At 60.0% G+C, this 57671-nt stretch carries 50 protein-coding genes (1 of these 50 running past the window's edge); 34 read left to right on the forward strand and 16 right to left on the reverse strand.

All coding sequences use genetic code 11. From position 1 onward, the window contains the following. Positions 1-1425: hypothetical protein (locus ACKJSM_RS22870; protein ID WP_410238955.1), on the forward strand; the 1425-nt coding region annotated here is incomplete at its 5' end. A 60-nt stretch (positions 1426-1485) separates the two neighbouring features. On the opposite strand, the gene ACKJSM_RS22875 is transcribed toward ACKJSM_RS22870, so the two are convergent. The 4 genes from ACKJSM_RS22875 to ACKJSM_RS22890 all read right to left on the reverse strand — a co-directional run bounded on the left by ACKJSM_RS22875 (position 1486) and on the right by ACKJSM_RS22890 (position 6588). Then, positions 1486-1863 carry a hypothetical protein gene (locus ACKJSM_RS22875; RefSeq protein WP_236178319.1) on the reverse strand — a complete coding sequence of 126 codons (378 nt, stop codon included), beginning with the start codon at positions 1861-1863 and terminating at the stop codon, positions 1486-1488. A 75-nt stretch (positions 1864-1938) separates the two neighbouring features. Beyond that, on the reverse strand, positions 1939-2748 hold the full coding sequence (locus ACKJSM_RS22880) for a putative RNA methyltransferase (RefSeq protein ID WP_236178320.1): 810 nt from the start codon (positions 2746-2748) through the stop codon (positions 1939-1941). Further along, positions 2748-3899 (reverse strand): succinyl-diaminopimelate desuccinylase, encoded by a 1152-nt coding sequence (gene dapE, locus ACKJSM_RS22885; protein ID WP_236178321.1) that lies wholly within the window; start codon positions 3897-3899, stop codon positions 2748-2750. The genes ACKJSM_RS22880 and dapE overlap by 1 nt, the downstream gene beginning before the upstream one ends. Before the next feature lie 97 nt (positions 3900-3996). Beyond that, the gene (locus tag ACKJSM_RS22890) at positions 3997-6588 is read right to left on the reverse strand and encodes a glycosyltransferase (RefSeq protein ID WP_039769651.1); all 2592 of its coding nucleotides are present in this window, start codon (positions 6586-6588) and stop codon (positions 3997-3999) included. Between the two features lie 214 nt (positions 6589-6802). Here ACKJSM_RS22890 and tcdA point away from each other — a divergent pair, with 214 nt between their 5' ends. Beyond that, positions 6803-7621 (forward strand): tRNA cyclic N6-threonylcarbamoyladenosine(37) synthase TcdA, encoded by an 819-nt coding sequence (gene tcdA / locus ACKJSM_RS22895; protein WP_039762445.1) that lies wholly within the window; start codon positions 6803-6805, stop codon positions 7619-7621. Between the two features lie 48 nt (positions 7622-7669). Here tcdA and ACKJSM_RS22900 read toward each other — a convergent pair whose 3' ends face one another. The 4 genes from ACKJSM_RS22900 to ACKJSM_RS22915 all read right to left on the reverse strand — a co-directional run bounded on the left by ACKJSM_RS22900 (position 7670) and on the right by ACKJSM_RS22915 (position 10856). Beyond that, complete coding sequence (locus tag ACKJSM_RS22900; protein ID WP_236178323.1) at positions 7670-8077, reverse strand: SufE family protein; 408 nt, start codon at positions 8075-8077, stop codon at positions 7670-7672. Then, on the reverse strand, positions 8074-9279 hold the full coding sequence (locus ACKJSM_RS22905) for an aminotransferase class V-fold PLP-dependent enzyme (RefSeq protein WP_410238956.1): 1206 nt from the start codon (positions 9277-9279) through the stop codon (positions 8074-8076). Before ACKJSM_RS22905 ends, ACKJSM_RS22900 begins: the two co-directional genes overlap by 4 nt. 148 nt (positions 9280-9427) lie before the next feature. Next, positions 9428-10462, reverse strand: a complete 1035-nt coding sequence (dapD, locus tag ACKJSM_RS22910) for a 2,3,4,5-tetrahydropyridine-2,6-dicarboxylate N-succinyltransferase (protein WP_410238957.1) — start codon at positions 10460-10462, stop codon at positions 9428-9430. Between the two features lie 31 nt (positions 10463-10493). Next, positions 10494-10856, reverse strand: a complete 363-nt coding sequence (locus ACKJSM_RS22915; protein ID WP_003222107.1) for an ArsC family reductase — start codon at positions 10854-10856, stop codon at positions 10494-10496. Between the two features lie 182 nt (positions 10857-11038). Here ACKJSM_RS22915 and ACKJSM_RS22920 point away from each other — a divergent pair, with 182 nt between their 5' ends. Further along, the gene (locus ACKJSM_RS22920; RefSeq protein WP_236178325.1) at positions 11039-12670 is read left to right on the forward strand and encodes a Na+/H+ antiporter; all 1632 of its coding nucleotides are present in this window, start codon (positions 11039-11041) and stop codon (positions 12668-12670) included. Between the two features lie 52 nt (positions 12671-12722). Here the strand turns inward: ACKJSM_RS22920 and ACKJSM_RS22925 are convergent, their stop codons facing one another. From ACKJSM_RS22925 to map, 5 genes are all read right to left on the reverse strand, one after another. After that, positions 12723-13478 (reverse strand): M12 family metallopeptidase, encoded by a 756-nt coding sequence (locus ACKJSM_RS22925; protein ID WP_236178326.1) that lies wholly within the window; start codon positions 13476-13478, stop codon positions 12723-12725. A 360-nt stretch (positions 13479-13838) separates the two neighbouring features. Beyond that, positions 13839-14567, reverse strand: coding sequence for a M12 family metallopeptidase (locus ACKJSM_RS22930; protein ID WP_236178327.1), 729 nt, complete (start codon positions 14565-14567; stop codon positions 13839-13841). Between the two features lie 167 nt (positions 14568-14734). Then, positions 14735-15934 (reverse strand): succinyldiaminopimelate transaminase, encoded by a 1200-nt coding sequence (dapC, locus tag ACKJSM_RS22935; protein ID WP_236178328.1) that lies wholly within the window; start codon positions 15932-15934, stop codon positions 14735-14737. A 43-nt stretch (positions 15935-15977) separates the two neighbouring features. Beyond that, entirely contained in the window at positions 15978-18680 is a 2703-nt protein-coding gene (locus tag ACKJSM_RS22940; RefSeq protein WP_236178329.1) for a [protein-PII] uridylyltransferase, read from the reverse strand. A 40-nt stretch (positions 18681-18720) separates the two neighbouring features. Further along, on the reverse strand, positions 18721-19503 hold the full coding sequence (gene map / locus ACKJSM_RS22945) for a type I methionyl aminopeptidase (protein ID WP_236178330.1): 783 nt from the start codon (positions 19501-19503) through the stop codon (positions 18721-18723). Positions 19504-19877: 374 nt separating this feature from the next. Between map and rpsB the strand changes: the two genes are divergently transcribed. The 23 genes from rpsB to ispD all read left to right on the forward strand — a co-directional run bounded on the left by rpsB (position 19878) and on the right by ispD (position 46029). Then, positions 19878-20615 carry a 30S ribosomal protein S2 gene (rpsB, locus tag ACKJSM_RS22950; protein ID WP_008052780.1) on the forward strand — a complete coding sequence of 246 codons (738 nt, stop codon included), beginning with the start codon at positions 19878-19880 and terminating at the stop codon, positions 20613-20615. A 190-nt stretch (positions 20616-20805) separates the two neighbouring features. Continuing rightward, positions 20806-21669, forward strand: coding sequence for a translation elongation factor Ts (gene tsf / locus ACKJSM_RS22955; protein WP_236178331.1), 864 nt, complete (start codon positions 20806-20808; stop codon positions 21667-21669). Positions 21670-21880: 211 nt separating this feature from the next. Next, positions 21881-22624 (forward strand): UMP kinase, encoded by a 744-nt coding sequence (gene pyrH / locus ACKJSM_RS22960; protein ID WP_011332683.1) that lies wholly within the window; start codon positions 21881-21883, stop codon positions 22622-22624. Continuing rightward, entirely contained in the window at positions 22621-23178 is a 558-nt protein-coding gene (gene frr, locus ACKJSM_RS22965; protein ID WP_011332684.1) for a ribosome recycling factor, read from the forward strand. The genes pyrH and frr overlap by 4 nt, the downstream gene beginning before the upstream one ends. A 14-nt stretch (positions 23179-23192) precedes the next feature. Beyond that, on the forward strand, positions 23193-23948 hold the full coding sequence (gene uppS / locus ACKJSM_RS22970; protein ID WP_236178333.1) for a polyprenyl diphosphate synthase: 756 nt from the start codon (positions 23193-23195) through the stop codon (positions 23946-23948). Further along, entirely contained in the window at positions 23948-24754 is an 807-nt protein-coding gene (locus ACKJSM_RS22975) for a phosphatidate cytidylyltransferase (RefSeq protein WP_236178334.1), read from the forward strand. The genes uppS and ACKJSM_RS22975 overlap by 1 nt, the downstream gene beginning before the upstream one ends. Further along, on the forward strand, positions 24751-25941 hold the full coding sequence (gene ispC, locus ACKJSM_RS22980) for a 1-deoxy-D-xylulose-5-phosphate reductoisomerase (RefSeq protein WP_410238958.1): 1191 nt from the start codon (positions 24751-24753) through the stop codon (positions 25939-25941). The genes ACKJSM_RS22975 and ispC overlap by 4 nt, the downstream gene beginning before the upstream one ends. Positions 25942-25994: 53 nt before the next feature. After that, complete coding sequence (gene rseP / locus ACKJSM_RS22985; RefSeq protein WP_236178336.1) at positions 25995-27347, forward strand: sigma E protease regulator RseP; 1353 nt, start codon at positions 25995-25997, stop codon at positions 27345-27347. Between the two features lie 74 nt (positions 27348-27421). Next, positions 27422-29812 (forward strand): outer membrane protein assembly factor BamA, encoded by a 2391-nt coding sequence (gene bamA, locus ACKJSM_RS22990; protein ID WP_236178337.1) that lies wholly within the window; start codon positions 27422-27424, stop codon positions 29810-29812. A gap of 45 nt (positions 29813-29857) precedes the next feature. Continuing rightward, positions 29858-30361 (forward strand): OmpH family outer membrane protein, encoded by a 504-nt coding sequence (locus ACKJSM_RS22995; protein WP_003222140.1) that lies wholly within the window; start codon positions 29858-29860, stop codon positions 30359-30361. 3 nt (positions 30362-30364) lie between these two features. Beyond that, the gene (gene lpxD, locus ACKJSM_RS23000) at positions 30365-31420 is read left to right on the forward strand and encodes a UDP-3-O-(3-hydroxymyristoyl)glucosamine N-acyltransferase (RefSeq protein ID WP_236178338.1); all 1056 of its coding nucleotides are present in this window, start codon (positions 30365-30367) and stop codon (positions 31418-31420) included. Positions 31421-31526: 106 nt separating this feature from the next. After that, positions 31527-31967: a 3-hydroxyacyl-ACP dehydratase FabZ gene (fabZ, locus tag ACKJSM_RS23005; RefSeq protein WP_003222142.1), complete on the forward strand. Its 441-nt coding sequence runs from the start codon at positions 31527-31529 to the stop codon at positions 31965-31967. Continuing rightward, positions 31964-32740, forward strand: coding sequence for an acyl-ACP--UDP-N-acetylglucosamine O-acyltransferase (gene lpxA, locus ACKJSM_RS23010; RefSeq protein WP_221398809.1), 777 nt, complete (start codon positions 31964-31966; stop codon positions 32738-32740). Before fabZ ends, lpxA begins: the two co-directional genes overlap by 4 nt. A 2-nt stretch (positions 32741-32742) precedes the next feature. Continuing rightward, positions 32743-33873 (forward strand): lipid-A-disaccharide synthase, encoded by a 1131-nt coding sequence (gene lpxB / locus ACKJSM_RS23015; protein ID WP_410238959.1) that lies wholly within the window; start codon positions 32743-32745, stop codon positions 33871-33873. A gap of 11 nt (positions 33874-33884) precedes the next feature. Next, positions 33885-34511, forward strand: coding sequence for a ribonuclease HII (rnhB, locus tag ACKJSM_RS23020; RefSeq protein WP_236178421.1), 627 nt, complete (start codon positions 33885-33887; stop codon positions 34509-34511). Positions 34512-34587: 76 nt separating this feature from the next. Continuing rightward, positions 34588-38109, forward strand: a complete 3522-nt coding sequence (dnaE, locus tag ACKJSM_RS23025) for a DNA polymerase III subunit alpha (protein ID WP_236178340.1) — start codon at positions 34588-34590, stop codon at positions 38107-38109. Positions 38110-38248: 139 nt separating this feature from the next. Beyond that, positions 38249-39196, forward strand: a complete 948-nt coding sequence (locus tag ACKJSM_RS23030; RefSeq protein ID WP_064379018.1) for an acetyl-CoA carboxylase carboxyltransferase subunit alpha — start codon at positions 38249-38251, stop codon at positions 39194-39196. A 147-nt stretch (positions 39197-39343) separates the two neighbouring features. Next, positions 39344-40672 carry a tRNA lysidine(34) synthetase TilS gene (gene tilS, locus ACKJSM_RS23035; protein ID WP_410238960.1) on the forward strand — a complete coding sequence of 443 codons (1329 nt, stop codon included), beginning with the start codon at positions 39344-39346 and terminating at the stop codon, positions 40670-40672. 274 nt (positions 40673-40946) lie between these two features. Beyond that, positions 40947-42578, forward strand: coding sequence for a CTP synthase (locus ACKJSM_RS23040; protein ID WP_011332696.1), 1632 nt, complete (start codon positions 40947-40949; stop codon positions 42576-42578). 5 nt (positions 42579-42583) lie between these two features. Beyond that, complete coding sequence (gene kdsA / locus ACKJSM_RS23045) at positions 42584-43429, forward strand: 3-deoxy-8-phosphooctulonate synthase (protein WP_007954807.1); 846 nt, start codon at positions 42584-42586, stop codon at positions 43427-43429. 156 nt (positions 43430-43585) lie between these two features. Then, on the forward strand, positions 43586-44875 hold the full coding sequence (eno, locus tag ACKJSM_RS23050) for a phosphopyruvate hydratase (protein ID WP_007954808.1): 1290 nt from the start codon (positions 43586-43588) through the stop codon (positions 44873-44875). Positions 44876-45046: 171 nt separating this feature from the next. Then, the gene (gene ftsB, locus ACKJSM_RS23055; protein ID WP_236178342.1) at positions 45047-45325 is read left to right on the forward strand and encodes a cell division protein FtsB; all 279 of its coding nucleotides are present in this window, start codon (positions 45047-45049) and stop codon (positions 45323-45325) included. Further along, positions 45322-46029, forward strand: coding sequence for a 2-C-methyl-D-erythritol 4-phosphate cytidylyltransferase (ispD, locus tag ACKJSM_RS23060; RefSeq protein ID WP_410238961.1), 708 nt, complete (start codon positions 45322-45324; stop codon positions 46027-46029). The genes ftsB and ispD overlap by 4 nt, the downstream gene beginning before the upstream one ends. Here the strand turns inward: ispD and ACKJSM_RS23065 are convergent. Continuing rightward, positions 46026-46922: a LysR substrate-binding domain-containing protein gene (locus ACKJSM_RS23065; protein WP_236178344.1), complete on the reverse strand. Its 897-nt coding sequence runs from the start codon at positions 46920-46922 to the stop codon at positions 46026-46028. The two genes, ispD and ACKJSM_RS23065, sit on opposite strands and share 4 nt — an antisense overlap. 116 nt (positions 46923-47038) lie before the next feature. On the opposite strand from ACKJSM_RS23065, the gene ACKJSM_RS23070 reads away from it, so the two are divergent. The 8 genes from ACKJSM_RS23070 (at position 47039) to rpoS (ending at position 54244) form a co-directional block, all read left to right on the forward strand. Then, positions 47039-48151: an S-(hydroxymethyl)glutathione dehydrogenase/class III alcohol dehydrogenase gene (locus tag ACKJSM_RS23070; RefSeq protein ID WP_410238962.1), complete on the forward strand. Its 1113-nt coding sequence runs from the start codon at positions 47039-47041 to the stop codon at positions 48149-48151. A gap of 55 nt (positions 48152-48206) precedes the next feature. Further along, positions 48207-49052: an S-formylglutathione hydrolase gene (gene fghA / locus ACKJSM_RS23075; RefSeq protein WP_236178345.1), complete on the forward strand. Its 846-nt coding sequence runs from the start codon at positions 48207-48209 to the stop codon at positions 49050-49052. A gap of 43 nt (positions 49053-49095) precedes the next feature. Beyond that, positions 49096-49569: a 2-C-methyl-D-erythritol 2,4-cyclodiphosphate synthase gene (gene ispF, locus ACKJSM_RS23080; RefSeq protein ID WP_410238963.1), complete on the forward strand. Its 474-nt coding sequence runs from the start codon at positions 49096-49098 to the stop codon at positions 49567-49569. After that, on the forward strand, positions 49566-50624 hold the full coding sequence (gene truD, locus ACKJSM_RS23085; RefSeq protein ID WP_410238964.1) for a tRNA pseudouridine(13) synthase TruD: 1059 nt from the start codon (positions 49566-49568) through the stop codon (positions 50622-50624). The genes ispF and truD overlap by 4 nt, the downstream gene beginning before the upstream one ends. Continuing rightward, on the forward strand, positions 50612-51361 hold the full coding sequence (gene surE / locus ACKJSM_RS23090; RefSeq protein ID WP_410238965.1) for a 5'/3'-nucleotidase SurE: 750 nt from the start codon (positions 50612-50614) through the stop codon (positions 51359-51361). The genes truD and surE overlap by 13 nt, the downstream gene beginning before the upstream one ends. 41 nt (positions 51362-51402) lie before the next feature. Continuing rightward, positions 51403-52038: a protein-L-isoaspartate(D-aspartate) O-methyltransferase gene (locus ACKJSM_RS23095; RefSeq protein ID WP_170844894.1), complete on the forward strand. Its 636-nt coding sequence runs from the start codon at positions 51403-51405 to the stop codon at positions 52036-52038. Between the two features lie 210 nt (positions 52039-52248). After that, entirely contained in the window at positions 52249-53130 is an 882-nt protein-coding gene (locus ACKJSM_RS23100; protein ID WP_410238966.1) for a peptidoglycan DD-metalloendopeptidase family protein, read from the forward strand. A gap of 106 nt (positions 53131-53236) precedes the next feature. After that, complete coding sequence (gene rpoS / locus ACKJSM_RS23105) at positions 53237-54244, forward strand: RNA polymerase sigma factor RpoS (RefSeq protein WP_007954831.1); 1008 nt, start codon at positions 53237-53239, stop codon at positions 54242-54244. Positions 54245-54732: 488 nt separating this feature from the next. Here rpoS and fdxA read toward each other — a convergent pair whose 3' ends face one another. Both fdxA and mutS read right to left on the reverse strand, forming a co-directional pair. After that, positions 54733-55056: a ferredoxin FdxA gene (fdxA, locus tag ACKJSM_RS23110; RefSeq protein WP_007908827.1), complete on the reverse strand. Its 324-nt coding sequence runs from the start codon at positions 55054-55056 to the stop codon at positions 54733-54735. Between the two features lie 163 nt (positions 55057-55219). Beyond that, positions 55220-57671: the 3' portion of a DNA mismatch repair protein MutS gene (gene mutS, locus ACKJSM_RS23115; protein WP_339485567.1), read on the reverse strand. The gene runs 131 nt beyond the window's last position; 2452 of the gene's 2583 nt are visible here — the last part of the coding sequence; its start codon lies off the right edge, out of view — the gene reads right to left on this strand; its stop codon occupies positions 55220-55222.

The following is a 57671-nucleotide window of genomic DNA, read 5'->3' on the forward strand; positions in this document are numbered from 1 at the left end:
GGCGAACTGAACGCCGATACGCTCGGCGCTGAAGCCAATGTGCAAGTCAGCTATCCAAGCCTGGCAGTGAGAGACACCGTCGGTGTACGGCTGACGGGTGTGGCGCTGCGCGATGCACCCATTCAGACGGTCTCCACGGTGGGTGTTCTGACGTTCAAGTTACCCAAGGCATGGCTCGTAGAAAACAAGGGTCGAACGGTCAGCCTGACTTACACCTACAAGGTGGGCGGTGTCGGGGGCTTGATCACCTCCTCACCATTGAGCATCCGGGTGGTGGGCGCGCCGGGGCAGAGCGTGTTCAAGGTGGCCGAAGCACCGGCCGGCGAACTGAACGCCGATACGCTCGGCGCTGAAGCCAATGTGCAAGTCAGCTATCCAAGCCTGGCAGTGAGAGACACGGTCGGTGTACGGCTGACGGGTGTGGCGTTGCGTGACGCGCCGATTCAGACGGTTTCCACGGTGGGTGTTCACACCTTCAAACTGCCCAGGGCATGGCTCGCTGAAAACAAAGGGCGCACGGTCAGCCTGACGTACTCCTACAAGGTAGGCGGTGCGGGCAATCTGATTACATCTCCACCGTTATCTATCCGGGTTGTCGGGGAGGTGTCGGTAGGTGACGGGCAACGAACTGCCAATGAACTTAACGCGCAGTACGCCGATACCCGGCAAAACTGTGGCAGTGCTGCGTCGCCTGCTGTGGATTGTTCTGGTGTGATATTAAGGGCAACGATTAACGGGGCGGCGTATCGTGCCTGGAATCCCAGTCCGCTGTCGCAGCAGAACGGTGGCGTATCGTTTTTCTATCTGCGCCAGGACGCGTTGTTCAAGGCGTTTCCGTGGAATTATCCGAATACCAGCGGAATTGTCTTTTTCAATCGGCAGCTTCGCCCGGCGGGCATGGCTGACATTCCCGTACTGTGCTTTTTTCCGCTGGACGGCGGCTCTGATATTCGCGCCGATCAAGGCTGCGGAGTCTCTCGTAATTACCCCAGCGTCAGCCGTTCCTGCGAGCAGCAAGGGATTACTACGGCGGCGGGATGGCTTACCCATTACAACCAGGGGCCTGTCGGATGGAAATACCAACGGCAGTGTGGTTTCAATGTTCGATCTAACCAGGGCGCTTTGGCTGCAAATGCGTTTTATCAGGGGATTCTGGCCATGAAGTTACTGGGGGCCGAGTCGTTCAATGGATGGAATGAAATCCGTCTGGCCACTTGGCCACAGAACATCCACACGACTATTCCAATCAAAGCGTTTTTTTATACGAGCAACGGCTTGGCGGATGCCAAGTTCAACCAGCAGGATTTCTACAAGTATTCCAACAGGCTTGTCCCTGTCATCAAACTGACGCTGCCCAGAACAAATGCCGAGTCAGCGCGGTTCGAATACAACAAGGCTGATCAGGCAGTGGGAAACTGGAACTGACTGAGATCGGACTGCCCGCTCATTCTGCATTCATCAGGATCAACGGGCACTAAAGACGGCTCAGGCCGTTTTCCAGGTGATCTCCTCTTCACCATCAACGCTGATCCGAATCCAGCGATCCGCTGTTTCCTCACCTTCTTCCTCGACCCACGTCCCCGGTGCGCAGCGCACTTCGACGTTCAGCGCGGTAAACGCGGCGCGGGCGCAGGCGATGTCGTCGTCCCATGGGGTCGCATCGCTTTCCAGGTACAGGCTGTTCCACTTGCCTACGGCTTTCGGCAGCCAGGTCACCGGGATGTTGCCGGCCTTGCACTTCCAGGTCTGACCTTTCTGTACCCAGTCGCTGCACGGGCCGAGAGCGGCGCCCAGCCAGGCGGAAATGGCCTTGTGGTCGACGTCGGCGTCTTTCAGGTAAATCTCGATGTCCGGTTGGCGCATGGATATCCTCACTGCGGGTCTGAAAAATCCATTCGCGGATTTAGCCGGCCCCGGGCACTCGCCCGAGTCCAAAAGTTATTGAAGAACGAAATAATCGTAGCGCATCGAGACCGTGGTCACGAACGGCTCGGGCTGTTCGATCACCGCCGCGCGGCGCTCGGCACTGGCGCGCCAGCCGTGAGGTGTCATCGCCAGCAGGTTGGCGCGATCCTCGGGCTTGTCCAGCGTCAGCTTGAATTCCAGGGTTTCACTGTGCGCCAGTGCCATGCCTTCCGGCACCAGGGCCAGGTGTTTGTCGTCGGTGTACTCGCGCACTTCGTCGTACAGCCGTTCGCGCAGTTCCATCAGATGGCCGCTGGTCGGGCCGACTTTCATCAGGCCGCCGCCGACACTGAGCAGGCGCTTGGCTTCTTCCCAGTCCAAGGGACTGAAAACGCTGGCCAGAAACTGGCAGCTGCCGGAAGCCAGTGGCACGCGGGCCATGCTGGCGATCAACCAGGTCAGCGCCGGGTTGCGTTTGCAGGCGCGTTTGACCGCCTCCTTCGAGATGTCCAGTGCGTAGCCATCGGCATCGGGCAAGGCCTCGGCGATCTGCGCGGTGTAGTAACCCTCGCCACAACCGATATCGACCCAGCGCGCCGGCGCATAACCCGCCGCCAGTTCCGCCAGACGCTTGGCCACCGGCGCGTAATGCCCGGCGTTGAGGAAGTCGCGGCGGGCCTCGACCATCGCCTGGTTGTCGCCGGGGTCGCGGCTGTTCTTGTGCTGCACCGGCAGCAGGTTGAGGTAACCCTGGCGCGCACGGTCGAAGCGGTGGCCGGCAGGGCAGGCCACGCCGTTGTCCACCGCGTTCAACGGTTCACTGCAGATCGGACACGCGAGCATCAGGCGAGCAACTTGATCAGGGTCTGGTAGTAGATCTCGGTCAGCACGTCGAGATCGGCCGCCAGTACGCGCTCGTTGACCTGGTGGATGGTCGCGTTGACCGGGCCCAGTTCAACAACCTGGGTGCCCATGGTCGCGATGAAACGACCGTCGGAGGTGCCGCCGCTGGTGGACGCCTTGGTCTCGCGGCCGGTGATGTCCTTGATGCTCGACGACACCGCGTCGAGCAGCGCGCCCGGCTCGGTGAGGAACGGCAGACCGGACAGCGCCCAGTCGATGTGCCAGTCCAGGTCATGCTTGTCGAGGATGTCGGCGACACGTTTCTGCAGGCCTTCAACGGTCGACTCGGTGGAAAAACGGAAGTTGAACACCGCCACCAGATCGCCCGGAATCACGTTGGTCGCGCCGGTGCCGGAGTTGACGTTGGAAATCTGGAAACTGGTCGGCGGGAAGAAATCGTTGCCGTGATCCCAATGCTCGGCGGCCAGCTCGGCCAGGGCCGGGGCGGCGAGGTGGATCGGGTTCTTCGCCAGGTGCGGATAGGCCACGTGGCCCTGCACACCGCGCACGGTCAGTTTGGCGCCGAGCGAGCCGCGACGACCGTTCTTCACCACGTCGCCCACCAGCGCGGTGCTCGACGGTTCGCCGACGATGCACCAGTCCAGACGCTCGTTACGGGCGGCCAGACGCTCGACCACGGCCTTGGTGCCGTGATGCGCCGGGCCTTCTTCGTCGCTGGTGATCAGGAAGGCGACCTTGCCCTTGTGATCCGGGTAGTCGGTGACAAAACGCTCGGCCGCTACGGTCATCGAGGCCAGGCTGCCTTTCATGTCCGCCGCGCCACGGCCGCAGAGCATGCCGTGCTCGTCGATCACCGCATTGAACGGGTCGATCTGCCAGGCGGTCACCGGGCCGGTCGGCACCACGTCGGTATGACCGGCGAAGCACAGCACCGGGCCGTCGCCTTTACCGTGAGTCGCCCAGAAATTATCCACTTCTTCGATGCGCATCGGTTCCAGCTGGAAACCGGCATCGCCCAGGCGCTGCATCATCTGCTTCTGGCAATCGGCGTCGACCGGCGTCACGGACGGACGGCGGATCAGGTCGATGGCGAGTTGGAGGGTCGGCGAAAGGTCGGCGTGGGCCGTCATGGGAAACTCCGAAAGCTGGGGGCAAGGCGCGCAAAATGGCGGTTATCTTAAAGCAAAACGGCGACCATTGGCCGCCGTTTAGTGCTTCGTCGAGGAATTAGACGACGGGTGCCGGTTCAGGCGCCGCCGAAGGTTTTGGCAGCGACGACAGGAACGCCATGATCAGCGCCGCCACGTACGGCAGCGACTGCACCAGCAGCATGGCCACCCAGAAGCGCATGTCGTTGCTTGGAATGCCCTGCACCAGGAAGATCCCCAGCGCCGCGCCCCACAACAGCAGCATGATGAACAGCTCTTCCCGGGCCTCGGAAATCGCCACCCAGAAACCATGGTTGTCGGCGTTTTTCGGGGTGCGGAAGAACGGAATGCTGCTGGTGAAGAAGCCGTACAGCACCGCTTTGGCGATGGTATGCGACAACGCCAGACCGGCCAGTGCGGCGCAGAATGCATCTTTCAGGTTCACACCGACGGCGCGACGATAGAGGAAGATGATCTTGCCGACCTTGAACACGAACAGCGCCAGCGGCGGGATCGCGAAAATCAGCAGTGGTGGATCGACCCGTTGCGGCACGATGATCATCGCTGCCGACCACAGCAGCGCACCGACGGTGAAGAAGATGTTCATGCCGTCCGCCACCCACGGCAGCCAGCCCGCGAGGAAGTGGTAACGCTGGCCGCGCGTCAGCTCGGTGTCTTTGCCGCGCAGCAGGCTGCGGGTGTGACGCTTGATGATCTGGATCGCGCCGTAGGCCCAGCGGAAACGCTGCTTCTTGAAGTCGATGAAGGTGTCCGGCATCAGACCCTTGCCGTAACTGTCGTGGTAATACGCCGCCGACAGGCCTTTCTCGAATACCCGCAGACCCAGTTCGGCGTCTTCACAGATGCACCAGTCGGCCCAGCCCAGTTCTTCCAGAACCGAGCGACGGGTCATGGTCATGGTACCGTGCTGGATGATCGCGTCGCGGTCGTTGCGGGTGACCATGCCGATGTGGAAGAAGCCTTTGTATTCGGCGTAGCAGAGCTTCTTGAAGGTGCTTTCGTTCTGGTCGCGGTAATCCTGCGGCGACTGCACCACGGCGATTTTCGGGTCGGCGAAGTGCGGCACCATGTGCTTGAGCCAGTTCGGGTGCACGCAGTAGTCGGAGTCGATCACCGCGATCACTTCGGCGTCCTTGGCGGTGTGCGGGATCAGGTAGTTCAGCGCGCCACCCTTGAAACCGGCCAGGGGCGAGACGTGGAAGAACTTGAAGCGCGGGCCGAGGGTTTCGCAGTAGTCGCGCACCGGCTCCCAGACCGCCGGGTCCTTGGTGTTGTTGTCGATGATCAGGACTTCGAAATCCGGATAGTCGAGGTTGGCCAGGGCGTTGAGGGTCTGTTTGACCATTTCCGGCGGCTCGTTGTAGCAGGGTACGTGGATCGAGACTTTCGGGCGGTAGTCCGAATCGCCGACCACCGGCAGGAATTCACGGCGGCGTTTGTGGATCCACACCGCTTCGGCCAGTTCGTGGGCCTCGGTCAGCAATACGATGAACACCCCGAGCGCACCGAGCGCCAGCAGGAAACCCACCGTCAGGCTGAACCACGTGCTGTATTGCTGGCTGTAGTCGTAACCGATCCACACCAGCACCGAACCGCAGAGGAACGCGATAAAGGTCAGGAAGGTACGACCACGTTGACGCAGGGCCGAGCCGTCGATCATCAGCAGGGTCAGCGACAGCAGCGCCAACACCACCGAACCGATGGCCAGCACGCGCCACTGCGGGATCGCCACCACCGGGCCTTCGAAGTTGAATTTCTGTTGGCGCGCGGCGTTGAACACGCCCCAGTAGGCGCCGACCGAACCTTCGTCGCTGGCCTTCCACGGCTGGTCAAACGCTTCGATCACGAAGTAGTTGAAGCCCTGGCGGTTGAGTTTGTTGACCAGCGTGCGCAGGTAGATCGCCTGATCCGCCGGCGACGCATCGGCGCCACCGCGCATGCGGCCGTTGCTCGGCCAGCCCACTTCGGACAGCAGCAGCGGTTTTTTCGGGAACATCTTTTTCAGGTCGCGGGCGCGGTCGAAAACGAACTGCCCGGCCTTGTCCACCGGAATGAATTCCCAGTAAGGCAGCACGTGGGCGGCGATCAGGTCGACGTGCTTGGCCAGCTCCGGGTGCTCTTCCCAGACGTGCCACTGTTCGGAGGTGGTCACCGGCACTTTGACTGCCGCGCGCACGCGGTCGAGCAACACGCTGAGTTCCTGGGCAGTGATTTCCTTGCGGAAGATCGCTTCGTTACCGACCACCACGCGAACCACGCTGCGCGAGGTGTTGGCCAGTTCGATGGCGCGGGTGATTTCGCGCTCGTTGCGCTCCTGGTCTGGGCTGATCCAGATCCCGAGGGTAACGCGAAGGCCGAATTCTTCCGCCAGTTTCGGGATGTCCTGCAGAGAGCCGTCGACCGAGTAGATACGGATGTTGTCCGTCAGCTTGCTCATGATCTCCAGGTCGCGGCGCATTTCATCGTCGGACGGATACTGATCTTTCTGCGGGAACTGTCCCTGCTGGAACGGTGAATAGGAGAAACCGGAGATCTGCTCCGGCCAGTTCGGCGCGGAGACGGGGCGGTTGATCAGTGCCCAGAAACCGGTGAACAGGGCGGCGATTGCCAGAACCACCACCAGGTTGAGTCCAAATTTACGCGATGACATAGCTGTGTCGGGTTCCAAAGGCTGTGGAACGAAGGGTCGGCTGGTTGACGCCAAGAGGGCGCGCATCCTACACCGGCAGTTCGCCGAGTCCTACAAGAGACAGGGAAATGCCGGACGTTGGGCAATCCACTTTGACTTAAGTTCTTACACTTGTAGCGTGAAGCTTAAAACTTGTCGCTGCGTAGTCCTATAATGCGCGCCGGTTTTCAGGGTAATGGTCATGAGTACAGAAGATCCGCGGTTTGCAGGCATCGCCCGTTTATATGGCATCGAGGGCCTCGAGCGCCTGCGTGCAGCCCATGTGGCGATTGTCGGCGTTGGCGGCGTCGGTTCCTGGGCGGCGGAAGCCATGGCCCGTTGCGGGGTGGGCGAGATTTCGCTGTTCGACCTCGACGACGTCTGCGTCAGCAACGCCAACCGCCAGTTGCACGCGCTGGACAGCACCGTCGGCAAGCCCAAGGTCGAGGTGATGGCCGAGCGTCTGCGCGGGATCAACCCGGACTGCACGGTGCACGCCGTGGCGGATTTCGTCACCCGCGACACCATGGCCGAATACATCACGCCGAACATCGACTGCGTGATCGACTGCATCGACGCGGTCAACGCCAAGGCGGCGCTGATCGCCTGGTGCAAGCGCCGCAAAATCCAGATCATCACTACCGGCGGCGCCGGCGGGCAGATCGATCCGACGCTGATTCAGGTCTGCGACCTCAACCGCACCTTCAACGATCCACTGGCCTCGAAAGTGCGTTCGACCCTGCGCCGTGACTACGGTTTTTCGCGCACCGTGACCCGCCATTACAGCGTGCCATGCGTGTTCTCCACCGAACAGCTGCGCTATCCGAAACCGGACGGCAGCATTTGCCTGCAGAAGAGTTTTGTCGGCGACGGCGTGAAGCTGGACTGCGCTGGCGGGTTCGGTGCGGTGATGATGGTGACGGCGACGTTCGGTATGGTCGCGGCGACCAAGGCTGTGGACAAAATCGTGGCGGGCGTGCGGCGACCGGCGGATCGGGTCAAGCCTCAGGCCTGAAGCCCAGGGCTGCGTGACTGATCGTTCCCACGCTCCGCGTGGGAACGATCAGTCAGGGGCGAGTTCACGCATCCGCTGCAACACAGCATTCAAGCCATTGCTGCGCGAAGGCGACAACTGCCGCGACAGTCCCAACTGATTGAACCAGTCCGGCAGATCCACCAGCCGCAACTCGTCGGCGGTCAAGCCATTGACCCGCAACAGCAGCAACGCCACCAATCCGCGAATCATCCGCGCATCGCTGCTCGCCGCGAACTGCCAGTGACCGTCGCGCAATTCGCCAATCAGCCACACCTGACTTTCACAGCCATGCACCCGATTGGCCTCGCACTTGTCTGCATCGCTCAACGGCGGCAGACGGTCACCAAATTGCATCAACAGCCGCGCCCGCTGTTCCCAACCAGCTGCGTTCTGAAACGTTTGCAGCGCGTCGGCGGCCTCGACCGGCAGGCTCATCGCAACAGCTCCAGCGCCTGATCCAGCGCTTCAAAGAAGCGTTCCAGATCTTCGGAATCGTTGTACAACGCCAGCGACACGCGAATCGCCCCGGCCAATTCGAAACGCTTGAGCAGCGGCATCGCGCAGTGATGCCCGGCACGCACGGCAATGCCTTGTTCAGTCAGCAAATGCGCCAGATCGGCGTTGTGCACACCTTCGACGACAAAACTGGCCAGCGCCAGTTGCGGCTTGCCCAGCAGGCGAATGCCGTTGCGGGCGGCGAGGCCGCGTAACAGGTAATCGTGCAGCGCAGCTTCGTGGGCGGACACCGCGTCCTGATCCAGTCCGGCCAGATAGTCGAGGGTCGCACCGAGGCCGATCACACTGGCAATCGGTGGCGTTCCGGCTTCGAAACCCAGTGGCGCCGGACGGAAACGGGATTCGTGATAATTGGCTTCCAGCACCATTTCGCCACCGAACTGCCACGGCCGCAGTTGCTCGAGCGCTGCGTTGCGTCCGAACAGCACGCCAAGGCCATCGGGGCCGTACAGCTTGTGGCTGGAAAACACGTAAAAGTCGCAACCCAGCGCCTGCACATCGTGCCGGCCGTGGACCACGCCTTGGGCGCCGTCGACCACCGTCAGCGCGTTATGCGCCTTGGCCATCGCCAGCAGCGCCGGCAACGGTTGCCAGGCACCGAGCACGTTGGACAACTGGCTGACTGCCAGCAAGCGAGTGCGCGGGCCGATCAGGTGAACGGCAGCAGCGAGGTCGATCACGCCGTCATCGTCCAGCGGCAGGATTACCAGCTTCAGGTCGCGACGTTGCGCCAGCTGCTGCCACGGCAGCAGGTTGGCGTGATGCTCCAGGGCGCTGATGACAATTTCGTCGCCCGGATGGAAAAGGTGTTCCAGGCCATAAGCCAGGAGATTCAGCGCGCTGGTGGCGCCGTGGGTGAAGATGACCTGCCCGCTGTCACCGGCATTCAGCCACTGGGCAACCTTCAGGCGACTGTCCTCGAACGCCTGCGTCGCGTGGGCGCCAGGCAGGTGCTGGGCACGGTGCACGTTGGCCGCGCCATTGGCGTAGTAATGCGCCAGCGCGTCGAGCAGGGCCTGGGGTTTTTGCGTGGTGGCGGCGTTGTCCAGGTAAGTCTGGTCTTGCCGTTGCAGGGCGGCGATCGCCGGAAAGTCGGCGCGCCAGGGGGAGGGAATCATCATCTGTTCAGCCCTGTGAACTTGGGCGGGTGTACACCGAACCTTGTGGGAGCGGGCTAGCTCGCGAATGCGTCGTGTCAGTCGAAGTAACGGGTGACTGACACACCGTATTCGCGAGCAAGCCCGCTCCCACAGGAGGTCACAGCGGCGCTTAGTTGTGCGCGTGCAGCGCTTCGTTCAGTTCGATCGCCGATTTGTGGGTCTTGCATTCCACGGCACCGGTTTCCGAATTGCGACGGAACAGCAGGTCGGTCTGACCGGCCAGTTCACGGGCCTTGACCACTTTGACCAGGTTGTTGTGCTCGTCCAGCAGCGCGACTTTGGTGCCGGCGGTCACGTACAGGCCCGACTCCACGGTGTTGCGGTCGCCCAGCGGGATACCGATACCGGCATTGGCGCCGATCAGGCAGCCTTCGCCGACCTTGATCACGATGTTGCCGCCGCCCGACAGGGTGCCCATGGTCGAGCAGCCGCCGCCCAGATCCGAACCCTTGCCGACGAACACGCCAGCGGAGACGCGGCCTTCGATCATGCCCGGGCCTTCGGTGCCGGCGTTGAAGTTGATGAATCCTTCGTGCATCACGGTGGTGCCTTCGCCCACGTAGGCGCCCAGACGCAGACGCGCGGCGTCAGCGATACGCACGCCGGCCGGTACCACGTAGTCGGTCATTTTCGGGAACTTGTCCACCGAGAACACTTCCAGCAGCTCGCCGCGCAGACGGGCTTCGAGTTGCACCTCGGCCAGTTCGCTCAGGTCGATCGCGCCCTGGCTGGTCCAGGCCACGTTTGGCAGCAGCGGGAAGATCCCGGCCAGGCTCACGCCGTGCGGCTTGACCAGGCGATGGGACAGCAGGTGCAGCTTGAGGTAGGCCTCAGGGGTCGAAGTCAGTTGTGCGTCTTCGGCCAGCAGGGTGGCGACCAGCGGCTTGTGGCTTTCGGCCAGACGGGTCAGCAGCTTGCCTTGGACCGCGTCGATGCCTTTCACGGCTTCAGCCAGCTGCGCAGCCTGTGCGGTGGTGAAGGTGATGGCCTGGTTGCCTTCGGTGTAGCCGAGGATCGGTGCGACAGCGGCGACCAGTTCGGCCGAAGGGTTCAACAGCGGTTGGGCGTAGAACACTTCCAGCCACGCGCCTTGACGGTTCTGGGTGCCGACGCCGAAGGCAATACTGAACAGGGAGTTGGACATGTGAATACCTCTACAAAATGTGACGGGCTGCTTACTTGAGGGCGGCCGCGTAGATGTCTGGCTTGAAGCCAATCAGGGTTCGGTCACCGAGATCGAGCACCGGGCGCTTGATCATCGAGGGTTGAGCGAGCATCAGTTCGATGGCTTTCGACTGGTCGAGATCGGCTTTGCGTTCGTCGTCGAGTTTGCGAAAGGTCGTGCCTGCGCGGTTCAACACCGTTTGCCAGCCATGCTCGTCGCACCATTGGGTCAAGTGTTCACGGTCAATGCCGGCGGTCTTGTAATCGTGGAAGTCATAGCTGACAGCGTGTTCATCGAGCCAGGTGCGCGCCTTTTTCATGGTGTCGCAGGCTTTGATGCCGAAAAGGTGCAACGTTTTGCTTGAAACGGTCAAGGAATTGCCCCCTTTGCAGGTGCTGGAAAAAAATGGTGTCGGATTATGCCATGACCGGACGGTTTCGCGGCGCAGAGGTTGCTTTTGCTGTAGACGCCTGCGACATAGGTGCAACGGTCACGCACAGCCTAAGCGGCTAATATGGCAGTTCAATGCTGTCGATTGTCCGGGATTTCCGCTTTATGCAAACCGCTTATACCGTCCTGATCCTGCTGATGCTGGTCAGTGTTTCGCGCCTCGTGGGACGGGTGATTCCACTTCCACTGCCCCTGGTACAGATTGCTGCCGGTGCCTTGCTGGCCTGGCCGACCCTTGGCCTGCACGTGGCTCTTGATCCCGAACTGTTCCTGTTTCTGTTCCTGCCACCGCTGCTGTTTTCCGATGGCTGGCGCATGCCCAAGCGTGAGTTATGGCGTCTGCGCGGGCCGGTGTTGACGCTGGCGGTCGGCTTGGTGCTGTTTACCGTGGTCGGTGCCGGCTACTTCATTCATTGGCTGCTGCCGACGATTCCCTTGCCGGTGGCCTTTGCGCTGGCGGCGGTGCTGTCGCCGACCGATGCCGTGGCGGTCTCGGCCATTTCGCAGAACCGCTTGCCCACGCCGCTGATGCACATGTTGCAGGGCGAGGCGCTGATGAACGATGCCTCGGGTCTGGTGACATTCAAGTTCGCGCTGGTCGCGGCGGTCACCGGTGCGTTTTCCCTGGCCAATGCCAGCCTGACCTTCGTGCTGGTCGCGGTCGGCGGTCTGGCGGTCGGGGTGGCACTGAGCTGGTTGGTCGGCCGGTTGCGCGCCTGGATGATCGCCCGGGGCTGGGACGATCCGGCGACCCACGTGGTGTTCATGTTGCTGCTGCCGTTTGCCGCTTACGTGCTGGCCGAACGACTCGGCGCGTCGGGCATTCTTTCGGCGGTGGCGGCGGGGATGATGCAGAGCTGGCTCGATCTGCTGCCGCGCCAGACCAGCACCCGGTTGCTCAATCGCAGTGTCTGGTCGTTGCTGGAGTTCGCTTTCAACGGCCTGATTTTCCTGCTGCTGGGGCTGCAATTGCCGGACATCATCAAGGCGGTAGTCAGCCACGAGACGTCACTGTGGCCGACCCTGTTCTATCGCTGTCTTGATGTGGTCGCGATTTTCCTGGCGCTGGTGTTGTTGCGCTTCATCTGGGTGCAAAGCATCTGGCGTCTGTCGGTGCTGTTGCGTCGCTTGCGGGGCAAGGGGGATCTGACGCAGGTGCCGACCGCCCGGTCCTGCTGGCTGCTGACCGTGGGCGGGGTACGCGGGGCGGTCACATTGGCCGGTGTGATGTCGGTTCCGATGTTGATGGGCTCTGAGGCATTTCCCGAGCGCGATCTGCTGATCTTCATTGCTGCCGGGGTGATCCTGTTGTCGCTGGTGGCGGCGTGTATTGCACTGCCGTTGTTGTTGCGCGGCATCGAAAAAAGTCCGGACGACAAACGCCGTCAGGAAGTGCGCGACGCCTGGCGCAAGACGGCGGAAGCTGCGATCCATGCGCTGGAGATCGAAGAAGTCAGCCCGCAGGACGCCGCGCAAGCCGCGCTGGCGGCGGAGCTCAAGGCGCGGATCATGTCCGAGTATCGCCATCAGCTGGAGGTGTTCAACGACTCTGCCGAAGCCCAGGCGCTGGCGTTCCAGATGGATCTGCTGGAACGCCGACTTCGCCTCAAGGCGCTGCGCGCGCAACGCCTTGAGTTGTACAGCCTCAGTCGTCAGCACCAGATTGGTGATGACGTGCTGCGTGAAGTATTGGGCGAATTGGATCTGAGTGAGGCCAATCTCGGTCAGGTCAAGTAGTTGAGAAACGTGAGGCTTGTGTTCTATTTAGTCAAAGGCTGATTGTTGAGTTTTAATCTGCCGGGTAAATCTTGCGCATGAACGCGATATCTCCCTGGCTGATTGTGTTATTCAAGGGTTGGTGCCAGTCGCCGTCGGTGATGCTGTTGGAGATGTAGTAATGCATGACTGAATCTCGGTCGTAGGGTGTATATGTCTGGCCGGGAACGCGCTCGCGCTGAAATACCTGGGTGTCGACTTCAGTGCGTGAAAAACCAAGGGAAGAAAAGTAGAGATAGGTCTGTTCCCGGTTCCAGGGTATCTCGGCGTCCGGATGTTGATGCTCATGCAGCATGCCGAGGGCATGGCCAAACTCATGAATAACCGTGGTCTCATAATTGCTTGAGTCGAAATTTATTCCTAAGGTCATGGACGGGTTTTGGGGGTCGCCAGTAAGTGCGTCGGTACCGATCCTGGAACTGCCGGCGTCGTTCATCAAGGGCTGAAAGTCTACTCGAATGTCCCCGAGAAACTCGTCGGAACCGTAAATGTCTTCCTCATCCATTTCGAAGAAATCGAATTTTAAATTAACGTAGGGCAACCATTTGCTTGCGCCTTTTTTTACAGCTTCAAATGAATGCTCGTTAAAACGATAGACGAGTATTTTCAGTGTTTTACCTGTCTTCCAATATTTGGTGTGTGCACCAATGCTGCGCTTTCTTCGGTTTTGACTGCTGATGTCGTTGTCGGAGCGTTCGTTTATAGCGGCATTGTAGGAGGCTATGGGGTCAGTGTTGACGGGGATTTTACAAGGCTTTGCGATATTCATGATTAATGATTCATGGTTGTTGGAGAGCGGCCAAGTTATTTTATTTTTTTATTCTTTGTCCATTGGTTAGGGTTTTCAAGTTGTTGCGCTAGTTTGAAGGGGAGTGTGTTGTTGGGAGTTTGTAGGGGTGAGGTATTTGTTCGAGTTGTCTTGCCGTCAAGCTTGCGTAGAATCTGAATCCCCCGGGAGCATTAAACGCGGCTAGGGGGAACTCACGCCTCACACTCTGGATGTGGGTAGCGTTTAAGTTAGTGGAGGGTGTTGATGAGGTAGGGCTTCAGCTTGAGTGGTTGTGTTGCGTGATAAGAAAGTTTGCGAGGTGTTGCGCCTCGCAAACTGTTTTTGTTTGAGTTTTATTGTTTATTTCGGATAAAGAAGTCTCATAAGACGCTTGTCCTTCTTGCTGATCCGACGGTTGATCGGTACTTCCCAGTTGCCCACCGTCAATGTGTTTGCCACCGGGTGGTGCATGATCGATTTTCGGTCGTAGGAGGTGTAGATCGCGTCCGGCGTGTGGAAGGACGCGAACAGGTTCCTATCGACCTGCTCCTCGGTCAGCGGGTTCATTTCGCGATTTTTGTAGAACTCATATACCTTTGGCTTATCCCACGGAATATTGGCCCTTGGGTGCTGATGTTCGTGCATCGCACCGAGTGCGTGACCGAATTCGTGGATCACGATCACTTCAAAGTCTTCATGTTCCGGTTTGACGCCCAGGTTCATGGTGGGATGGTCGGGGTGGATCAACAGCGCATCGGTTCCCAGCATCGAGCTGTTGTCATTGTTTTTTGTCGCAATCCGGATGTCGCCCTTCAGATCATCGACAAATTCAAACTTCAGGTTGATGAACGGTAACCACTGACTGGCCGCAGCGATAATCCTGTTCTTGTGGTCGGTGTCGGGTGAGTCCATGAATGCAATTTTCAAGGTTCTACCGTTGGCCCATAGTTTTGAATAGTCAAAGACTGAGCGTTTGCGTCGGGTGCCGGTAGTATTACCGGCATTGGCGGGGTTTTCATTGATTGCCGCCATGTAAGCGGCTTGATCATCGGGCCATTGAATGAGTTGGCAATCCAGCAGGTCGTTCATGTTCACTTCTTCCTTGAAGTTAACGTTTTGAGTTTATTTGGGTGCAGCGATATACGCGGCTCAAGACTAACGTCCGACCGGCAGGCGAGTGGAGTAAATAGTTGGAGGATCTGTAACCCGATGTATGAAACGCCCGTGCCGGATTGCCCGGCCCGGGCGCTCAGGCCTTACTTGTGGCGCAGGACGAAATCGCGGATGCGTTCGGCCGCTTCCACACACTCTGCCAGCGGCGCGACCAGTGCCATGCGCACCCGACCGGCCCCGGGGTTGACCCCGTCGACATCGCGGGACAGGTACGAACCCGGCACCACGGTCACATGCTCTTCGGCAAACAGGTCTCGGCAGAACGCTGCGTCGTCGCCTTGCACGTTCGGCCACAGGTAGAAGCTGCCATCCGGACGTTGTACATCCATCACCGGGCTCAGGATGGCCAGCACGGCATCGAACTTCTCGCGATATAGCGCACGGTTGGCGCGCACATGCACTTCATCATTCCACGCGGCAACGCTGGCCAGTTGGGTTTGGACCGGCATCGCGCAACCGTGATAGGTGCGGTACAGCAGGAAGCCCTTGAGGATGTCGGCATCGCCGGCAACGAAACCGGAACGCAGCCCCGGCAGGTTCGAGCGCTTGGACAGGCTGTGGAACACCACGCAGCGCTTGAAGTCCTTGCGGCCCAGTTCGGCGCAGGCGCTGAGCAGGCCCGGCGGCGGTGTCTGTTCGTCGAAGTACAGTTCGCTGTAGCACTCGTCGGCGGCGATCACGAAGTCGTATTCGTCGGCCAGGGCGATCAGCTTTTTCAGCACGTCGACCGGGATCAGCGCGCCGGTCGGGTTGCCCGGCGAGCACAGAAAGAGGATCTGGCAGCGCTTCCAGATATCAGGCGATACCGCGTCGAAGTCCGGGTTGAAGCCGTTCTCGTCCAGGCACGGCAGGTAGTGCGGCTTGGCTCCGGCGAGGAATGCCGCACCTTCGTAGATCTGATAGAACGGGTTCGGGCTGACCACCAGTGCGTCGTCGCCACGGTTGACCACGGTCTGGGTGAAGGCGAACAGCGCTTCACGGGTGCCGTTGACCGGCAGCACGTTACGCGCCGGGTCGATCCAGCCGCTCGGTACGCTGAAACGCCGCTCGCACCAGGCGGCGATGGCTTCGCGCAGGGCCGGGATGCCGAGGGTGGTCGGGTACACCGCCATCTGATCCAGATTGTTCGCCAGCGCCTCGGCGACAAAACTCGGCGAGCGATGCTTCGGTTCGCCGATGGACAGCGCGATCGGGCGCTTGTCCGGGTTTGGCGTGACGCTGCCGAGCAGGGCGCGGAGCTTTTCGAACGGGTAGGGCTGAAGCTGGGACAGAGCGTTGTTCATCGGTGCGGGATCTCGTGCAAAGCGGTTGAATCCGGGCGCGCAATCAAATGCTGATGCGCGACAGTTTGATATCGGGTTCCTGATTGACGCTCAACTGTTCGACGATGGCATCTTGCAAACGGCTGCATAGCAGCGGGTCGGACAGCGGTTGATTGTGGGCGTCGGTGATGAAGAACACGTCTTCCACCCGCTCGCCCAGGGTGGCGATCTTGGCGTTCTGCAGCGACAGGTCGAACTCGAGGAAAATCCCGCCGACCCGTGCCAGCAGGCCCGGACGATCGGGTGCCGTGAGTTCCAGCACCGTCACTGGGCGCTGTGCGTCGTTGTGGATCGTCACTTGCGGGGCGAACGCGAAATGCTTGAGCTGGCGCGGCACCCGACGCTGGATGATCGTCGGGTAGTCGGCGGGGTTGCGCAGCGCTTCGGTCAGGCCCTCGCGAATCTGCTTGACCCGGACCGGGTTGTCGCCGATCGAGTCGCCATCGGTGTCGAGCACGATGTAGGTGTCGAGGGTGAACTGGCTGCTGGACGTGATGACCCGGGCGTCGTGAATGTTCAGGTTGAGCTGGTCCATCGCGGCCACGGTCACGGCAAAGAAGTCGTGCTGGTCCGGTGCATAGATGAAGATCTGCGTGCCGCCCTCGAATTCGCGCTGGGTGGTTTCCTTGATCAGCACCAGCGGACCGCCGTCGGCCGGTTGCTGGAGAATGGCGTCGGTGTGCCAGGCCACGTCGCCGGCGGTGTGACGCAGGAAGTAGTCGTCGCCCAGCTGCGCCCACAACTGCTCGACGTCGTCCGGGTCTGTGCCGCCGCGTACCAGGATATCCAGCGCCGCACTCTGGGTCTGGCGGATCTGCTCTTCGCGATCCACCGGATTCTCCAGGCCACGGCGCAGGGCACGCTTGGTCTCGGTGTAGAGCTGGCGCAACAGGCTGGCGCGCCACGAGTTCCACAGGGTCGGGTTGGTCGCATTGATGTCGGCCACGGTCAGCACGTACAGGTAGTCGAGACGGGTTTCGTCGCCGACCGCCAGCGCGAAGTCATGGATGACCTGCGGGTCGGACAAATCCTTGCGCTGGGCGGTGGTCGACATCACCAGGTGGTTCTGCACCAGCCAGACGATCAGGCGACTGTCCCACACCGGCAGTTGATGGCGCTGGCAGAACGCCTCGGCATCCACCGCGCCGATTTCCGAGTGATCGCCATGCCGGCCCTTGCCGATGTCGTGGTACAGGCCCGCCATATAAATGAGTTCAGGCTTGGGCAGTTTCGCCATGAGCTTGGCGGCCAGCGGGAATTTCTCCGACACCTGGGTGTACTGCAATTTGCGCAGGTGCTTGATCAGGTTCAGCGTGTGCGCATCGACCGTATAGATGTGGAACAGGTCGTGCTGCATCTGCCCGACGATGAAGCCGAATTCCGGCAGATAGCGCCCGAGAATGCCGTAGCGGTTCATCCGCCGCAGGTTGCGGTGGATGCCGATCTTGCATTTGAACAGCTCGATGAACAGGCTGGTGTTGCGGATGTCGTTGCGGAAGTTGTCGTCGATCAGGTGACGATTTTCCCGCAGCAGACGAATGGTGTCGGCGCGTACGCCTTTGATTTCCGGCTGCTGGGCCATCAACACGAAGATCTCGAGCATGGCGAACGGCGTGCGGCGGAACACATTGTCGTTGCGCGCCTCGATGTAGCCGTCGTGCAGTTGGAAGCGCGAGTTGATCGGCTGTGGCGGCGCTTCGTCTTCCGGGGCGAGGATGACTTCCTCGAAATGCTGGATGATCAGGTCGCTGAGCTGGGCGATGCTCATCACCACGCGGAAATACTGCTGCATGAAGTTTTCGACGGCCTGTTTGGCGTCGTCGCCTTCAAATCCCAGCAGCCCGGCGATGGTGCGCTGGTGATCGAACAGCAGGCGGTCCTCGGAGCGACCGGCGAGCATGTGCAGGGCGTAACGCACCTTCCAGAGGAATTCCTGGGAGGACGCCAGCAGGGCGTTTTCACTCTCGACCAGAAACCCTTCCCCGGCCAGGGCGCGCAGGTTCAGGGTGCCGTACTGACGACGGGCCACCCACAGAATCGTCTGGATATCCCGCAGTCCGCCGGGCGAGCCTTTGACGTTGGGTTCCAGGTTGTATTCGGTGTCGTTGTACTTGTGGTGGCGAGCCTTCTGCTCGGCGCGCTTGGCCAGGAAGAACTCCTTGCTCGGCCACATGTGTGCGGTGCTGGTGACGTCGAGCATGCGCTGGCGCAAGCGCTCGGGGCCGCAGATGGTGCGGCTTTCCATCAGGTTGGTGACCACCGTCAGGTCAGCACGGGCCTCTTCGGCGCACTCGTCGACCGAGCGAACGCTCTGACCGACTTCCAGGCCGATGTCCCACAGCAGCGTCAGAAAACGCTCGATGGAATCACGGAAGATTTCGTGGTCGGCGCTGTCCAGCAGGATCAACAGGTCGATGTCGGAATAGGGGTGCAATTCGCCGCGACCGTAGCCGCCGACCGCGACCAGCGCGATGTCGGCGTCTTCGCTCCAGTCGAACTGTTCCCAGGCCTTTTGCAGGATGTTGTCGACGAACCAGGCCCGGTCTTCGATCAGTCGCCGGATATCACGACCGGCGCGAAAGCGCGCATCGAGCACTTCGCGGGCCTGGCGAATCGCCTTCTTGAACGCCGCGATGGGACTCGCTTTCAGGGCCAGTTCAGCCTGGAACTGGCCGCGGTCGAAGAGTTCGGGATCCACCTGCGGCATCGATTGGCTTTCCTTCTATAGGCTGGGAACGGTGTGGGGATCAGGCCGAGATGCGCGGGATCGTGTCGTCGCTGCGCAGGGTGAAAATCTCGTAGCCGGTCTCGGTGACAAGCAAAGTGTGTTCCCACTGTGCCGACAGCTTGCGATCCTTGGTGATCGCGGTCCAGCCGTCGCCCAGTACTTTGGTGTCGGCCTTGCCCTGGTTGATCATCGGCTCGATGGTGAAGGTCATGCCGGCCTTCAGTTCCATGCCGGTGCCGGCACGGCCGTAGTGCAGGATCTGCGGCTCTTCGTGGAAGACCTTGCCGATACCGTGGCCACAGAACTCGCGAACCACCGAGAAACCGTTCTTTTCCGCGTGCTTCTGGATGATTTCGCCGATGTCACCGAGGCGGCAGCCAGGTTTGACGATTTCGATCGCCTTGTACATGCATTCCTGGGTGACCTGCGACAGGCGCTCGGCCCAGACCGGCACGGTGCCGACGTGGAACATGCGGCTGGTGTCGCCGTGGTAGCCGTCCTTGATCACCGTCACGTCGATGTTCAGGGTGTCGCCGTTTTTCAACGGTTTGTCGTTCGGAATGCCGTGGCAGACCACGTGGTTGATCGAGGTGCAGATCGACTTCGGGTAGCCCTTGTAGTTGAGCGGGGCGGGGATGGCCTGTTGCACGTTGACAATGTAGTCGTGGCAGATCTGGTTCAGTTCATCGGTGGTCACGCCCGGCTTGACGTGCTCGGCAATCATTTCCAGCACATCGGCGGCCAGTTTGCCGGCGACACGCATGCCAGCGATGTCCTCGGGGGTTTTGAGGGTGACGGTCATACAGGCTCTCTCTGCGCTCGACGGCGCTTGCTGATACGAACAGGGGCGCGGCTGTTGATTGTGCGGCCCCGAAAAACGCGATTCTAACAGACCAAAGGCGCAAAACCGCGCCTGCGTGCATCGCTTCTCTCTATACAATGCGGTGCATCGTCCCGATTCCAAGGGGCTGGCGCGCATGTCCCTGACGCGATTGCAGATTCCGGGTTCCGTTTGCGTCGTCCCTGTGGTATAAAATGCGCCGCTTTCCGGGGATAGCTCCGGGAGCACTAACCCACACACGTGTCGACACGATGGCCTGGGTGCCTTTGATCCTCGGATCAATGGTTGGTCATTGGGATACGTGGAGGCCCAACCCGACTTATCAAGGAACTATCATGTCCCAAGTCAACATGCGCGATATGCTGAAGGCCGGTGTGCACTTCGGTCACCAAACCCGTTACTGGAATCCGAAAATGGGCAAGTACATTTTCGGCGCGCGTAACAAGATTCACATCATCAACCTTGAAAAAACCCTGCCAATGTTCAACGAAGCTCTGACTTTCGTAGAGCGTCTGGCCCAGGGCAAAAACAAGATTCTGTTCGTTGGCACCAAGCGCTCCGCTGGCAAGATCGTTGCTGAAGAAGCAGCACGTTGCGGTTCGCCGTACGTCGATCACCGCTGGTTGGGCGGCATGCTGACCAACTTCAAGACCATCCGTGCTTCCATCAAGCGTCTGCGTGACCTTGAAGTACAAGCCGAAGACGGTACTTTCGCCAAGCTGACCAAGAAAGAAGCGCTGATGCGCACTCGTGATCTTGAGAAGCTGGATCGCTCCCTGGGCGGCATCAAGGACATGGGCGGTCTGCCAGACGCACTGTTCGTGATCGACGTTGACCACGAGCGCATCGCGATCACCGAAGCCAACAAGCTGGGCATCCCGGTCATCGGCGTTGTCGATACCAACAGCAGCCCGGAAGGCGTTGACTACATCATCCCAGGCAACGATGACGCAATCCGCGCTATCCAGCTGTACATGGGCTCGATGGCTGACGCAGTGATCCGCGGTCGCAACAACGTTGCTGGCGGCACTGTAGAATTCGCAGCTGAAGAAACTCAGGCTGCAGCTGAGTAATTGACGCCCTGGCGTTGACTCAGTAAGCAAAAAGGGGGCTTGGCCCCCTTTTTGCCACCTCGAAAACCATTTGTCGGCAGCGCAGCTACAGCAGCTGTAACGTGCAGCGGCTACAAGGTGGTTCGGGAAGAATTGAACGCCCGTTCGATCGGGTGGAATGGTTGAAAACCTATCCAAGAGGAATTTGAAAATGGCAGCAATTACTGCAGCGTTGGTCAAAGAACTGCGCGAGCGTACCGGCGAAGGCATGATGGATTGCAAGAAAGCCCTGGAAAAGGCTGGCGGCGACATCGAAAAAGCCATTGATGACATGCGTGCTTCGGGCGCCATCAAGGCTGCCAAGAAAGCTGGCAACGTTGCCGCTGAAGGCGCTATCGCCATCAAGGACGACGGCAAGGCCGCCGTTCTGATCGAAGTCAACTCGCAGACCGACTTCCTGGCTCTGCAGGACGACTTCAAAAACTTCGTTGCTGCCAGCGTTGACAAAGCATTCGCTGACAAGCTGACCGACGCAGCTCCGCTGATCGCTTCTCAAGAAGCCGCTCGCGAAGCACTGGTTGCCAAAGTCGGCGAGAACGTCAACATCCGTCGCCTGGTGCGCGTAGAAGGCGACGTAGTCGGCACCTACCTGCACGGCAACAAGATCGGTGTTGCTGTTGTCCTGAAAGGCGGTGACGTCGAGCTGGCCAAAGACATCGCGATGCACGTTGCTGCAAGCAACCCTGAGTTCCTGCTGCCTTCGCAAGTCTCCGCGGAAGCGATCGAGCGTGAAAAGGCTGTGTTCCTGCAGCTGAACGAAGAAAAAATCAAAGGCAAGCCAGAAAACATTGTTGAGAACATGGTCAAGGGCCGTATCAGCAAGTTCCTGGCGGAAGCGAGCCTGGTTGAGCAGGCGTTCGTCAAGAACCCTGAAATCAAGGTTGGCGAGCTGGCCAAGAAAGGCGGCGCTGAAATCGTTTCCTTCACCTACTTCAAAGTAGGCGAAGGCATCGAGAAGCCGGTCGACAACTTCGCTGAAGAAGTTGCTGCCCAGCTGGCTGCCGCCAAGCAATAAGACGGTTTTTCAACTGTCGCCCGAAAGAGGCTGCCCGCTCACGCGCGCAGCCTCTTTTCAGATAGGGTTACCAATTTTTAATTGGTTTCCCCTTGGAACTGACTTACAAAGCCATGTTCCGATGGCGCTGAAGCAGCGCCAAGCTAGAGTGAACGCCAGCTGTAAACAGCTCGCAAAGAATTTTTAAAATACGCCGCAGGAGAGATTCGCAATGGCTCAGCAGGGCAGTGGTTATCAGGCTCGCTATAAACGCATTCTACTCAAGCTTAGCGGCGAGGCCCTGATGGGCTCGGAAGAGTTCGGGATCGATCCGAAAGTGCTGGATCGCATGGCGCTGGAAGTCGGCCAACTGGTCGGCATCGGCGTTCAGGTCGGCCTGGTGATCGGCGGTGGTAACCTGTTCCGCGGTGAGGCACTGAGCAAGGCCGGCATGGATCGGGTCACCGGCGACCACATGGGCATGCTGGCTACTGTGATGAACGCCCTGGCCATGCGCGACGCGCTGGAACGTGCCAATATCTCCGCCATCGTGATGTCGGCCATCTCCATGGTCGGTGTGACCGATCACTATGACCGTCGCAAGGCCATGCGCCACCTGAACTCCAAGGACGTGGTGATTTTCGCGGCCGGCACCGGCAATCCGTTCTTTACCACGGATTCGGCAGCCTGCCTGCGCGCCATTGAAATCGACGCCGATGTCGTGCTCAAGGCGACCAAGGTCGATGGTGTCTACACTGCTGACCCGTTCAAAGACCCGCATGCCGAGAAGTTCGATCATCTGACATACGATGAAGTACTGGATCGCAAGCTGGGTGTAATGGATCTGACGGCTATCTGCCTGTGCCGCGATCACAAGATGCCGCTGCGCGTATTTAACATGAACAAGCCGGGCGCCCTGCTGAACATCGTGCATGGTGGCGCTGAAGGCACTCTGATCGAGGAAGTCCAGCAATGATCAACGAAATCAAGAAAGACGCCAAAGAGCGCATGACGAAGTCCGTCGAGTCCCTGGCTCACAACTTCGGTCGTATCCGCACTGGTCAGGCGCACCCAAGCATCCTGGAAGGCGTAATGGTGCCTTACTACGGCGCCGACACCCCGATCAAACAAGTGGCCAACATCACCGTCAAGGACGCCCGTACCCTGCAAGTCGTTGCGTTCGAGCGCAACATGCTGGGTGCCGTCGACAAGGCCATCGGCAGTGCAGGTCTGAATCTGAACCCGACCAACCTGGGTGAACTGCTGCTGATCAGCATGCCAGCCCTGACCGAAGAAACCCGTCGCGGTTTCACCAAGCAGGCGCGTGACGTAGCAGAAGACGCCCGTGTTGCCGTGCGCAACATCCGTCGTGATGCCAACAGCTCGTTGAAGGATCTGGTCAAGGAAAAGGAAATCAGCGAAGACGAAGAGCGTCGTGCCGCGGGCGAGATCGACGATCTGACCAAGAAGTTCGTGGCTGAAATCGACGCCAAGCTGGCTGAGAAAGAAAAAGACCTGATGGCCGTATAAGGGTCGAGCTTTAAATGGACAAGACCAAGCAGACTGCGCCGTCCACGGTGCCGCGCCATGTCGCGATCATCATGGATGGCAACAATCGCTGGGCGAAAAAACGCTTTATGCCGGGTGTCGCCGGGCATAAGGCGGGCGTGGACGCTGTGCGGGCGGTGATCGAGGTGTGCGCCGAGGCCAGGGTCGAAGTGCTGACCCTGTTCGCTTTTTCCAGTGAAAACTGGCAGCGCCCGGCCGATGAAGTCAGCGCCTTGATGGACCTGTTCTTCAAGGCATTGCGTCGCGAGGCCAAGCGCCTGAACGACAACAATATCAGTCTGCGCATCATTGGAGACCGTACGCGGTTTCATCCGGAACTTCAGGCTGCCATGCGTGAAGCGGAAGCGATGACCGCCGGTGCCAACCGATTCATCCTGCAAATCGCTGCCAACTACGGCGGTCAGTGGGATATTGCGCAAGCGGCGCAGCGTCTGGCGCGTGAGGTTCAGGCCGGTCATCTGCGGCCGGAAGACATCACCCCGGATCTGCTGCAGACCTGTCTGGTCACCGGTGATCTGCCGTTACCCGACTTGTGCATTCGCACCGGTGGCGAGCACCGCATCAGCAACTTCCTTTTGTGGCAGTTGGCTTATGCCGAGTTGTACTTCTCCGACCTGTTCTGGCCGGACTTCAAACACGAAGCCATGCGCAATGCGCTGGCCGATTTCGCTTTGCGCCAGCGTCGCTTCGGTAAAACGAGCGAGCAGGTCGAAGCTGGAGCCCGGGTTTAATGCTTAAACAACGCATCATCACTGCACTGATTCTGTTGCCGATCGCCTTGGGCGGTTTTTTCCTGCTCGAAGGTTCCGGTTTTGCCCTGTTCATCGGGCTGGTCGTGAGTCTGGGGGCCTGGGAGTGGGCGCGTCTGGCCGGCTTCACCGCGCAGGCATTCCGTGTCAGCTACGCGGCGGTGGTCGCGCTGATGCTGTTCGTCATGTACATCCTGCCGGGGCTGGCGCCATGGGTATTGGGTGCATCAGTGATCTGGTGGGTGCTGGCGACCTGGCTGGTGCTGACGTACCCGCGCTCCAGCGAGCATTGGTCCAGCGCCGCCGCCAAGCTGGTGATCGGTCTGCTGATTCTGTTGCCGGCCTGGCAAGGGCTGGTGCTGATCAAGCAGTACCCGCTCGGTAACTGGCTCATCATGGCGGTGATGGTGCTGGTCTGGGGTGCTGACATCGGCGCGTATTTCTCCGGTCGTGCGTTCGGCAAGCGCAAACTGGCGCCGCAAGTCAGTCCCGGCAAAAGCTGGGAGGGCGTGTATGGCGGTCTGGCGTTAAGCCTGGTCATCACCACTTTGGTCGCGCTGTTTCGTGACTGGACGGTGGCGCAACTGTTCAAGGGCTTGATCGGTGCTGCGGTGATTGTCTTCATCTCGGTGGTGGGCGATCTGACCGAAAGCATGTTCAAGCGTCAGTCCGGCATCAAGGACAGCAGTAACCTCTTGCCCGGCCACGGTGGCGTGCTGGATCGCATCGACAGCCTGACAGCTGCGATCCCGGTCTTTGCGGTGTTGTTGTGGATGGCGGCATCGTGAGTCGCCCGCAGCAGATTACCGTCCTGGGCGCGACCGGTTCGATCGGTCTGAGCACCCTGGATGTCATCGCCCGGCATCCGGAGCGTTATCAGGCTTTCGCCCTGAGCGGTTTTACCCGTCTGAGCGAACTGTTTGCCCTGTGTGTCCGTCATCTTCCTAAATATGCAGTAGTGCCGGAGGCCGGCGCCGCTCGCAACCTGCAGGACGATTTACGAGCCGCGGGCCTGCCGACGCAGGTGCTGGTCGGCGAAGAAGGATTGTGTCAGGTCGCTGCGGCACCCGAGGTGGATGCCGTCATGGCCGCCATCGTCGGCGCTGCCGGCCTGCGCCCGACTCTCGCGGCAGTCGAGGCGGGCAAGAAGATTCTTCTGGCCAACAAGGAAGCGCTGGTCATGTCCGGCGCCTTGTTCATGCAGGCCGTGCGCAAGAGTGGTTCTGTCCTGTTGCCGATCGACAGCGAACACAACGCGATTTTCCAGTGCATGCCGCAGGACTTTGCTCGCGGGTTGAGCAACGTTGGAGTTCGTCGGATTTTGCTCACGGCCTCCGGTGGCCCGTTCCGACAGACGCCGATGGCCGAGCTGGCGCATGTTTCACCCGATCAGGCCTGCGCACACCCGAACTGGTCCATGGGACGCAAGATTTCGGTGGATTCGGCCAGCATGATGAACAAGGGGCTCGAATTGATCGAGGCCTGCTGGTTGTTCGATGCCAGACCTTCGCAAGTCGAAGTGGTGATTCATCCGCAGAGTGTGATTCATTCGCTGGTCGATTATGTGGACGGGTCGGTGCTGGCGCAGTTGGGCAATCCCGACATGCGCACACCGATTGCCAATGCATTGGCCTGGCCCGAGCGCATTGACTCGGGCGTGGCGCCGCTGGATCTGTTCGCTGTGGCGCGCCTGGATTTCGAAGCGCCCGACGAAGAGCGTTTCCCGTGCCTGCGTCTGGCACGGCAGGCTGCCGAGGCGGGAAACAGTGCCCCGGCCATGCTCAACGCGGCGAATGAAGTGGCGGTTGCCGCGTTTCTCGACGGACGGGTTCGCTACCTGGAAATCGCGAGTATCATCGAGGAAGTCTTGAATCTCGAGCCTGTGGTGGCGCTGGATGATCTCGATGCGGTGTTCGCCGCTGATGCAACCGCCCGGGCATTGGCCGGGCAGTGGTTGAGTCGTCACGGCCGCTAGGTCTTGCAATACATGGCTTCACGCGGCACTGGACAGGATTGCGGAGAAAGTAGATGAGCGCGCTCTATATGATTGCCGGCACCCTGATCGCTTTGGGTGTGCTGGTCACCTTTCACGAATTCGGCCACTTCTGGGTCGCGCGTCGCTGTGGCGTCAAGGTTCTGCGTTTCTCCGTGGGCTTCGGCATGCCGCTGCTGCGCTGGCACGACAAGCAGGGGACCGAGTTCGTGGTGGCGGCCATTCCGTTGGGTGGCTACGTCAAGATGCTCGATGAGCGCGAAGGTGAAGTGCCGGCCGATCAGCTTCATCAGTCATTCAATCGCAAGTCCGTGCGTCAGCGCATCGCCATCGTCGCGGCGGGTCCTGTGGCCAACTTCCTGCTCGCGCTGGTGTTCTTCTGGGTGCTGGCCATGCTCGGCAGCGAGCAGATTCGCCCGGTGATCGGCTCGGTGGAGTCCGGCAGCATCGCCGCGACCGCAGGGCTGAGCGCCGGTCAGGAAATCGTCGCGATCGACGGTGAGCCGACCTCGGGTTGGGCAGCGGTCAATTTGCAGCTGGTGCGGCGCCTGGGGGAAAGTGGTTCCTTGCAGGTACTGGTGCGTGAGCAGGGCTCTACGGCTGACTCGCCTCGTGAGCTGGCGCTCGATAAATGGCTCAAGGGGGCCGACGAGCCGGATCCGATTCGCTCCCTCGGTATTCGCCCTTGGCGCCCGGCATTGCCGCCGGTGCTGGCCGAACTTGATCCGAAAGGCCCGGCCCAGACAGCCGGGCTGAAAACCGGTGATCGTCTGTTGACGCTGGATGGCAAGGCGCTGGACGACTGGCAGCAGGTGGTCGACACCGTTCGTACGCGTCCTGATACCAAAATCGTGCTGCGCGTCGAGCGCGACGGTGTTCAAATCGACGTCCCTGTGACATTGGCTGCGCGTGGCGATAAAAAGTCGCCAAGCGGTTACCTGGGGGCAGGTGTCAAGGCTGTCGACTGGCCGCCGGAGATGATTCGCGAGGTCAGTTACGGGCCTTTGGCGGCTATTGGCGAGGGCGCCCGTCGTACCTGGACCATGAGCGTCCTGACGCTGGATTCACTGAAGAAAATGCTCTTCGGCGAGCTCTCGGTAAAAAACTTGAGTGGACCGATAACCATTGCTAAAGTGGCGGGCGCTTCTGCCCAGTCGGGCGTCGCTGATTTCCTGAATTTCCTTGCTTATCTGAGTATTAGCCTGGGGGTTCTGAATTTGCTGCCCATTCCTGTACTGGATGGGGGGCATTTGTTGTTTTATCTGATCGAGTGGGCGCGTGGTCGTCCCTTGTCGGATCGGGTGCAAGGTTGGGGGATACAGATCGGTATCAGCTTGGTGGTCGGAGTGATGTTGCTTGCTCTGGTCAACGATCTGGGTCGTCTGTAACGCTTCGCTGAATTGCGAATCTGCCGCATTTTGCGGCAGTTTGTTTATTGCCAGTTGGAATAAGAAAGGACTTCATGAAACGTCTGCTGCTAACTGCGGTTCTCACCGTATTGATGATCGCCGAAGTTCACGCCGAGTCCTTCACTATCTCTGATATTCGCGTCAATGGCCTCCAGCGGGTCTCCGCGGGTAGCGTCTTTGGTGCCTTGCCGTTGAACGTCGGCGAGCAGGCGGATGATCGTCGCCTGGTGGAATCCACTCGTGCGCTGTTCAAAACCGGTTTCTTTCAAGATATCCAGCTGGGCCGCGAAGGCAACGTTCTGGTGATCACTGTCGTCGAACGTCCCTCGGTCGCCAGCATCGAGATCGAAGGCAACAAGGCGATCTCCACCGAAGACCTGATGAAAGGCCTCAAGCAGTCCGGTCTGGCCGAAGGCGAGATCTTCCAGCGCGCGACCCTCGAAGGCGTGCGTAACGAGCTGCAACGTCAATACGTTGCACAAGGTCGTTACTCGGCGACTGTCGATACCGAAGTGGTCTCGCAGCCGCGCAACCGTGTCGGCCTTAAAGTGAAGATCAATGAAGGCACCGTCGCTGCCATTCAGCACATCAACGTGGTGGGCAACACGGTTTTCCCCGAGGAAGACCTGACCGACCTGTTCGAACTGAAGACCACCAACTGGCTGTCATTCTTCAAGAACGACGACAAGTACGCCCGTGAAAAGCTGTCCGGTGACCTGGAGCGTCTGCGTTCCTACTACCTCGACCGTGGCTATATCAACATGGATATCGCTTCGACCCAGGTGTCCATCACCCCGGACAAGAAGCACGTCTACATCACCGTCAACGTCAACGAAGGCGAGAAGTACACCGTTCGCGACGTCAAACTCAGCGGTGACCTGAAAGTCCCTGAAGACCAGGTCAAGTCGCTGTTGCTGGTGCAGAAAGGTCAGGTGTTCTCGCGCAAGCTGATGACCACCACTTCCGAACTGATCACCCGTCGTTTGGGTAACGAGGGGTACACCTTCGCCAACGTCAACGGCGTGCCACAACCGCACGACGAAGATCACACCGTCGATATCCTGTTTGCCGTCGATCCGGGCAAGCGTGCCTACGTCAACCGCATCAACTTCCGTGGCAACACCAAGTCCGAGGACGAAGTGCTGCGTCGTGAAATGCGTCAGATGGAAGGTGGCTGGGCTTCGACTTACCTGATCGACCAGTCCAAGACTCGTCTGGAGCGTCTGGGCTTCTTTAAAGAAGTCAACGTCGAGACCCCGGCTGTGCCAGGTGTCGATGACCAGGTTGACGTGAACTACAGCGTTGAAGAGCAGGCTTCCGGTTCGATCACCGCCAGCGTCGGTTTCGCCCAGAGTGCTGGTCTGATCCTCGGTGGTTCGATCACCCAGAACAACTTCCTCGGTACCGGTAACCGCGTCAGCGTCGGCCTGACCCGCAGCGAATACCAGAGCCGCTACAACTTCGGCTACGTTGACCCCTACTGGACCGCCGATGGCGTGAGCCTGGGTTACAACGCGTTCTACCGCACCACCGACTACAAAGACCTCGACGTCGACGTAGCGAGCTATGCGGTGGACAGCCTGGGTGCCGGCGTGAACGTGGGCTACCCGATCAGCGAGACTTCGCGTCTGACCTTCGGTCTGTCCGCTCAGCAGGACAAGATCAAGACCGGTCAGTACACCGTTGACGAGATTTTCGACTTCGTTAAGAAGGAAGGTGATAACTACCTGAACTTCAAGGCTTCGGCCGGCTGGTCCGAGTCGACCCTGAACAAAGGTGTATTGCCAACCCGTGGCCGTTCCCAGAGTCTGACGCTGGAAACCACCATTCCAGGCAGCGACCTGTCGTTCTACAAACTCGACTATCGTGGTCAGTTGTTCCAGCCGATCAGCGAAAACTACACGCTGCGTCTGCACACCGAGCTGGGTTATGGCGATGGTTATGGTTCGACCGACGGCTTGCCGTTCTATGAAAACTACTATGCTGGTGGTTTCAACTCGGTACGTGGCTTTAAAGACAGCACGCTGGGCCCGCGCAGTACCCCTAGCCGTGGCGTGGGTGTGACCGGTAACGCAGGTACGCTTGCCGACCCGGATCAGGATCCGCTGCCGTTCGGTGGCAACGTTTTGATCCAGGGTGGTGTCGAGGTGTTGTTCCCGCTGCCATTCGTCAAGGATCAGCGTTCCCTGCGCACTTCGGTATTCTGGGATGTGGGTAACGTATTCGACTCCAAGTGCGAGAAGACCACCAACGCGACTGTCGGCTCGACTTCTGCCACCCAATGCAACGACATCAGTCTGAGCAACATGGCCAGCTCCGTCGGTGTCGGCGTGACCTGGGTCACCGCACTGGGCCCGCTGAGCTTTGCACTGGCGATGCCGATCAAGAAACCGGATGAAGCTGAAACTCAAGTGTTCCAATTCTCCCTGGGCCAGACGTTCTAAGCGTCTGACCCAAGACAACGACAATGGATTTTGTAGGAGTGCATCGTGCGTAAGTTGACTCAATTGGTTCTCCTGGCCTCCGTGCTGGTGGCAGGCCCGGCATTTGCCGACATGAAAATCGCCGTTCTGAACTATCAGATGGCCTTGCTGGAATCCGACGCGGCCAAGAAGTACGCCGTGGATGCCGAGAAGAAGTTCGGCCCACAGCTGACCAAGCTCAAGACCCTGGAAAGCAGCGCCAAGGGCATTCAGGATCGTCTGATGGCCGGTGGCGACAAGATGCAGCAAGGCGAGCGCGAGCGTCTGGAGCTTGAGTTCAAGCAAAAGGCGCGTGACTTCCAGTTCCAGTCCAAGGAACTGAACGAAGCCAAGGCTGTTGCCGACCGCGAAATGCTCAAGCAACTGAAGCCGAAACTGGATAGCGCAGTGGAAGAAGTCATCAAGAAAGGTGGTTTTGACCTGGTGTTCGAGCGTGGCGCAGTGATCGATGTCAAACCTCAGTACGACATCACGCGCCAGGTCATCGAGCGCATGAATCAGCTGAAGTAACCCATGACCGTGACTATCAAGCTCGGCCAGTTGGCCGAGTTCCTCGGCGCCACCCTGAGTGGCGATCCCGAGAAGCAAATCACTGGGCTAGCCACCTTGCAGGAGGCTGGCCCAGCTCAGTTGAGCTTTCTGGCAAACCCTCAATACCGTAAATACCTGGCTGGCTCGCAAGCCGCAGCCCTGTTGCTCAAGGCTGCCGACGCGGAAGGTTATGCCGGTGATGCGTTGGTGGTGCCGGATCCTTACCTGGCTTACGCGCGCATTTCCCATCTGTTCGATCCGAAGCCCAAGGCCACTGCCGGCGTTCATCCGACGGCCGTGATTGCCGAGGATGCCGTGGTCGATCCGAGCGCCAGTGTCGGTCCCTTCGTGGTGATCGAAGCCGGTGCGCGAATCGGCGCAGACGTGACGCTCGGTGCGCATTGCGTCATTGGTGCTCGCAGTGAAATCGGCGAGGGCGGCTGGCTGGCCCCGCGGGTCACGCTGTATCACGATGTACGGATCGGCAAGCGTGTGGTGATTCAGTCCGGTGCCGTGCTCGGCGGTGAAGGCTTCGGCTTTGCCAATGAGAAGGGCATCTGGCAGAAAATCGCCCAGATCGGCGGTGTGACCATCGGTGACGATGTGGAGATCGGCGTGAATACCGCCATCGACCGCGGTGCGCTGGCCGATACCGTGATTGGCAATGGCGTGAAGCTCGACAACCAGATTCAGATCGCCCATAACGTGCAGGTTGGTGATCACACCGCCATGGCGGCGTGCGTGGGGATTTCCGGCAGCACCAAAATCGGCAAGCACTGCATGCTCGCCGGAGGTGTTGGCCTGGTAGGGCACATCGATATTTGCGACAACGTATTCCTGACCGGGATGACCATGGTGACCCATTCGATTACCGAACCGGGTGCCTATTCTTCCGGCACAGCCATGCAACCGGCGGCCGAATGGCGCAAAAGCGCGGCCCGGATTCGTCAGCTCGATGACATCGCGCGACGTTTGAAACAGCTGGAAAAGCGGTTTGGGGAAGTGACCCCTGACGGCAATGCTTCATCTGAAGGCTGATACCATTTCCATATCAAGTGTGCACAGCCTCCGGACTGCCTCCTTGATTTGCTAGAGGAGTGCGCGTCAGTCGCGCTCCCAATCTTTACATAGGCTTCCCCCCGAAATGATGGACATCAACGAGATTCGCGAATACCTGCCTCACCGTTACCCGTTCCTGCTGGTGGACCGGGTAGTGGAGCTGGATACGGAAGGCAAGCGCATTCGCGCCTACAAGAATGTCAGCATCAACGAGCCGTTCTTCAACGGGCACTTCCCAGCGCACCCGATCATGCCGGGCGTGCTGATTATCGAAGCCATGGCTCAGGCTGCCGGGATCCTCGGTTTCAAGATGCTTGACGTGAAACCGGCTGACGGCACCCTTTATTACTTTGTCGGCTCCGACAAGCTGCGTTTCCGCCAGCCAGTGCTGCCGGGGGATCAGTTGATCCTCGAAGCCAAGTTCATCAGTTGCAAGCGTCAGATCTGGAAGTTCGAATGCCAGGCTTCGGTCGATGGCAAACCGGTCTGCTCGGCTGAAATCATCTGTGCGGAACGCAAGCTATGAGTTTGATTGACCCTCGCGCAATCATCGATCCATCGGCCGTCCTGGCTGATGGCGTCGAGGTCGGGCCGTGGTCGATCATCGGTGCAGGTGTGGAAGTCGGCGAGGGTACGGTCATCGGGCCACACGTGATCCTCAAAGGTCCGACCCGTATTGGCAAGCACAACCGCATCTACCAGTTTTCCTCGGTAGGCGAAGATACGCCGGACCTGAAGTACAAGGGCGAAGAAACTCGTCTGGTGATCGGTGACCACAACGTCATCCGCGAAGGCGTGACGATTCACCGTGGCACCGTTCAGGATCGTTCCGAAACGACCCTGGGCGATCACAACCTGATCATGGCCTATGCCCACATCGGGCATGACAGCGTCATCGGCAACCACTGCATTCTGGTCAACAACACCGCGCTGGCCGGCCATGTGCACGTTGATGACTGGGCAATCCTGTCCGGTTTCACCCTGGTGCATCAGTATTGCCACATTGGCGCCCACAGCTTTTCCGGCATGGGCACAGCGATCGGCAAGGACGTCCCGGCTTTCGTCACCGTATTCGGCAACCCGGCCGAAGCGCGTAGCATGAACTTCGAGGGCATGCGCCGTCGCGGTTTCAGCGAAGACGCCATTCACGCGCTGCGCCGTGCGTACAAAACGGTGTATCGCCAGGGACTGACCGTCGAACAGGCGCTGGCCGAACTGGCCGAGCCGTCTGCACAGTTCCCGGAAGTCGCGATGTTCCGTGACTCCATCCAGTCGTCGACCCGCGGCATTACCCGCTGACCATGGCCAATCTGCGTATTGCGCTGGTGGCGGGGGAGGCTTCCGGTGACATTCTGGGCGCAGGCCTGATGCGTGCCCTCAAGGCACAGCACCCTGCGGTGGAGTTCATTGGTGTCGGCGGCCCGCTGATGCAGGCCGAAGGCCTGACTTCCTATTTTCCGATGGAGCGTCTGTCGGTCATGGGCCTGGTGGAAGTCCTGGGGCGGTTGCGTGAACTGCTCAAGCGCCGCAAGGACCTGATCGCCACGCTTATCGCTGAAAAACCGGATGTGTTCATCGGCATCGATGCGCCGGATTTCAACCTCAGTATCGAACTCAAGCTGCGTCAGGCCGGAATCAAGACCGTGCACTACGTCAGTCCCTCGGTGTGGGCATGGCGGCAGAAACGGGTACTGAAGATCCGCGAAGGCTGCGACCTGATGCTCACGCTGCTGCCGTTCGAAGCCAGATTCTACGAAGAGAAGGGCGTACCGGTGCGGTTCGTCGGTCATACGCTGGCCGATACCATTCCACTGGAGGCTGATCGCAACGCGGCGCGTGCCGAACTCGGTCTGTCGGACGGTCCGCTGGTCGCGTTGATGCCCGGCAGCCGTGGCGGTGAAGTCAGTCGTCTGGGTGCGCTGTTCCTCGATACCGCCCAACGCTTGCGGGCCATGCGCCCGGGTGTGCGTTTCGTCATACCGTGCGCCAACCCCGAGCGTCGTGCCCAGCTCGAAGCGCTGCTGGCCGGCCGCGACCTGCCGGTTACGCTGCTTGATGGAAAATCCCACCTGGCCCTGGCGGCGTGCAATGCGGTTCTGATCGCGTCCGGCACGGCGACCCTGGAAGCGCTGCTGTACAAGCGCCCGATGGTCGTGGCCTATCGTCTTGCGCCGCTGACGTTCTGGATTCTCAAGCGCATGGTCAAGAGCCCGTACGTTTCCCTGCCCAACCTGCTGGCCCAGCGATTGCTGGTGCCGGAATTGTTGCAGGATGATGCGACGGTTGAGGCCCTTGCCCAGACCCTGTCGCCGTTGATCGACGGTGGCGAAGAGCAGACCCGGGGCTTTGACGAGATCCATCGCACCCTGCGCCTGGACGCTTCCAATCAGGCGGCTGACGCCGTTCTGAACCTGATCGGGCAAACACGATGAGCAAGACAAGCATGCAGATGGGCCTGGATTTCACCCTGGTCGCCGAAGTCGAAGAACTGGTGGCCGGTGTCGATGAAGTCGGTCGCGGCCCGTTGTGCGGTGCCGTCGTCACCGCGGCGGTGATCCTTGATCCGAACCGGCCGATCCTCGGTCTCAACGACTCGAAAAAACTCACCGAAGCCAAGCGTGAAAAACTCTACGACGAGATCTGCGAGAAGGCGCTCAGCTGGTGCATTGCCCGTGCCGAAGTCGAAGAAATCGACGAGCTGAACATCCTTCACGCCACCATGCTGGCGATGCAGCGCGCCGTCGCTGGCCTGCATATCCAACCGAAACTGGCGATGATCGATGGCAACCGCTGCCCGAAATTGCCGATGCGTTCCGAAGCCGTGGTGCAGGGTGACGGCAAGGTGCCGGCGATTGCGGCTGCGTCGATTCTGGCCAAGGTCAGCCGTGACCGGGAGATGGCGGCGTTCGAATTGATCTATCCGGGTTACGGCATCGGCGGCCATAAAGGCTATCCGACGCCCGTTCATCTGGAAGCGCTGGCGCGCCTCGGGCCGACGCCGATTCACCGGCGTTCGTTTGCCCCGGTGCGGCAGGCTTATGAAGCGCTGGAAGGCCTGACGCAGGTTTAGCGGCAAGGCTGATGTTTTGTTCGGGGCCCGGTACAATCCGGGCCTTGTTGTCTCTATGTAACTGGACAGGATCACTATGCCGGCTTCATTCGTTCATCTACGCCTGCACACTGAATACTCCCTGGTCGACGGGCTGGTGCGGATCAAACCGCTGGTCAAGGCCCTGACCGGCATGGGCATGCCGGCCGTTGCGGTGACCGACCAGAACAACATGTGTTCGCTGGTCAAATTCTATAAAAACACCATGGGTGCCGGGATCAAGCCGATCTGCGGCGCCGACCTGTGGCTGTCGAACAAGGACCCGGATGGTCCGCTGAGCCGCATCAGCCTGCTGGTGATGAATGCCCAGGGCTATCGCAACCTGACCGAGCTGATTTCCCGTGGCTTCATCGACGGTCAGCGCAACGGCATGGTCATCATCGAGCGCGAGTGGGTCGCCGAGGCCAACGAAGGCCTGATCATGCTGTCCGCCGCCAAAGAAGGCGAGATCGGCATGGCCATGATCGGCGGCAACCCCGCCGAAGCCGAGGCGCTTGCCCGCGAATGGATGGCGGTGTTCCCGGATCGCTTCTATCTGGAAATCCAGCGCACCAACCGTCCGAACGACGAAGAACAATTGCACGGCGCCGTGGCCCTGGCCGACAAGCTCGGCGCGCCGCTGGTTGCCACCAATGATGTGCGCTTCATCAAGCAGGAAGACTTCGCCGCCCACGAAACCCGCGTCTGCATCGGTGAGGGCCGCGCCCTCGACGATCCGCGGCGTTCGAAGAACTACAGCGATCAGCAGTACCTGAAAAGCGCCGAGGAAATGGCCGAGCTGTTCAGTGACCTGCCGGATGCGATCGAGAACACCGTCGAGATCGCCAAGCGTTGCAACATCGACGTGAAACTGGGCAAGCACTTCCTGCCGGATTACCCGATTCCCGATGGCATGACCATCGACGAGTATTTCCGCAAGGTCTCCTTCGATGGCCTGGAAGAGCGCCTCAGCGTGCTGCTGCCCAAGGACACCACCGAAGACTACGAGGCCAAGCGTCAGGTCTACGTCGACCGGCTGAATTTCGAGCTGGATATCATCATCCAGATGGGGTTCCCCGGTTACTTCCTGATCGTGATGGACTTTATCCAGTGGGCCAAGAACAACGGCGTGCCGGTGGGCCCTGGCCGGGGGTCGGGTGCCGGATCGCTGGTGGCCTATGTGCAGAAGATCACCGACCTCGACCCGCTGGAATATGACCTGCTGTTCGAACGTTTCCTCAACCCGGAACGGGTATCGATGCCCGACTTCGACGTCGACTTCTGCATGGATGGTCGCGACCGGGTGATCGACTACGTGGCCGAAAAGTACGGCCGCAACGCGGTGAGCCAGATCATCACCTTCGGTTCCATGGCGGCCAAGGCCGTGGTCCGCGACGTGGCGCGGGCCCAGGGCAAGTCGTTCGGCCTGGCCGATCGCCTGTCGAAGATGATTCCGTTCGAAGTCGGCATGACCCTGGAAAAAGCCTACGAGCAGGAAGAGATCCTGCGCGACTTCATCAAGGTCGATGAAGAAGCGGCGGAAATCTGGGAGATGGCGCGCAAGCTCGAAGGCGTGGTGCGCAACGTCGGCAAACACGCCGGTGGTGTGGTAATCGCACCGACCAAGCTGACCGACTTCTCGCCGATCTATTGCGACGAGGCCGGCGACGGTCTGGTGACCCAGTTCGACAAGGACGACGTCGAGGCGGCCGGTCTGGTGAAGTTTGACTTCCTCGGCCTGCGGACCCTGACGATCATCGACTGGGCGCTGAAGACCATCAACCGCGACCGCGCCAAGGTCAACGAGCCGCCGCTGGACATCGCGTTCATCCCGCTGGATGACAAGCCGACCTATCAGTTGCTGCAAAAAGCTGAAACCACCGCGGTGTTCCAGCTTGAATCCCGCGGCATGAAAGAGCTGATCAAAAAGCTCAAGCCCGACTGCCTCGAAGACTTGATCGCACTGGTGGCTCTGTTCCGTCCGGGCCCGCTGCAATCGGGCATGGTGGATGACTTCATCAACCGTAAGCACGGTCGCGCTGAACTGGCGTATCCGCACCCGGATTACCAGTACGAAGGTTTACAGCCGGTACTGGCGCCGACGTACGGCATCATCCTGTATCAGGAACAGGTGATGCAGATCGCCCAGGTCATGGCCGGTTACACCCTCGGTGGTGCGGACATGCTGCGTCGGGCGATGGGCAAGAAGAAACCCGAGGAAATGGCCAAGCAGCGCGGCGGTTTCATTGAGGGTTGTGCGTCGAACAATATCGACGCGGATCTGGCCGGTAACATTTTCGACCTGGTAGAGAAATTCGCCGGCTACGGCTTCAACAAATCCCACTCCGCCGCCTACGGCCTTGTCTCGTACCAGACCGCCTGGCTGAAAGCACACTACCCGGCGCCGTTCATGGCCGCGGTACTGTCGGCGGATATGCACAACACCGACAAGGTCGTGACCTTGATCGAAGAAGTGCGCACGATGAAGCTGCGCCTCGACGCGCCGGACGTGAACACCTCGGAGTTCAAGTTCACGGTGAACGACGAAGGCCGCATCGTGTACGGCCTGGGCGCGATCAAGGGCGTCGGTGAAGGCCCGGTGGAAGCGATCACCGAGGCCCGTCAGGCCGGCCCGTTCAAGGACCTGTTCGACTTCTGCGCCCGGGTCGACCTCAAACGCATCAACAAGCGCACGCTGGACGGACTGATCCGCAGCGGCGCGCTGGATCGCCTCGGCCCGTACTTCCATGACGAGCAAAAGGCTTACCAGGCCAACATCGACCGCAACCGCGCCGTGCTGCTGGCGGCGATGGAAGAGGCGATCAAGTCGGCCGAGCAGACCGCGCGCACTCGTGACAGCGGTCACGCCGACCTGTTCGGCGGGCTGTTCGTCGAAGAAGACGCGGATGTTTACGCGGTCCACCGCAAGGCGAAAGAACTGACCCTCAAGGAGCGGCTCAAAGGTGAAAAAGACACCTTGGGCCTGTACCTGACCGGCCACCCGATCGACGAATACGAGGGCGAAATCCGTCGTTTCGCCCGCCAGCGCATCATCGACCTGAAACCGGCCAGGGACACCCAGACCGTGGCGGGGATGATCATCGCCCTGCGGGTGATGAAGAACAAAAAGGGCGACAAGATGGGCTTCATCACCCTCGACGACCGCTCCGGGCGGATCGAGGCGTCGCTGTTCGCCGATGCGTTCCACTCCGCGCAGTCGCTGCTGCAGACCGACGCAATGGTGGTGGTCGAAGGCGAGGTCAGCAACGACGACTTCTCCGGCGGCCTGCGCCTGCGGGTCAAGCGGGTGATGAGCATGGAAGATGCGCGTACCAACTTGGCCGAGAGCCTGCGCCTGAAATTGCAGACCCAGGACCTGAAAGGCGATCAGCTACGCTGGTTGGGTGAATTACTCAAGCGTCATCGCGGTGCGTGCCCGATCACCATGGAATACACCAGTCCCGATGCGAAGACCTTGCTGCAGTTTGGCGAGACCTGGCGGATCGACCCGGCGGATGCCTTGATTCAAGCCCTGCGTGACCAGTTCGGGCGAGACAACGTCTTCCTCCAATACCGTTGACCGGCAGGTGCCATTAAAGCGCCTGCCCACAACCTGAATTTTTAATCTCGACCTCAGCGCGCCTCTCCCTTAAGGTAGGGCGCGAATAGACAACCGGCCGGCCCAAGCTCATTTGGGACACGACCCAAGACGGACGCCTATGAACCCGAATTTTCTAGATTTCGAACAGCCGATCGCCGACCTGCAAGCCAAGATCGAAGAGTTGCGCTTGGTCGGTAATGACAATTCGCTGAATATCGGCGATGAGATCTCCCGCCTGCAGGACAAGAGCAAGACGCTGACCGAAGACATCTTCGGCAAGCTGACCAGCTGGCAGATCGCACGTCTGGCGCGTCACCCGAAACGTCCTTACACCCTGGACTACATCGACCACATCTTCACCGAGTTCGACGAACTGCACGGTGACCGTCACTTCTCCGACGACGCGGCCATTGTGGGCGGCGTGGCACGTCTGGAAGACCAGCCAGTGATGGTGATCGGTCACCAGAAGGGCCGTGAAGTGCGTGAAAAGGTACGCCGCAACTTCGGCATGCCGCGTCCGGAAGGCTACCGCAAGGCTTGCCGCCTGATGGAAATGGCCGAGCGCTTCAAGATGCCGATCCTGACCTTCATCGACACTCCGGGCGCGTACCCTGGCATCGATGCTGAAGAGCGCAACCAGAGCGAAGCGATTGCCTGGAACCTGCGCGTCATGGCCCGCCTGAAAACCCCGATCATCGCCACTGTGATTGGTGAAGGCGGTTCCGGCGGTGCACTGGCGATCGGCGTGTGCGACCAGCTGAACATGCTGCAGTACTCGACCTACGCGGTGATCTCCCCGGAAGGCTGCGCTTCGATTCTGTGGAAAACCGCAGAGAAGGCGCCGGATGCTGCTGAGGCCATGGGCATCACCGCCGAGCGTCTGAAAGGCCTGGGCATCGTCGACAAGGTGATCAGCGAGCCCCTGGGCGGCGCCCACCGTGATCCGGCCGCTGCTGCTGCATCGATCCGCGCCGAGCTGAGCTCGCAACTGGCGATGCTGAAGAAGTTCGACAACGAAGCGCTGCTCAAGCGTCGTTACGATCGTCTGATGAGCTACGGTCTCTGATCGAACGCCGATTTGGCTGACAATGCAAAACACTGTGGGAGCGGGCTTGCCCGCGAATGCGATGTAACATTCAACAATTGTGTTGGCTGTTTCACCGCTTTCGCGAGCAAGCCCGCTCCCACATTTGGTTTGTGAAAAGGTAGAAAAATGGGTCAGCCCTCGATTGATTTGCCTTCCAGGCTTCTGCGCAATCTCAAGCCCTGGCTCAGCGCTTCCCATTGGCGCGTCGCCTTCTCCGGTGGCCTCGATTCCACCGTCCTGCTGCACATTCTGGCCAATCTCGCCAAAACCCAAACCATTCCGGCGCTAAGCGCCATCCATGTTCATCACGGCCTTCAGGCTGTGGCCGACGCATGGCCGGCGCATTGCCAGGCGGTTTGCGATGAACTGTCGGTGCCGCTGCAAGTGGTGCGTGTGCGGGTGCAGCCAGGGGCGAGTCTGGAGCGGGCGGCACGGGATGCGCGCTATGCAGCGTTCACTGCGGCGACCCGGGCCAAGGATGTGCTGCTGACCGGGCAGCACCGCGATGATCAGGCCGAAACACTGTTGTTCCGTCTGCTGCGTGGCGCCGGGGTCCGAGGTCTGTCAGGCATGCCAGCCCAGCGAGCGCTGGGGCAGGGCAGGCTGGTTAGGCCTTTGCTCGACATCACACGCGCAGAGCTGGAAGCCTATGCTCGGGAACATGGCCTGCATTGGGTCGAGGATCCGTCGAATCAGGATTGGCAGTTCTCGCGCAATTACCTGCGCCATCAGGTCATGCCACTGCTGACCGGGCGCTGGCCGCAGGCACACGCCAGCATGGCCCGCAGCGCGGCGCATTTGCGTGAGGCGCAGGGGTTGCTTGATGAGCTGGCGAAGATTGATCTGGCGCAAGCGAGCATGCCTGGCGAGTTCGAATGGCCGGGATTGCCATCACTGGAGTTTGCAGCTATCGCGGGGTTATCCGATGCCCGTCAGCGAAATGCACTCAGCCACTGGCTTGAGCCGCTGACCCGACTGCCGGATACCGACCATTGGTCGGGTTGGGCGGACCTGCGGGACGCCGGCAACGATGCCTCGCCGATCTGGCGTCTGGCGGATGGCGCGTTGCACCGAAGCGCCGGTCGCTTGTGGTGGCTCAGCGGACAATGGCTTCGCACGCCGGTGGTCAGCGGCGACTGGCACGAGCCCTCGCTGGCGCTACGCTTGCCCGATAACGGACGTGTCATGTTCAGCGGTCAGGCTCCCGCAGGTCCGCTGCAAATCCGCTATCGGCGGGGCGGCGAGGTGATGTATCTGGCGGAGCGCGGCCATCGTGATCTCAAGCGCCTGCTCAATGAGCGCGCGGTGCCGGGCTTCGTGCGTGGCAGATTGCCGCTGCTGTTTCGCGGTGAGGAATTGCTCGCCGTGGCGAACCTGCCGGGGCTCGATGGCAATGCGCTGCAAGGCTGGCGATTGCATTGGCAGCCTTCGGACGAAGATCAAGGTTTGAGATGAAGGGGGCATTCCGGTAGACTACGCTCCCTTCTTGATACAACTTCTGTGGATTCGCCTGAATTGCAGGAGTTGCCGATTACCAAGCAGTCTTTGCTGGGCGATTCCAAAAAATGTGTAGCGAGCAACGTACCGGTGTTTTCACTTCCGGTCTGTCCCAACGCGGCGGTTTTTTTGAAAGATGCACTGTGATTAATGCAGGTGATCGGGGGCTTCGGCCTTCCTTCGCTTTCCCCGGCGGCTCGGACCGCTTTAACGCAGACTTCTAGGGTTTTTCATGACGCGCTACATATTCGTCACGGGCGGTGTTGTTTCTTCTTTGGGGAAAGGCATTGCATCGGCTTCATTGGCGGCCATCCTGGAGGCGCGGGGGCTTAAGGTCACCATGCTGAAGCTGGATCCGTACATCAACGTCGACCCGGGCACCATGAGCCCGTTCCAGCACGGTGAAGTGTTCGTCACCCACGACGGCGCCGAGACCGACCTGGACCTGGGCCACTACGAGCGGTTCATCCGCACGACCATGACCCAGAACAACAACTTCACCACCGGCCGTGTCTACGAGCACGTGCTGCGCAAAGAGCGCCGTGGTGACTACCTGGGTGCAACCATCCAGGTGATTCCGCACATCACCGACGAAATCAAGCGTCGCATCATCAAGGGCGCCGGCGATGCCGACGTGGCCCTCGTGGAAATCGGCGGTACCGTTGGCGACATCGAATCGCAACCGTTCCTCGAAGCCATCCGCCAGTTGCGTGTGGAAGTCGGTTCCAAGCGCGCGATGCTGATGCACCTGACCCTGGTTCCGTACATCGCCACCGCTGGCGAAACCAAGACCAAGCCGACCCAGCACTCCGTGAAGGAACTGCGTTCGATCGGCCTGCAGCCAGACGTGCTGATCTGCCGCTCCGACCATCCGGTGGATGTGTCGTCGCGTCGCAAGATTGCGCTGTTCACCAACGTTGAAGAGCGTGCGGTGATCTCCCTGGAAGACGTCGACACCATCTACAAGATTCCGGCCGTGCTGCACGCCCAGGGTCTGGACGATTTCGTCGTCGAGCGTTTCGGCCTGCAATGCAATGGCGCCGACCTGTCCGAGTGGGAAAAGGTCGTCGATGCCAAGCTCAATCCAGAGCACGAAGTCACCATCGCGATGGTCGGCAAGTACATGGAGCTGCTGGACGCCTACAAGTCGCTGATCGAAGCGATGAGTCATGCCGGCATCACCAACCGTACCAAGGTCAACCTGCGCTACATCGATTCCGAAGACATCGAGAACCAGGGCACTGCGCTGCTGGAAGGCGTCGACGCGATCCTCGTACCGGGCGGCTTCGGTCTGCGTGGCGTTGAAGGCAAGATCACTGCCGTTCAATACGCTCGCGAAAACAAGGTTCCGTACCTGGGTATCTGCCTGGGCATGCAAGTGGCGGTCATCGAGTTCGCCCGTAACGTGCTGGGCTGGAAAGATGCCAACTCCACCGAGTTCGATCGTGCCAGCGGCCATCCGGTTGTCGGTCTGATCACCGAGTGGGAAGACGCCACCGGTGCCGTTGAAGTGCGTACCGAAGCGTCCGATCTGGGCGGCACCATGCGCCTCGGCGCTCAGGAATGCCTGCTCGAAGCCGGCTCCAAAGTGCACGACTGCTACGGCAAGGATGTGATTGTCGAGCGTCACCGTCACCGTTACGAAGTGAACAACAACCTGCTGCCGCAAATCATCGAGGCCGGCCTGAAGATTTCCGGTCGTTCTTCTGATGCCGCGCTGGTTGAAGTGGTCGAAGCTCCGGATCATCCATGGTTCGTCGCTTGCCAGTTCCACCCTGAGTTCACCTCGACGCCACGCGATGGCCATCCGCTGTTCAGCGGCTTCGTCAAAGCGGCATTGGCTCAACACCAGAAGAAGGCGTAACCCCGATGGCACAGAAGATCATCCGCGTCGGCGACATCGAGATTGCCAACGACAAACCCATGGTGCTGTTCGGCGGCATGAACGTGCTGGAAAGCCGTGACATGGCCATGCAGGTTTGCGAAGAGTACGTGAAGGTCACCGAAAAACTCGGTATCCCTTACGTGTTCAAGGCCAGCTTCGACAAGGCCAACCGTTCTTCTGTGACCTCCTATCGCGGTCCTGGCCTGGAAGAGGGCATGCGCATCTTTCAGGACATCAAACAAGCCTTCGGCGTGCCGATCATCACCGACGTCCACGAGCCTGACCAGGCCGCGGTCGTCGCCGAGGTCTGCGACATCATCCAGCTGCCGGCCTTTCTGTCGCGCCAGACCGATCTGGTCGTCGCGATGGCCAAGACCAACGCGGTGATCAACATCAAGAAAGCCCAGTTCCTCGCGCCTCAGGAAATGAAACACATCCTGAACAAGTGCGTGGAAGCGGGTAACGATCAGTTGATCCTTTGCGAGCGCGGTTCGAGCTTCGGCTACAACAACCTCGTGGTCGATATGCTCGGCTTCGGCATCATGAAGCAGTTCGAGTATCCAGTGTTCTTCGACGTGACCCATTCGCTGCAAATGCCGGGCGGTCGCTCCGACTCCGCCGGCGGTCGCCGCGCCCAGGTCACCGACCTGGCCAAGGCTGGCATGAGCCAGTCGCTGGCGGGCCTGTTCCTCGAAGCGCACCCGGATCCGGACAACGCCAAATGCGACGGCCCTTGCGCCTTGCGTCTGGACAAACTGGAGCCGTTCCTGGCCCAGCTCAAAGCCCTGGACGAACTGGTGAAGAGTTTTCCGACGGTAGAAACCGCGTAAACCTCAATTCTCCGGTAAAGTACCGCACGATTTGTCGCTCATGCCCTCGGGTATGAGCGTTGTCGTCTGCAAGCTGCCCGCTGCACACCACTTGCCGACGGTAAAAAGATTTCCTCTAGCTGCGTCGTTTTCGTCAACTTTGGAGTGTTTACAACAATGGCAAAAATCGTCGACATCAAAGGTCGTGAAGTTCTCGACTCCCGTGGCAACCCCACCGTGGAAGCGGACGTGCTTCTCGACAACGGCATCATCGGCAGCGCTTGCGCGCCGTCCGGTGCATCCACTGGCTCGCGTGAAGCGCTCGAGCTGCGTGATGGCGACAAGAGCCGTTACCTGGGCAAGGGCGTGCTCAAGGCGGTAGCCAACATCAACGGTCCGATTCGCGATCTGCTGCTGGGCACCGACCCAAGCGACCAGAAAGCCCTGGACCACGCGATGATCAAGCTGGACGGAACCGAAAACAAAGCGACCCTGGGCGCCAACGCCATCCTCGCCGTGTCCCTGGCTGCGGCCAAGGCGGCTGCACAGGATCAGGACCTCCCGCTGTACGCTCACATTGCCAATCTGAACGGCACGCCGGGTGTGTACTCGATGCCGGTTCCGATGATGAACATCATCAACGGTGGCGAACACGCCGACAACAACGTCGACATCCAGGAATTCATGGTTCAGCCGGTGGGCGCCAAGTCTTTCTCGGAAGGTCTGCGCATGGGCACCGAGATTTTCCATCACCTCAAAGCCGTTCTGAAGGCCCGTGGCCTGAGCACTGCGGTTGGTGACGAAGGCGGTTTCGCGCCGAACCTGGCTTCCAACGAAGACGCACTGAAAGTGATCTCCGAAGCGGTGGCCAACGCCGGTTACAAGCTGGGCACCGACGTGACCCTGGCTCTGGACTGCGCAGCCAGCGAATTCTTCGAAGACGGCAAGTACAACCTGTCCGGCGAAGGCCAGGTGTTCACCGCTGAAGGTTTCGCCGACTACCTCAAAGGGCTGACCGAGCGTTACCCGATCATCTCGATCGAAGACGGTCTGGACGAGTCCGACTGGGCTGGCTGGAAGATCCTCACCGACAAGATCGGCGAGAAGACCCAACTGGTCGGCGACGACCTGTTCGTGACCAACACCAAGATCCTGAAAGAAGGCATCGACAAGAAGATCGCCAACTCGATCCTGATCAAGTTCAACCAGATCGGCACCCTGACCGAAACCCTGGAAGCCATCCAGATGGCCAAGGCTGCCGGTTACACCGCCGTGATCTCGCACCGTTCGGGCGAAACCGAAGATTCGACCATTGCCGACCTGGCCGTGGGTACTTCGGCTGGCCAGATCAAGACCGGTTCGCTGTGCCGTTCCGACCGCGTTTCCAAGTACAACCAACTGCTGCGTATCGAAGAGCAGTTGAATGGCAAGGCCAAGTACAACGGTCGCAGCGAGTTTCGCGGCTGAGCAGTAAATGATAGAAAGACACCGGATTGTGTCGGAAAAGTCGTGACAGCGATGGATTTGCCACTAATCTGATGCCTTATATGCACAAGCCTGGATATTCCAGGCTTCGTGCTATCAGATGCTTCAAAGTTTTGGCGTGGCTGTCTTTTTTCACTGGATACCTGATATTCGATGCGCAGTCCTTACTGGTTGTTTCTCGTTTTGCTCTTGCTGCTGGCCGGTCTGCAGTACCGCCTGTGGTTGGGCAATGGCAGTCTGGCGCAAGTTGCCGAACTGAATCAGCAGATTGCTGATCAGCACGCCGAGAACGAAGCCCTGCTGGAGCGCAACCGGGTGATGGATGCTGAAGTCAGCGAGTTGAAGAAAGGCATGGAGACCGTCGAAGAGCGGGCTCGTCACGAACTGGGCATGGTCAAGGACGGCGAAACCCTTTACCAGTTGGCCCAATGATCGATTCCCTGCCGGCCTTCTGGGCCGTGATTCCTGCCGCGGGCGTTGGCGCCCGCATGGCCGCGGACCGTCCCAAGCAATACCTGCTACTGGGCGGGCGCACAATTCTTGAGCACAGCCTCGGCTGTTTCCTCGATCACCCGAGCCTCAAGGGGCTGGTGATCAGTCTTGCCGTCGATGATCCTTATTGGCCGAACCTGGCCAGCGCCAGCGATCCGCGAATTCAACGGGTTGACGGTGGCGCCGAACGTTCCGGTTCGGTGCTCAACGCCTTGCTGCATTTGCATGCGCAAGGCGCGGACGACGAGGACTGGGTGCTGGTGCACGATGCGGCACGGCCCAATCTCAGTCGTGACGATCTCGACAAACTGCTCGCAGAACTTGCGAACGACCCGGTCGGTGGTTTGCTGGCTGTGCCGGCGAAGGACACCCTGAAACGGGTTGACAAGCACGGTCGAGTAGTGGAAACCGTGGATCGCAGTGTGATCTGGCAGGCCTACACGCCGCAGATGTTCCGCCTCGGTGCCTTGCACCGGGCATTGGCGGACAGTCTGCTGGCCGATGCCGTGATCACCGATGAAGCCTCGGCAATGGAGTGGGCCGGGTCGGCGCCGCGTCTGATCGAAGGCCGCGCGGATAACCTGAAAGTCACCCGCCCGGAAGACCTTGAATGGCTGCGTCAGCGCTGGACCAACCGTCGTTAAATCCGATACTCCGGCCGTTCGGCCAAGCCTTCCTTGAGAAAATCCACCAGTTTGCGCACCTTCGGCGATAAGTGCCGTTGCTGCGGATACAACGCCCACACCGCTGTATTCGGCGGTTGATGCGCCTCCAGTAAAGAGATCAACGCGCCGCTGTGCAGATGCTCCAGCACGTAATAGTCCGGCAACTGACACAGCCCGACGCCTTGCAGTGCAGCATCCAGCACCGCTTGCCCACTGTTGCAGCGCCAGTTTCCCTGTACTCGCTGAGAAAATTCCCGCCCGTTTTGCTCAAGCTGCCAGATGTCCGAGCTGCCGATCAGGCAATTGTGCCGTCCCAGTTCGGACAAGCTGTGTGGGCGACCGTACCGTTCGAGGTAGGAAGGCGACGCACACAGGTACATGCGCCGCGGTGCCAGGCGGGTCGCCATCAACCGGGAATCCTGAAGCCGACCAAGACGGATCGCCAGGTCCAGACCTTCGTGCACCAGATCGAGTTGCCGGTTGGTCAGTTCGATATCGATGCGCAGTTGCGGATAGTGCCCCATGAACCGCGTCACCAGCGGCACAATGAAACGCTCGCCATACGCCACGGCACAGGTCATGCGCAGCATGCCTTTGGGTTCGCTGGTCAGGTCGCCGACTGCGCGCAGCGCTTCTTCGCGTCCGTCCTGCAGACGCTGGCAATGTTGCAAAAACGTCTGCCCGGCTTCGGTCAGCGTGACGCGCCGGGTGCTGCGATACAGCAGTCGCGTCTGCAATCGCTCCTCCAGCCGTACGATTTGTCGACTGATGTGCGAGGAAGAAACGCCCAGGCGTTCCGCCGCGGCGGTGAATTGGCTGCATTCGGCAACGGCGACGAATTCGTCGATGCCTTCCCAGCGGTTTTCGGACATGGGGATTATCCCTGTATGGCAATAATGTTTTGCTTTTGTCCGGATTATTCATCAAGCGGTGCTGGACTACACTGTTTGTCTGGTTTTTTATTCAATGGATTCACTGGAGAGTCAGCATGATCAAGTCGCGCGCCGCCGTTGCCTTCGAGGCCAAGAAGCCGCTGGAAATCGTAGAAGTCGATGTCGCCATGCCCAAGGCCGGTGAAGTGTTGCTGCGCGTGGTGGCTTCCGGGGTTTGTCACACTGACGCTTACACCCTGTCTGGCGCTGACCCGGAAGGTATCTTTCCGTCGATCCTCGGCCACGAAGGTGGTGCCATCGTCGAAGCCATCGGCGAAGGCGTGAACTCGGTGGCTGTCGGCGACCACGTGATCCCGCTGTACACCCCGGAATGCGGCCAGTGCAAATTCTGTAAGTCGGGCAAGACCAACCTGTGTCAGGCCATTCGTGCCACCCAGGGCAAGGGCCTGATGCCGGACGGCACTTCGCGCTTTTCCTACAAGGGCCAAACGATTTTCCACTACATGGGTACCTCGACGTTCTCCGAGTACACCGTGCTGCCGGAAATCTCCGTGGCCAGGATCTCCAAGGACGCACCGCTGGAAAAGGTCTGCCTGCTCGGTTGCGGCGTGACCACCGGTATCGGCGCTGTGATCAACACCGCCAAGGTCAAACCGGGTGACACCGTGGCCATCTTCGGTCTCGGCGGCATCGGTCTGTCGGCCGTGATTGGCGCGGTGAAGGCCAAGGCCTCGCGCATCATCGCCATCGACATCAACCCGGCCAAGTTCGAAATCGCCAAGCAACTGGGTGCCACCGACTGCGTGAACCCGAAAGATTTCGATCGTCCGATCCAGGAAGTGATCGTCGACATGACCGATGGCGGCGTCGACTTCTCCTTCGAATGTATCGGCAACGTGCAACTGATGCGCGCAGCCCTCGAGTGCTGCCATAAAGGCTGGGGCGAGTCGGTGATCATCGGCGTCGCCGGAGCCGGCCAGGAAATCGCCACCCGTCCATTCCAGCTGGTGACCGGTCGCGTCTGGCGCGGTTCGGCGTTCGGTGGCGTGCGTGGCCGTACCGAGTTGCCAAGCTATGTCGACATGGCTCAATCCGGCGAAATCCCGCTGGATACCTTCATCACCCACACCATGGGGCTGGAAGACATCAACAAGGCCTTCGACCTGATGCACGAAGGCAAGAGCATCCGTACTGTCATTCATTTCTGATCAATCGCGATGCCACGGCTGCCGATGTGCAGCCGTGATTGCGTAGGAGTCCTACATGAGTCTGGAAAACATCTCCTGTCAGAAAAGTTTCGGTGGTTGGCACAAGCGCTATCGCCATCGTTCCGAGGTGCTGGGCTGCGACATGGTGTTCGCCGTATACCTGCCGCCGCAGGCAGAGCAGGGCGGCAAGTTGCCGGTGCTGTACTGGCTGTCGGGTCTGACCTGCACGGACGAGAACTTCATGCAGAAGGCCGGTGCCATGCGCATGGCGGCCGAACTCGGGCTGATCATCGTGGCGCCGGACACCAGTCCGCGTGGCCCGGATGTACCGGGTGATCCCGACGGGGCCTGGGATTTCGGTCTCGGTGCCGGGTTTTATCTGAATGCCACGCAGGAACCCTGGTCGCGGCACTATCGGATGCATGACTACGTCGTGCAGGAATTGCCTTCACTGGTTGAAGCGCATTTCCCGGCGTCGGACAAGCGCAGCATCAGCGGCCATTCCATGGGCGGTCACGGTGCGCTGGTCTGCGCGTTGCGCAATCCGGGGCGTTATCAGTCGGTGTCAGCGTTCTCGCCGATCAATAATCCGATTGATTGTCCGTGGGGCCAGAAAGCCTTCAGCCGCTATCTGGGCGAAGACCGATCGAAATGGCGCGAGTGGGATGCCTGTGCATTGCTCGCCGAGGCGAAAGAGAAACTGCCATTGTTGGTCGATCAGGGTGATCGCGACGATTTCCTCGCCACCCAACTCAAACCGGAAGCGCTGCAACAAACGGCAAAACAAGCGGGTCATCCACTGACGTTGCGCCTGCAGCCGGGCTACGATCACAGCTATTTCTTCATCGCGAGCTTCATTGACGACCACTTGCAGCATCACGCGCGCGCTCTGCACGAGTAATGCGGGTAGAATCACGCCCTGACAAAAATCGGGGCGTTTTTTTATGCGTATTGGCCACGGCTATGATGTGCACCGTTTCGCTGAAGGCGATTTCATTACTCTGGGCGGCGTACGAATCGCACACGGCTTCGGGCTGCTCGCTCACTCCGACGGTGACGTCCTGCTGCACGCCTTGAGCGATGCCTTGCTCGGCGCGGCTGCGCTGGGTGACATTGGCAAACACTTCCCGGACACCGACCCGCAATTCAAGGGCGCCGACAGCCGAGTGCTGTTGCGTCATGTGGTCAGCCTGATCCACGCCAAAGGCTGGAAGGTCGGCAACGTCGACAACACCATCGTGGCCCAGGCGCCGAAAATGGTCCCTCATATCGAATCGATGCGTGCGCTGATTGCCGCGGATCTTCAGGTTGAACTGGACCAAGTGAACGTGAAAGCCACCACCACCGAGAAGCTCGGCTTCGTCGGTCGCGAAGAAGGCATCGCCGTGCATTCCGTTGCCTTGTTGCTGCGCGCATGAACGAACTGCAACTGCTCGGCCCACGGGCCTATGGCGACGCCCTCGGCACTGCGGTACTGAAAGCCATCGCCGAAGACTTTCAGGTCGATGAAGTGCTCGACATTCCGTTCAGCGGAGACGGCGAACACCTGTGGATCTGGGTGGAAAAACGCGGGCTGAACACTGAAGAGGCCGCACGCCGTATCGCCAAGGCGGCCGGTGTGCCGCTACGTACGGTGAGTTACGCCGGGCTCAAGGATCGTCAGGCGCTGACCCGCCAGTGGTTCAGCGTGCAACTGCCGGGCAAGGCCGATCCGGATCTGTCGGCGGCGGAAAACGATACGCTGAAAATCCTCAAGACCACCCGTCACAAGCGCAAGCTGCAACGCGGTGCGCATTCGGCCAACGGTTTCACGCTGCGCCTGACCCAGTTCAATGGCGACAAGGCCGCCATCGACGAGCGTCTGCAACTGATCGCCAAACAAGGCATCCCGAATTACTTCGGCGCCCAGCGTTTCGGCCATGACGGTGGCAACGTTGTCGATGCCCGCTCCTGGGCCGCGCGCAAGGCACTGCCGGAGCAACGCAATGTGCGTTCGCGACTGCTGTCGACCGCGCGCAGTTTTCTGTTCAATCAGGTGCTGGCAGCGCGAGTGGCCGATGGTACCTGGCAGCGTGCTCTGGTCGGCGATCTGCTGGCGTTCACCGACAGCCGCAGCTTTTTCCCGGCCGGTGAAGCCGAGTGCAGCGATCCGCGTCTGGCGATTCTTGACCTGCACCCGACCGGTCCGCAGTGGGGCGAAGGTGACTCGCCGGCGGCCGGGCTTGTCCATGATCTGGAGCAGGGGATCGCCGCACGCGAGGCGGATCTGCGCGATTGGTTGATTAATGCCGGTATGAGCCACGAACGTCGCATCCTGCGACTGCCCATTGGCGGGTTGACGTGGCATTATCCCGAGCCTGACATTCTGCAACTGGAATTCGTCCTCCCGGCCGGATGCTTCGCGACCGTATTGGTGCGCGAGCTCGTTGATCTGGTGCCGGTGGGGCAGACGGACAGCCCATGCGTATTCTGATTTCTAACGACGATGGGGTGACAGCGCCCGGTCTTGCCGCGCTTTATACTGCGTTGGCGGATTACACCGAGTGCGTGGTGATCGCCCCGGAACAGGACAAGAGCGGTGCCAGCAGTTCGCTGACACTCGATCGTCCGTTGCACCCGCAATACCTGGCCAACGGCTTTATCAGCCTCAATGGCACACCGACCGATTGCGTCCATCTGGGGCTCAACGGTTTGCTCGAACGTGAGCCGGACATGGTGGTTTCAGGGATCAACCTCGGCGCCAACCTGGGTGATGACGTGCTGTATTCCGGGACGGTGGCAGCCGCCCTCGAGGGCCGCTTTCTCGAGCGCCCGTCATTTGCCTTCTCGCTGGTTTCGCGGCAGGTCGACAACTTGCCCACGGCTGCCTACTTTGCGCGCAAACTGGTCGCGGCCCACGCCGGGCTTGATCTGCCACCGCGCACGGTGTTGAACGTGAACATACCCAATCTGCCGATCGATCACATTCGCGGCATTCAACTGACCCGTCTCGGCCATCGCGCCCGCGCGGCGGCACCGATGAAAGTCGTGGACCCGCGCGGCAAGGCCGGTTACTGGATCGCGGCGGCAGGCGACGCGGAAGACGGCGGGCCGGGCACCGATTTCCACGCGGTGATGCAGGGTTACGTATCCATCACTCCGTTGCAGCTCGATCGCACCTTCAATGATGCCTTCAGAAGTCTCGACGGCTGGCTGGAGGAGCTCAATTAATGGCTCGTGAACAAGACGACAGGCTGCGCAGCGGCATCGGGATGACGTCCCAGCGAACCCGTGAGCGGCTGATCCAGCGTCTGTATGAAGAGGGTGTTTCCAACGCCAGCGTGCTGGAAGTGATCCGCCGCACCCCGCGGCACCTGTTCGTTGATGAAGCGCTGGCGCACCGTGCCTATGAAGACACCGCGCTGCCGATCGGCAACAACCAGACCATATCGCAGCCTTATATGGTGGCGCGCATGAGCGAGCTGCTGCTGGAAGCCGGGCCGCTGGACAAGGTGCTGGAGATCGGCACCGGTTCCGGTTACCAGACGGCGGTACTGTCGCAACTGGTCGAGCGGGTGTTCTCGGTGGAGCGCATCAAGGTGCTGCAGGATCGGGCCAAGGAACGCCTGGTCGAGCTCAACCTGCGCAACGTGGTGTTTCGCTGGGGCGATGGCTGGGAAGGCTGGCCGGCGCTGGCTCCGTACAACGGCATTATCGTCACCGCGGTGGCCACCGATGTGCCTCAGGCTTTGCTCGATCAACTGGCACCGGGCGGGCGGATGGTGATCCCGGTGGGTTCGGGCGAAGTACAGCAATTGATGTTGATCGTGCGCGAAGAAAACGGCTTCTCTCGACACGTTCTGGGCGCGGTGCGTTTCGTGCCATTGCTCAACGGTCCGCTGGCCTGAGCATTTGTTCAGGCCGCTGAATTCCTGTTCAACGCGCCTGTCTTACAGCGGCAGCGAGTGTTTAAACAGGAAGGATCGTCTACAAGCAAACGTGTGCGCCAGGCGATAGCGCTTCTATAAAGGTAAAGCCGGTTGCGCCCGTTATACTTGCGAAGTTTCATGCCGAAACCGGCATTCCACATTTTTCAGCCACCACAAAGGGAGCGGCGGGTGAGTCTCACAGTCATTGCGCAGCGTATGGGTAACACGAGCTTTCAGCGCCTGGTGACTGGCCTTGTCTTGAGCACCTTGCTGGTCGGTTGCTCCAGCACAAAATCGAGCAACGTTCGGGTCGTTGATCGCAACAGTACGGTGGCCCAGCGTCCTACAGTGACGACCGGACAGTATGTAGTCCGTCCGGGCGACACTCTGTTCTCCATCGCTTTTCGCTACGGCTGGGACTACAAAGCCCTCGCCGCCCGGAACAATATTCCTACGCCATACACGATACATCCGGGTCAGGCGATTCGCTTCGACGGGCGCACCGGTTCAACGTCGACTGCGGTTGTCAGCAACTCCGGCTCTTCAGCGTCTTCGTCCAGTAAAACCACGGTTATCCGGCGCCAGGCAAATGGCACGACAACCACTACAACCACGCGATCCGGCGCGGCTTCCACGACGGTTGTACCGTCCGTCGCCAACAAGCAAACACCCGCTCCACTGCCTTCACCGAGCCCAGCCCCGACCGGCTGGGGATGGCCATCTAATGGCATTCTGATTGGTAAATTCTCTTCAAACGGTAGTTTGAATAAAGGAATTGATATCGCCGGAGATTTGGGACAGCCTGTTTTAGCTGCGTCTGATGGGACAGTGGTATACGCCGGGAGTGGCTTAAGGGGCTACGGCGAATTGGTCATCATCAAACACAGCGAAACCTACGTCAGTGCTTACGGACACAACCGTCGGCTGTTGGTACGGGAGGGGCAGCAGGTCAAGGTCGGACAGACAATTGCCGAAATGGGGTCAACGGGTACAGACCGGGTGAAACTGCATTTTGAGATTCGCCGACAAGGTAAACCTGTAGATCCGCTGCAGTTCCTGCCCAGACGTTGATTTGCAGACCAGCCTGTTCCGTCACGTAGAGGGGACAGGCTCCAGCGCTGCCAAGGATAAAGGCGTCGCTTGAGCTTGGGGTCGAACTCACCAAAGGACTATAACAATGGCTCTCAGTAAAGAAGTGCCGGAGTTTGACATCGACGATGAGGTTCTCCTGATGGAGACCGGCATCGATTCGGATTCGATGTCGAATGATGAAGGGGCTGCTCCACCTTCCGTTCGTGCCAAATCCAAACACTCCGCTTCACTTAAACAACACAAGTACATCGATTACACTCGGGCACTCGATGCCACGCAGCTGTACCTCAACGAAATCGGCTTTTCCCCTCTGCTCTCCCCGGAAGAAGAAGTTCATTTTGCGCGCTTGTCGCAAAGTGGCGATCCTGCCGGGCGCAAGCGCATGATCGAAAGTAACCTGCGGCTGGTCGTCAAGATCGCCCGGCGTTACGTCAATCGGGGGCTGTCGCTGCTGGATCTGATCGAAGAGGGCAACCTCGGACTGATCCGCGCGGTGGAAAAGTTCGATCCCGAGCGCGGCTTCCGCTTCTCGACCTATGCGACCTGGTGGATTCGTCAGACCATCGAACGCGCAATCATGAATCAGACTCGGACCATCCGGTTGCCGATTCATGTGGTCAAGGAGCTCAACGTGTACCTGCGGGCTGCACGTGAGCTGACGCAAAAGCTCGACCACGAACCTTCACCCGAAGAAATCGCCAACCTGCTGGAAAAACCGGTGGGTGAGGTCAAGCGCATGCTGGGCCTGAACGAGCGGGTTTCTTCGGTCGACGTCTCGCTGGGTCCGGATTCGGATAAAACCCTGCTGGACACCCTGACGGATGACCGTCCGACCGATCCGTGTGAACTGCTGCAGGATGATGATCTGTCGCAGAGCATCGATCAATGGCTCTCGGAACTGACCGACAAGCAACGCGAAGTGGTGGTGCGCCGTTTCGGCCTGCGCGGCCACGAGAGCAGCACGCTGGAAGATGTAGGCCTGGAGATCGGCCTGACTCGGGAACGGGTGAGACAGATCCAGGTGGAAGGCCTCAAGCGCCTTCGGGAAATACTCGAGAAGAACGGCCTGTCGAGCGAGTCGCTGTTTCAATAAGCCACCCGCATGACCGCCAGGCAGTAAGCCCCGACTCGTTCGGGGCTTTTTGTTGGGGTATCGAAAGCGGCAGATGTTCCCGCCTTGTAGGTTTGCGCTGTAAGCCTTTGCTGACTGTATCGTAAGTGTTCGTTATTTTTACACTGCCGCTGAAGGCGATTGCGCTCATCGTCTGCTTTTAAGTAATTGATCTATATGGCTATTTTTTAATGTTAAGAGCTTGTGACAAAGGGCGCGTTCGCCGGAGACCAGTTGCCCCCGCCGGGGAAATCTCTAGTATCCGGGTTGTGTCGACGGATAGACACGCCCTTCAAGGAAGAGGGGAATGGACATCGCAGGACGCGATTCATCAGGACGATGAAAAGGAACACAGGGAATAGGGAAAAAATGTGGGCGGGTCAAACCGCCCCTTTTTTTGCCTGAAAAAAGGCAAAACCCGGAAAAGCAAAAAGGCCCGCGAGGGGCCTTTCTTCCAAACGCGGGACAAATCAGCGTTCGAGGTCTTTGATCTTGCCTTTGACGCCATCCCACTCTTCGGCATCCGGCAGCGATTCTTTCTTCTCGGTGATGTTCGGCCAGATTTCGGCCAGCTCGACGTTCAACTGAATGAATTCCTGCATTTCTTCCGGAACTTCGTCCTCGGAGAAAATGGCCACGGCCGGGCATTCCGGCTCGCACAGAGCGCAGTCGATGCACTCGTCCGGGTGAATTACCAGGAAGTTCGGGCCTTCGTAGAAGCAGTCCACCGGACAGACTTCTACGCAGTCGGTGTACTTGCACTTGATGCAGTTGTCGGTGACGACGAAGGTCATTTCTAATTTTCTCCTCAGGCGGCGGCAGCGTTGCCCCTTCACGGTTGGGGTCGCCAGGTTCGGGAGCGATGTCTGCCAGCCAGGCTATTAGCCAGCAGCATCCCGAACCGCGCGAGATTCTAACAGCTTGAAGCCGTTTGCGTTATATCCGGTTCGTCGGTGCTTATATCCGGTTCTTCAGTGCATAGAGCATTTCAAGCGCACGACGCGGTGTGACGTCATCCAGATCCAGCTTGGCCAATTCATCCAGCACCGGATGCGGCAGGCTGGCAAACATGTCGCTTTGCTGCGGCGGCGCCGATTTGCCTTTGACGGCCGGTTTCGGCGCCTCGTGCGGCAGCGCGGTATCTTCCAGGCGGCTCAAGTGCTCGCGAGCTCGCACAATCACCTCGCTTGGTACACCGGCCAGCTGTGCCACAGCAAGGCCATAACTCTGGCTCGCCGGCCCCGGCAACACATGGTGCAGGAACACGATGCGCTCATTGTGCTCGGTCGCATTGAGATGCACGTTGGCCACCAGTGGTTCGGCTTCCGGCAGCACGGTCAGTTCGAAATAGTGCGTCGCAAACAGAGTATAGGCCCGCAGTTGTGCCAGACGCTCAGCCGCCGCCCAGGCCAGGGACAGGCCGTCGAAGGTGCTGGTGCCGCGCCCGACTTCGTCCATCAGCACCAGGCTGCGCTCGGTGGCGTTGTGCAGAATGTTCGCGGTCTCGCTCATTTCCACCATGAAGGTCGAACGCCCGCCGGCGAGGTCATCGCTGGAACCGATCCGGGTGAAGATCCGGTCCACCAGCGACAGTTCGCAACTGGCGGCCGGCACGAAGCTGCCGATGTGTGCCAGCAGCACGATCAGTGCAGTCTGGCGCATATAGGTGGATTTACCGCCCATGTTCGGGCCGGTAATCACCAGCATGCGGGTGTTGTCGTCCAGACTCAGGTCGTTGGCCACGAACGGCGTGGTCAATACTTGCTCGACCACCGGGTGACGGCCCTGGGTGATACGCATGCACGGTTCGCTGACGAAAGTCGGGCAGTTCAGGTCGAGGTTCAGCGCACGCTCGGCGAGGTTGCTCAGCACGTCCAGTTCGGCGAGAGCCGAAGCGGTGTCCTGCAATGGTGGCAACTGGCTGATCAGATCTTCCAGCAACGCCTCGTAGAGCATCTTCTCGCGGGCCAGGGCGCGGCTCTTGGCCGACAACGCCTTGTCTTCGAACTCTTTCAGCTCCGGGGTGATGAAGCGTTCGGCACCCTTGAGGGTCTGACGGCGGATGTAGTCTGCGGGCGCCGATTCAGCCTGCTTGCTCGGCAGCTCGATGAAGTAACCATGGATACGGTTGTAGCCGACTTTCAGGTTGGCGAGGCCGGTACGGGCCTTTTCCCGGGCTTCCAGATCGATCAGGAATTGGCCGGCGTTCTCGCTCAGCGATTGCAGCTCGTCGAGTTCGCTGTCGTAACCGGTTTTCAGCACGCCGCCGTCACGGATCACCGCCGGCGGGTTGTCGATGATGGCTTTTTCCAGCAGCGCCGCCAGTTCCGGATAAGTGCTGGTGGTGGTCGCCAGGCGTTGCAGGTGCGGCGCCTCAAGATCGGTCATCGCCGCTTGCAGTTCAGGCAGTGCGCCGAGGGCGTCACGCAGACGGGCAAGGTCGCGAGGGCGGGCATTGCGCAGACCGATCCGCGCCAGAATCCGCTCAATGTCGCCGATTTCCTTGAGCTGCGGTTGCAGGTTTTCAAAGCGATAGCGGTCGAGCAGGCAAGTGATCGAGCTCTGGCGCGCCAGCAGCACGGTCAGGTCGCGCAGTGGGCGATTGAGCCAACGGGTCAGCAAGCGGCTGCCCATGGCGGTCTGGCAACGGTCGACTACCGATTGCAGGGTGTTGTCGCGGCCGCCGGCCAGGTTGGTGTCGAGTTCGAGGTTGCGGCGGCTCGCGCCGTCCAGCACCACGGTGTCGTCCAGCCGTTCATGGCGCAGGCTGCGCAGATGGGGCAGGGCGGTGCGCTGGGTTTCCTTGGCATAGGCCAGCAGGCAACCGGCGGCGCCGATCGCCAGGGTCAGGGTTTCGCAACCGAAGCCTTTCAGGTCCTGGGTGGAAAATTGCTGGCAGAGACTTTTCAGCGCCGAGTCGCGTTCGAAATCCCACGGCGCGCGGCGACGAACGCCACGGCGTTTTTCCGCCGGCAGATCCTTCGGCCAGTCATCCGGGATCAGCAATTCGACCGGGTTGACCCGCTCCAGCTCCGCCAGCAGGTTTTCCCAGCCCTTGATCTCCAGCACGGTGAAGTTGCCGCTGGTGATGTCCAGCACGGCGAGGCCGAACAGGCGCTCGTCGCCCAGCACCGCCGCGATCAGGTTGTCGCGACGCTCATCGAGCAACGCCTCGTCGCTGACCGTACCGGGGGTGATGATCCGCACCACCTGACGCTCCACCGGACCTTTGCTGGTGGCCGGATCACCGACCTGCTCACAGATCACCACCGACTCGCCGAGCTTGACCAGCTTCGCCAGGTAGCCTTCCGCCGCGTGGTACGGAATTCCGCACATCGGAATCGCCTGCCCCGCCGACTGCCCACGCGCGGTCAGGGTGATGTCCAGCAACTTGGCCGCCTTCTTCGCG

The organism is Pseudomonas sp. PHC1 (assembly GCF_046487845.1).
Taxonomy (GTDB): domain Bacteria; phylum Pseudomonadota; class Gammaproteobacteria; order Pseudomonadales; family Pseudomonadaceae; genus Aquipseudomonas; species Aquipseudomonas sputi.

What these genes read in the sequence shown, in the direction of transcription:
- rseP (WP_236178336.1), top strand. Translation starts at nt 25,995, where the DNA reads ATGAGCGCGCTCTATATGATTGCCGGCACCCTGATCGCTTTGGGTGTG.
- ACKJSM_RS22930 (WP_236178327.1), bottom strand. Translation starts at nt 14,567, where the DNA reads ATGAACGACCTGCTGGATTGCCAACTCATTCAATGGCCCGATGATCAA.
- ACKJSM_RS22880 (WP_236178320.1), bottom strand. Translation starts at nt 2,748, where the DNA reads ATGCTCGCGTGTCCGATCTGCAGTGAACCGTTGAACGCGGTGGACAAC.
- tsf (WP_236178331.1), top strand. Translation starts at nt 20,806, where the DNA reads ATGGCAGCAATTACTGCAGCGTTGGTCAAAGAACTGCGCGAGCGTACC.
- dapE (WP_236178321.1), bottom strand. Translation starts at nt 3,899, where the DNA reads ATGACGGCCCACGCCGACCTTTCGCCGACCCTCCAACTCGCCATCGAC.
- ACKJSM_RS22905 (WP_410238956.1), bottom strand. Translation starts at nt 9,279, where the DNA reads ATGATGATTCCCTCCCCCTGGCGCGCCGACTTTCCGGCGATCGCCGCC.
- rpsB (WP_008052780.1), top strand. Translation starts at nt 19,878, where the DNA reads ATGTCCCAAGTCAACATGCGCGATATGCTGAAGGCCGGTGTGCACTTC.
- bamA (WP_236178337.1), top strand. Translation starts at nt 27,422, where the DNA reads ATGAAACGTCTGCTGCTAACTGCGGTTCTCACCGTATTGATGATCGCC.
- frr (WP_011332684.1), top strand. Translation starts at nt 22,621, where the DNA reads ATGATCAACGAAATCAAGAAAGACGCCAAAGAGCGCATGACGAAGTCC.
- fdxA (WP_007908827.1), bottom strand. Translation starts at nt 55,056, where the DNA reads ATGACCTTCGTCGTCACCGACAACTGCATCAAGTGCAAGTACACCGAC.
- pyrH (WP_011332683.1), top strand. Translation starts at nt 21,881, where the DNA reads ATGGCTCAGCAGGGCAGTGGTTATCAGGCTCGCTATAAACGCATTCTA.
- ACKJSM_RS22925 (WP_236178326.1), bottom strand. Translation starts at nt 13,478, where the DNA reads ATGAATATCGCAAAGCCTTGTAAAATCCCCGTCAACACTGACCCCATA.
- surE (WP_410238965.1), top strand. Translation starts at nt 50,612, where the DNA reads ATGCGTATTCTGATTTCTAACGACGATGGGGTGACAGCGCCCGGTCTT.
- tcdA (WP_039762445.1), top strand. Translation starts at nt 6,803, where the DNA reads ATGGTCATGAGTACAGAAGATCCGCGGTTTGCAGGCATCGCCCGTTTA.
- fghA (WP_236178345.1), top strand. Translation starts at nt 48,207, where the DNA reads ATGAGTCTGGAAAACATCTCCTGTCAGAAAAGTTTCGGTGGTTGGCAC.
- ACKJSM_RS23065 (WP_236178344.1), bottom strand. Translation starts at nt 46,922, where the DNA reads ATGTCCGAAAACCGCTGGGAAGGCATCGACGAATTCGTCGCCGTTGCC.
- kdsA (WP_007954807.1), top strand. Translation starts at nt 42,584, where the DNA reads ATGGCACAGAAGATCATCCGCGTCGGCGACATCGAGATTGCCAACGAC.
- ispD (WP_410238961.1), top strand. Translation starts at nt 45,322, where the DNA reads ATGATCGATTCCCTGCCGGCCTTCTGGGCCGTGATTCCTGCCGCGGGC.
- ispF (WP_410238963.1), top strand. Translation starts at nt 49,096, where the DNA reads ATGCGTATTGGCCACGGCTATGATGTGCACCGTTTCGCTGAAGGCGAT.
- dnaE (WP_236178340.1), top strand. Translation starts at nt 34,588, where the DNA reads ATGCCGGCTTCATTCGTTCATCTACGCCTGCACACTGAATACTCCCTG.
- lpxA (WP_221398809.1), top strand. Translation starts at nt 31,964, where the DNA reads ATGAGTTTGATTGACCCTCGCGCAATCATCGATCCATCGGCCGTCCTG.
- fabZ (WP_003222142.1), top strand. Translation starts at nt 31,527, where the DNA reads ATGATGGACATCAACGAGATTCGCGAATACCTGCCTCACCGTTACCCG.
- ACKJSM_RS22900 (WP_236178323.1), bottom strand. Translation starts at nt 8,077, where the DNA reads ATGAGCCTGCCGGTCGAGGCCGCCGACGCGCTGCAAACGTTTCAGAAC.
- ACKJSM_RS23070 (WP_410238962.1), top strand. Translation starts at nt 47,039, where the DNA reads ATGATCAAGTCGCGCGCCGCCGTTGCCTTCGAGGCCAAGAAGCCGCTG.
- ACKJSM_RS22875 (WP_236178319.1), bottom strand. Translation starts at nt 1,863, where the DNA reads ATGCGCCAACCGGACATCGAGATTTACCTGAAAGACGCCGACGTCGAC.
- map (WP_236178330.1), bottom strand. Translation starts at nt 19,503, where the DNA reads ATGACCGTCACCCTCAAAACCCCCGAGGACATCGCTGGCATGCGTGTC.
- ftsB (WP_236178342.1), top strand. Translation starts at nt 45,047, where the DNA reads ATGCGCAGTCCTTACTGGTTGTTTCTCGTTTTGCTCTTGCTGCTGGCC.
- ACKJSM_RS23040 (WP_011332696.1), top strand. Translation starts at nt 40,947, where the DNA reads ATGACGCGCTACATATTCGTCACGGGCGGTGTTGTTTCTTCTTTGGGG.
- ACKJSM_RS22975 (WP_236178334.1), top strand. Translation starts at nt 23,948, where the DNA reads ATGCTTAAACAACGCATCATCACTGCACTGATTCTGTTGCCGATCGCC.
- lpxD (WP_236178338.1), top strand. Translation starts at nt 30,365, where the DNA reads ATGACCGTGACTATCAAGCTCGGCCAGTTGGCCGAGTTCCTCGGCGCC.
- ACKJSM_RS23030 (WP_064379018.1), top strand. Translation starts at nt 38,249, where the DNA reads ATGAACCCGAATTTTCTAGATTTCGAACAGCCGATCGCCGACCTGCAA.
- dapD (WP_410238957.1), bottom strand. Translation starts at nt 10,462, where the DNA reads ATGTCCAACTCCCTGTTCAGTATTGCCTTCGGCGTCGGCACCCAGAAC.
- uppS (WP_236178333.1), top strand. Translation starts at nt 23,193, where the DNA reads ATGGACAAGACCAAGCAGACTGCGCCGTCCACGGTGCCGCGCCATGTC.
- ACKJSM_RS23095 (WP_170844894.1), top strand. Translation starts at nt 51,403, where the DNA reads ATGACGTCCCAGCGAACCCGTGAGCGGCTGATCCAGCGTCTGTATGAA.
- tilS (WP_410238960.1), top strand. Translation starts at nt 39,344, where the DNA reads ATGGGTCAGCCCTCGATTGATTTGCCTTCCAGGCTTCTGCGCAATCTC.
- ACKJSM_RS22940 (WP_236178329.1), bottom strand. Translation starts at nt 18,680, where the DNA reads ATGCCGCAGGTGGATCCCGAACTCTTCGACCGCGGCCAGTTCCAGGCT.
- ACKJSM_RS22890 (WP_039769651.1), bottom strand. Translation starts at nt 6,588, where the DNA reads ATGTCATCGCGTAAATTTGGACTCAACCTGGTGGTGGTTCTGGCAATC.
- lpxB (WP_410238959.1), top strand. Translation starts at nt 32,743, where the DNA reads ATGGCCAATCTGCGTATTGCGCTGGTGGCGGGGGAGGCTTCCGGTGAC.
- rpoS (WP_007954831.1), top strand. Translation starts at nt 53,237, where the DNA reads ATGGCTCTCAGTAAAGAAGTGCCGGAGTTTGACATCGACGATGAGGTT.
- ACKJSM_RS22920 (WP_236178325.1), top strand. Translation starts at nt 11,039, where the DNA reads ATGCAAACCGCTTATACCGTCCTGATCCTGCTGATGCTGGTCAGTGTT.
- rnhB (WP_236178421.1), top strand. Translation starts at nt 33,885, where the DNA reads ATGCAGATGGGCCTGGATTTCACCCTGGTCGCCGAAGTCGAAGAACTG.
- dapC (WP_236178328.1), bottom strand. Translation starts at nt 15,934, where the DNA reads ATGAACAACGCTCTGTCCCAGCTTCAGCCCTACCCGTTCGAAAAGCTC.
- eno (WP_007954808.1), top strand. Translation starts at nt 43,586, where the DNA reads ATGGCAAAAATCGTCGACATCAAAGGTCGTGAAGTTCTCGACTCCCGT.
- truD (WP_410238964.1), top strand. Translation starts at nt 49,566, where the DNA reads ATGAACGAACTGCAACTGCTCGGCCCACGGGCCTATGGCGACGCCCTC.